This is a genomic window from Mycobacterium sp. (assembly GCF_047975165.1).
In the GTDB taxonomy this organism is placed as follows: Bacteria; Actinomycetota; Actinomycetes; order Mycobacteriales; family Mycobacteriaceae; genus Mycobacterium.
Genome location: NZ_JBKECZ010000087.1, coordinates 1 through 57,671, shown reverse-complemented (window position 1 = coordinate 57,671; position 57,671 = coordinate 1). Strand labels below are relative to the sequence as shown.

The window sequence follows — 57,671 nt, the reverse complement described above, 5'->3', positions numbered from 1 at the left end:
AGCCGGCCATCTGGAACGCGAAGTCCGAGGAGTCGACGCTGTGCGCCTTGCCGTCGAGCAGCGTGACCCGCACGTCGACGACGGGGTAGCCGGCGTGCACGCCTTTTTCCATCTGTGCGCGCACACCCTTTTCGACGCTCGGAATGAACTGCCGCGGTACCGCACCGCCAACCACCTTGTCGAGGAACTCGAATCCCGATCCCTCCGGCAGCGGTTCGACTTCGATGTCGCACACCGCGTACTGACCGTGTCCGCCGGACTGCTTCACATGGCGGCCGTGACCTTTTGCCCTGCCCGCCAGGGTCTCTCGCAGTGGGACCCGCAGTTCGACGGTGTCCACGGTGACCCCGTACCGATTGGCCAACGCGTCGAGCACCACCCCGGCGTGCGCTTCGCCCATGCACCAGAGCACCACCTGGTGGGTCTCGGGATTCTGTTCGATCCGCAACGTCGGATCCTCGGCGGCCATCCGGCCCAGCCCGACCGACAGTTTGTCCTCGTCGGTTTTGGCGTGCGCCGCGATGGCGACCGGGAGCAGCGGGTCCGGCATGGTCCAAGGTCTGAGCACCAATGGTTCGGACTTGTCGGACAGGGTGTCGCCGGTTTCCGCGCGACTCAGCTTGCCGATCGCGCAGATGTCACCGGCCACCACCGTCGACGCCGGTCGCTGCTGCTTGCCGAGAGGGAACGACGGCGCACCGATTCGCTCGTCCTCGTCGTGGTCGGGGTGGCTGTGGCCGTGGCCGTGGCTGTGGCCGTGGCCGTCGCCGTCGGCGTCGCCGTCGCCGTCGCCGAAGAAAGCTGAGAAGTGACCCGACACGTGGACGGTCGCATCGGGCCTGATGGTGCCGGAGAACACCCGGACCAGACTGACCCGGCCCACGTAGGGATCCGACGTCGTCTTCACCACCTCGGCCAGCAGTGGCGCGTCGGCATCGCAGGTCAGCTCCTCGTGGGCGGCGCCCTGCGGGGTGAAGACCTCCGGGAGGGGATGTTCCATCGGGGACGGAAAACCCCGGGTGGCCACCTCCAGCAGTTCCAGCATTCCGACGCCACTGCTGCTGCACACCGGGATCACCGGGAAGAAGGACCCGCGTGCCACGGCCTTCTCTAGATCCTCGATGAGCACCGACTCGTCGATCGCTTCCCCGCCGAGGTAGCACTCCATCAGCGATTCGTCCTCGGACTCCTCGATGATGCCCTCGATCAGTGCGCCGCGCGCCTCCTGCATGCGCTCGGCTTCGGTCTCCGCGGGCGCGGATTCGGTCCGCTTCCGGTCACCATAGGTGTAGTGGACCTGCGAGAGCAGTCCGATCAAGCCGGCACCTCCGGCGTGCATGGTCGGCAGGTAGAGCGGAACGACTTTGTCGCCGAAGGTGCCCTGCGCGGCAGCCAACGCCTCCGGGTAGTTGGCGCGTGCGTGGTCGAGCTTGGTGATCACCACCGCACGCGGCATACCCACCTGGCTGCATTCCTGCCAGAGCAACTTGGTCGGTTCGTCCACACCTTCGTTGGCGGCGACAACGAACAGTGCGCAGTCCGCGGCGCGCAGGCCGGCGCGCAACTCGCCGACGAAGTCGGCGTATCCGGGGGTGTCGATGAGGTTGACCTTGATGCCGTTGTGCGCCAGCGACGCGACCGCCAGGCCCACCGAGCGTTGCTGCCGGATCTCGGCGTCGTCGAAGTCGCAGACGGTGCTGCCGTCGGCCACCGACCCCGGCCGAGACAGCACCTTGGCGGCCACCAGTAGCGCTTCGACCAGTGTGGTCTTGCCCCCGCCCGACGGCCCGACCAGGACGACGTTGCGAATGCCCGCGGGCGAGGTCGCGGACGGGGCCGCCGCCGGGGAACTACCTGCTCTGTCGCCCACGACGATCCTCCGGTTCTCCCCCCCGCCCCCTGGGGGGTCAGGCAAATCCGGGCTCCCCCGCCCACTCCGGCACACCACGTGATCCAGTCCACAGGATGCGGTAGCAACTTTTCCCCGAACGGGCGCCCAGCACAAGGGCCGGTGTCGGGGCCGGTATTGCGGCTGGCCCCGGGGGGCGGTGCTGGGCCGGTATTGGTCCTCCGCCGGGGCCAGCATGGGGCACCGATCCGGGCAGGACGGGCTCGGGCCCATTTCACACGAAGTTCCAGGAAACTCCAGGCGGGGTTCGTTCGTTGTATCTGCTGGCCACCGCAAAATTGTCGGGCTTTGGGTTTACGGTGGTAGCAGACACGGCGGGAGACAACGTCGCCGTCTATGACCCCGGACGGGGACCATTCGGTTATTCAGCCGACGCAGGAGGATTCACAGGGATGAGCAATTCGCGCCGCCGTACAGCGGGCTGGCTGGTGGCCGTGCTGGCCCTGGCCGGTTCCAGCCTGGCGATCCCGCCGGCACCAGCTCACGCCGCACCGGCCATCGATTTCCCGACGCTGCCGCTCGACCCCCTCACGATGGTCGCCCAGGTGGGCCCGCAGGTGGTCAACATCAACACCCGACTCGGCTACAACAACGCCGTCGGCGCCGGGACCGGCATCGTCATCGACTCCGACGGAGTCGTGCTGACCAACAACCACGTCATCGCCGGAGCCACCGACATCAGCGCGGTCAGCCTCGGCGACGGCCGCACCTACGGCGTCGACGTCCTCGGCTACGACCGCTCCCACGACATCGCCGTCCTGCACCTCCAAGGCGCCGACGGGCTGCCCTCCGCCGTGATCGGCGACGTCGTCGCCGTCGGCGATCCGGTGGTAGCGATGGGCAACACCGGTGGCCAGGGCGGCACGCCCCGTGCCCTGGCCGGCAAGGTGCTCGCCGTCGACCAGACCGTCCAGGCGTCCGATTCGCTGACCGGCGCCGAGGAGACGCTGACCGGATTGATCCAGTTCGATGCGCCGATTCAGCCCGGAGACTCCGGCGGTCCCGTGGTCAATGGTGGCGGGCAGGTGGTCGGGATGAACACAGCCGCGACCGAGAACTTCCAAATGTCCGGAGGCGGCCAAGGGTTCGCCATCCCGATCGGCACGGCGATGGGGATCGCCGACGACATCCGGTCCGGCACCGGTGGACCCACCGTTCACGTCGGCCCCACCGCCTTCCTCGGGCTCGGGGTCGTCGACAACAACGGCAGCGGCGCGCGTGTTCAGCGCGTCGTGGGCCACGCTCCGGCATCATTGGCGGGGATCACCCCCGGGGACGTGATCACCGCCCTGGACGACACGCGGATCGACTCGGCCACCGCGATGTCCGATGCGCTCATCGGCTACCACCCCAACGATGTGGTCACGATCCATTGGATCTCCAAGTTGGGGGTTCCACAGACCGAGAGAGTGACTCTGGCAGAGGGGCCGCCTGCCTGACCTCCTGTGTTACGGCACCGTGATACGGCTCTGAGAGCATGCTGGGGTGCAAAGGGAGATCTACGACAGCGAGGCGCGGTTGTCCTGGCTGCTGTCCGGGCTCGCCGGGATACTGGGGGCCACCGCGTTCACCCACTCTGCCGGATATTTCGTGACGTTCATGACCGGCAATGCTCAACGTGCCGTCCTGGGGGTGTTCCGTGACGACGTGGGGCTCTCCGTCAGCGCGGCGGCACTTCTACTGTGCTTTGTCACCGGTGTGATCGTCTCCTCGATATGCCGGCGAAGATTCTGGGTGGCCCATCCGCATGGCCCGACGGTGCTGACGACCTTCGCTCTGCTGTCTGCTGCCGGCATCGACATCGTCCTGGGCGGCTGGGAGGGATCGCCGCTGGACTTCGTGCCGATCATGTTTATCGTTTTCGGCGTCGGGGCGCTGAACACCTCCTTCGTCAAGGACGGCGAAGTGTCGGTGCCGTTGAGCTACGTGACCGGAACCATCGTCAAAATGGGCCAGGGCATCGAACGGCACCTGGCCGGCGGCAAGATCGAAGACTGGCTCGGCTATTTCCTGTCGCTGGCCAGTTTCATGTCGGGCGCCGCGGTCGGCGGTGCGATCAGCCGGGTGGTCAACGGAAGTCAGATGCTTGCCGCCGCCGCCGTCGCGTGCGCGCTGACCACCGGGTACACCTACCTGCACGCCGATCGGCGGGGTCTGCTCAATTAGCAGCCCCGCCGACGGATTCGGAGTTCGACGATGATCAGGTGGCCGGCGCGGCATCTGCCGCCGGAGCCTCCCCGGCCGCGGGGGCTGGGGCCGGGGGCGCGACGGGCGGCGGGGTGTTGACCGCGCTGAGCAATTGCAGCATGTCGGGCTTCATGGCGACCAATTGCTGGTTCCAGTAGTTCCACGAGTGCGTGCCGTTGTTGGGGAACTGGAACACCCCGTTGCGGCCACCGCTGGCGGTGTAGGTCTGCTGGAACTGCTGGTTGGTGCGCAGGGTGAGTCCCTCCAGGAACTTCGCCGGGATGTTGTCGCCACCGAGGTCGCTGGGATTGCCGTTGCCGCAGTAGACCCAGATCCGGGTGTTGTTGGCGACCAGCCGCGGGATCTGCAGCATCGGGTCGTTGCGCTTCCAGGCCGGGTCGGTGGACGGGCCCCACATGCTGTTGGCGTTGTAACCGCCCGCGTCGTTCATCGCCAGACCGATCATGGTGGGCCACCAGCCCTCGGACGGGTTGAGGAAGCCCGACAGCGACGCAGCATACGGGAACATCTGCGGGTAGTAGGCGGCCAGCACCATCGCCGAACCCCCGGACATCGACAGCCCCACAACAGCATTGCCGGTCGGTGCAACACCCTTGTTCGCCTGCAGGTAGGCCGGCATCTCACGGGTCAGGAAGGTCTCCCACTTGTAGGTGTAGTCCTGGCCGTTGCCGCGCGAAGGCTGGTACCAGTCGCTGTAGAAGCTGGATTGCCCGCCCACCGGCATCGCGACCGACAGCCCCGACTGGTAGAACTCCTCGAAAGCCGGCGTGTTGATGTCCCAGCCGCTGTAGTCATCCTGGGCCCGCAGGCCGTCCAGCAGGTACAGCGCGTGCGGACCGCCGCCCTGGAACTGCACTTTGATGTCGCGGCCCATCGCGGCCGACGGTATCTGCAGGTATTCCACGGGCAGGCCCGGCCGGGAAAACGCCCCCGCGGTCGCCGTGCCACCGGCGATGCTGACGAGACCGGTCAGCATCGCCGCGCCGGCGGCCGCGGCGGCCAGCCTGCGTGGCACGGTTGCCACTGCGGTAGCGAGCTTTTCAACGAACTTCATCGCTTGACTCATCCCGACCTCATCCCAAATCGTCATCTGCCGCACGCGGCGGTTCAATCTGTTCCGGGCGAGTGAAACACGAGGGGACAACGCGATCCCCGTGTCAGGGCCGTAGGCCAATGTCGCGGTTGACTAACGATCCGGAAACAGGGCTGAGACCCGCGGGCCGCCGGCCGCCGGCCGCCAGTGCGGGGCGCCGCCCCCCAAAAAAACCGCGAGCGTAACGTGGGAGCGAATTCCGGGGCGTTTTATCGCACTGACGTTACGCTCGCGACAGACGAGAGCTCTCGACGCACCGCTTTGCCCGCGGGATTGCGCGGAATGGTGTCGACAATGTTGATATCGCGGGGCTGTTCGAACCGGGACACTCTGCCCCGCAGGTATTCTCGCAGCGATCGAGCGTCGGTACCGGAATCCGGACGCAATACCACGAACGCGACCAGCCGGTTGCCGAACCGCTCGTCGGGCACACCGATCACGGCGTTCTCGGCTACATCGGGATGGCCCGACAGGGCGTTCTCCAGCGCACGCGGATAGACGTTCTCCCCACCCGAAAGGATCATGTCGTCTTCGCGTCCGACGATGTACAACCGGCCCTCGTCGTCGCGATAGCCCATGTCGCCGGTACCCACCATCCCGCTGACAACCGGTTTCCCGTCGCCGCCGGCATAGTGCTCCGAATTCAGGCCGCCGCCGACGAAGATGCGTCCGGTGACACGCGGGCCGACCCGCCGTCCGCAGCGGTCGTAGATGCGAACCGGGCAGCCGGCGACCGGCTTGCCCACCGTCTCCGGAAACCGCCGCAACTCCGAAGGAGTCGCCAACGAGCCGATGCCGACCTCGGTGGAACCGTAGAGGTTGAACAGCACCTCTCCGTAGGCGTCCATAAATCGGCGGGCCAGGGCCGGGCTCAGCCGGTCGCCACTGGATATCGCAACCCGAAGGCATGACAGCGGGTTGCGATCTCGTACCGGCGGCTCCAGGTCCAGGATCCGGGAAAGCATGATCGGCACCGCGCACATCGAGTCGGCCCGGTGCAGCGATGCCTGCGCCAGCGTTGTTTCGGCGTCGAAGCGCCGGTGGGTCAGTACGGTCCCACCCAGGCTCACGGTCAGTAGCAGCATGCCGAAGCCCAGGCTGTGAAACATCGGGGCCGCCATGGCCGTTCGGGTGCCCACACACAGTTTGGTGCGGTCGAGAAGGCTCGCTCCGACACCGAGGCCCCCGGTGATCATCGGGGTTCGCGACACCCCTTTGGGTAGGCCGGTGGTGCCCGAGGTCAGCAGGATGATTCGGCCGGATCGGGCGACGGCGGGCCGCTTGCCACCGGCAACGTTGAGCCGTTGCGGGTCGATGGTCGTGACGAACTCGGCCGTCCGGTCTAGCAATTGGACGAATTCATCGTCGCAGAGCACCGTGCGCACGCAGTGCGCCTCGAGTGCGCCGGCAAGGGCGTCGGCGGCGAATTCGGCGTTGACCAGCACAACGTCTGCCCCCACCAAAGCGGTGGCGAACACCGCCGCGACGAAATTCCGCCCGTTGCGGCACATGATCCCAACCGGTTGGCCCGGTCCGACGCCGTCATCGACCAGCGTGCGTGCCAGTGCCTCGGTCGTCGATTGCAGTTCGCGATAGCTGAGCACACCCTCGTCGTCGATGATCGCCGAGCGCTCCGGCCATCGCGCGGCCGAAATCGCGAGCAGTGTGTACAGGTTCACTCGGCCCCGGCCGGCCTCCCGCACCAACCGCAACACCGCCGGCGGGCCGGGCAGACCGAGCAGCCCCGACGACAACGCACCGCGAGTCGCCGCCGGCAGCACACTGTCAAACACAGCCATCATGCCCGCTCTCCGGTGTCCGAAGCGGCCCCGGCGGAATCCGCAGAAATCCTGCGGTGCCACAGCCGGGCCGCGATGTCCGCCGGCCCGGCCAGCAGGACCGATGCCAGTTCGGCGGGCCACAGCCACGGCGGCTCACTGGTGCGGGGTCGCTCGATGACCGCCTTGGCGACGGCGTCGGCCGCCTGGTCCGCGGTTAGACCCGGCAATCTCCCCAGCAGCGGGGTGGGCTCGATCATCCTGGTGCGCACCAGGGCGAAGTAGATCGTCGTGACGTCCACGCCGTCGCCGTGAAGTTCCGGGGCCACGCTGCGCAACCAACGGTCGAAAGCCCCTTTCGAAGCCTGGTACGCACCCCATTGGGGACCCGGTGCCACCCGCACCCCCACGCTGGACACGTTGACCACGTGTCCGCGTCCCGCCTCGCGCATCAGCGGCAGCAGCCCCAGGAGCAGCCAGATCGGCCCCAGATAGTTGACGTCGATGGTCCGCTGAAAATCGTGTGGCCGGTCGAACTGGTCGCGCAGCGACCGCCGCATCGATATACCCGCATTGCTCACCACGATGTCCAGCGCGCCATGGTCCTCGTTGATGTGCTTGGTCAGCTCGGTGACAGCGGCCTCATCGCTGAGATCGGCCGGGTAGGCGATCGCGGTTCCGCCGCCGGCGTTGATTGCGGCGGCCACCTCGTCCAGACGGTCTGTCGAACGGGCTACCAGCAGGACAGTCGCCCCGGCGGCGGCGAGCTTGCGCGCGGTCGCCTCACCTATGCCGTACGAGGCGCCGGTGATCAGGGCGGTCTTGCCGGATGCCGCCTTGCGCAGCCTGTCGGCGTCGGCGACCCGCGCGGGGTTGGCCAATCTGCTCACGGCCTGATCGAAAGCCTGCATCACCGGATTCATGGGCTGCGTTCCTCGTTGCGTGCCGTCCTATTGACCATGACTATGACCCATGGTCACCTTATCGTCTGATCGGCGGTTGTCAGCCGTTGCGGCCGGGCTGTCGCGCCGACTCCGATGCGAGCGCGAATCGGGGGGGCGGGGGCGGGGGCGGGGGCGGAGAGCGGCCCGGGGCCAGGGGCCAGCGGCCAGGGGCCAGGGGCCAGGCACGCGCCGGTTATGACGGCCGACGAAACCGGGCTGCGAACCCGCGCGGCCCACCCGGGCTGCGAAACCCGCTAAGCCGCCGGCGAGTTGTGCCGACGGCGTGGGTCGACCCCGACGCGCGCCCAGGCTTCGGTGGCCCAGGGTGTGTAGATGAAACGCACCGGCAGCTTGTTGATCAGCGGATTCGCCGCGCGCACGACGGCGGCGAAACGCTGGAACCGCTTCTCCTTCCGGTCGTTCCACTCCAAGTCGCACACCTCGCGCATCTGCGGCGGGCACGTCCCCACGACAACAAGGCGGGTGTAGGCGTTGACCGGAGCCGACAGGATCTTCCAGATCGGGCCCGGGATTCTGCGCGGGGCGGGAATGCCTTTGCGGATGTAGCCGGTGCCGTACAGGACCGTCTTGTGCGGAACGAACCGGTCGAGCATGCCGTCCCAGTAGGCGACGAATTCGTCGTAAGTCTGCGGCTGGCCGCGGTCGCTGACCCCGTAGAGGCGGAACCACACCCGGCTTTCCTGGAAGATCTGCTCCTTCTCCTCGTGCGTCAGCCGCCGGATGAAGGTGTCGGTGTTGTAGAGCACCTGGTCGATGAAGGTGGCGTGCGCCCAGTAGAACAGCTCCGGGTTGAGCGCGTGGTACCGCGAGCCGTCGCTGATGGAGCCCTTGATGTTCTTGTGGAAATCGCGAACGGTGCGGCCCCATCCGTGCGGGTCCTCGGAATAGACCGTCCTCATCAACGGCGGACCGGTCCGCTTCGCCCGGCCGATGGTGTCGCTGAAGACCACCGAGTGGTCGAGCACGCCCTGGCCGAGTTGTTCGATGCAGTTCTCGGTACCGGCGGTGCGCTGGAAGCCGAAGAGTTGGGTGCGGACGTCTCCGTAGAACTTCCAGATCAGCGAATCCGGGCCCAGCACGGGCGCGGACTCGTCGATCTCGTCAACCATCATCGGCTCCGCCTCGCGGATTCCGTCGGCGAAATCGAGTTGTTGTTCGGTAGTCATAGGGAACCCCCTGTGATCGGCCCGCATCGACTGTGACGCAGAGACACAAAACTGTGCCTTTGTTTCACGATAGGTTACGGGACCGGGCCGCACGATGCAATCGGTGTCGCGATTGGAGGTGATGACAGTCTGGTGGTGACAATCGTCGCGCCGAACGGCACGCTCGACCCCAAGGGATCACCAGGCGTCAGGACTCCCCCGGACCCGAAAGGACTCGCGCCCATGCCACCGAAGACAGGGCCCGAACCCGACACCGCCGACACCGAACCCGGTGATCTCGAACGCGTCATCCTCGATACGGCACGCACGGTCTTCGAAACCTACGGCGTTCGTCGGGCGAACATCGAGGACGTCGCCACCCGGGCCGGCGTCAGCCGCAGCACCATCTACCGCCGTTTCGCCAGCAAGGACGCGCTCTTGGAGGCTGTTGTGCGCCGCGAGGCCGAGAGCTTCTTCACCACCCTGGACCACGCCACCAAAGGCCGCAATCCGCAGGAAGCGGTGATCGAAGCGTTCGTTCTCGGGGTGCGCCTCGTCGAGGGGACGCCGCTGTATTCGCGCCTGGCGGCCAGTGAACCCGAATTGTTCGGCATGTTCTCGCGGTCGCAGGCATTCCCGATCGGGCAGTTCGCCGACGGAATCGCCTACACCCTTCGCCGTTGCGGCGCCCAGATGCCCGACACCGATCTGGCCAACATCGCCGAGATCCTGTTGCGCGTGGCCGTCGGCATCATCGTGTTTCCCACCGACCGCCTCGACACCTCGGACCAGCAGGCCGTCCGGGACTACGCCGCCCGCTACCTGGTCCCCATGATCGCCAGGTAGCCGGCCCGGCCGTGTCTTCGGCGCACCCCGGCCGCAGCCCGACCCCAGCCGCAGCCCGACCCCAGCCGCAGCCCGACCCCAGCCGCACCTCGGCCCCGGCCCCAGCCCCATACCAGCCCAAAGGGGCGGCCCGTCGCAAGTACGCTGGCCTTACGTTTCGGCGACCGGCTAGGCAGGCCCCCGGGAAGCCCCCGGAACGCCTGAGGAAGATCCGAGGAACACAGTGGCGATTCCGCTCGTGGAGAGCTCCGAGGGGAGTTCGACGCAGCGCATCCGGCTCGATGTCTCCGGCATGTCGTGCGCGGCCTGCGCAGCCCGTGTCGAAACGCGGCTCAACAAGGTGCCTGGTGTGCGCGCATCGGTCAACTACGCCACCCGCATCGCAACCATCGACGCCGCCGGCGTCACGGCCGCCGACCTGTGCGACACCGTGCAGCAGGCCGGATATCAGGCCGCTCCGCACGACGACTCCGCGGGCCGGAACCGGGCCGCGGCCGATCCCGACGCCGATCACGCGCGCAGTCTGCTGCGGCGACTACTGGTGGCCGCGGTGCTGTTCGTCCCCCTGGCCGACCTGTCGAACATGATGGCGATCGTCCCCTCCACCCGGTTCCCGGGCTGGGGATTCGTGCTGGCCGCCCTCGCGGCGCCGATAGTCACCTGGGCAGCCTGGCCGTTCCACTCCGTCGCGCTGCGCAATGCACGCCACCGGACGTCATCGATGGAGACGCTCATCTCGGTGGGCATCATCGCGGCCACCGGCTGGTCGCTGGCCACCGTCTTCGTCCCGAAACCGCCGCGGGAAACCCACGGAGTCTGGCAGGCGATCCTGCACAGCGACGCAATCTATCTGGAAGTCGCCGCCGGGGTCACCGTCTTCGTACTCGCCGGCCGCTACTTCGAGGCTCGCGCCAAGTCCAAGGCCGGGGGTGCGCTGCGCGCGCTGGCCGCACTGGGGGCAAAGGACGTCACGGTGCTGCTGCCCGACGGCGCGGAGTTGGAGATACCCGCCGGCGAACTCAAGAAGCGCCAGCGCTTCGTCACCCGTCCCGGCCAGACGATCGCCGCAGACGGCGTCGTCGTCGAGGGCACCGCGTCCATCGACACCAGCGCCATGACCGGTGAAGCCCAGGCTGTGCGCGTACGGCCCGAAGCCGCCGTGGTCGGTGGCACCGTCGTGCTGGACGGCCGCCTGATCATCGAGGCGACCGCTGTGGGCGCCGACACCCAATTCGCCGCGATGGTCCGCCTCGTCGAGGAGGCTCAGGCGCAGAAGGCGGGCGCCCAGCGTCTCGCCGACCGGATCTCCGCGGTGTTCGTGCCCACGGTCTTCGCCATTGCCGCGACGGCCGGTGCGGCCTGGCTGATCGCCGGCGCCGGCCCGGAACGCGCATTCTCGGTGACGCTCGGAGTCCTGGTGATCGCCTGCCCCTGCGCACTCGGCCTCGCCACCCCGACGGCGATGATGGTGGCCTCCGGGCGCGGCGCCCAGTTGGGCATCTTCATCAAGGGCTATCGGGCCTTGGAGACCGTCCACGGCATCGACACCGTGGTGTTCGACAAAACCGGGACATTGACCGTCGGCACGTTGACAGTGCGCGACGTCACCGCCGTCGAGGGATGCGACGTCGCCGAGGTCATGGCGTTCGCCTCGGCCGTCGAGGCCGCCTCCGAACACGCCATCGGCTCCGCGATCCTGGCGGCGTCCCCGGATCCGTTGCCGGTCACCGATTTTGCCGCGGTCGCCGGTTGCGGCGTGTCCGGAATCGTGGACGGCCACACCGTCGAGGTGGGAAAACCGTCCTGGATCACCCGGGCCGCCCCCGCCGACCCGAAACTGGATTCCGCCCGGGCCGAAGGCGAATCCCACGGCGAGACAGTCGTTTTCATTTCGGTAGACGCCCGGGTGTGCGCGGCGGTAGCGATCGCCGACGCCGTCAAGGACTCGGCCGCCGACGCGGTGGCCGCACTGCACCGCCGTGGGCTGCGAACACTGCTGCTCACCGGGGACAACCGCTTGGCCGCAGACGCCGTCGCATCCCGGTTGAGCATCGACGACGTCGTCGCCGACGTCTTGCCCGCGGGCAAAGTCGCTGAGGTGCAACGCCTGCGCGACGAAGGCGCAACAGTCGCGATGGTCGGAGACGGCATCAACGACGGGCCCGCCCTGGCCTCGGCCGATCTGGGATTAGCGATAGGCCGGGGCACCGACGTCGCGATCGGCGCCGCCGACATCATCCTGGTTCGCGACGATCTTGACATCGTGCCGCTATCCCTGGATCTGGCGCGGGCCACGATGCGGACCATCAAAATGAACATGGTCTGGGCCTTCGGGTACAACATCGCGGCGATACCGATAGCAGCTGCGGGTCTGCTCAACCCGTTGATCGCGGGGGCGGCAATGGCGTTCTCGTCGTTCTTCGTCGTGTCCAATAGTCTGCGACTACGCAACTTCGGCGCCGGAAAGGCTTGAAACTCATGGCAGAACAGACCTTTAACGTGGACGGACTTCACTGCGCGGGTTGCGTGGAGACCATCACCACCGCCCTGACGGCGTTGAAACCGGTCACCGGAGTCAGGATCGATCTCAACACCGACGGCACCTCGGCGGTGCACGTGTCGGCCAATGCCGAATTGACCCGCGAACAGGTGCAAGCGGCGTTGAAGGGCGAGGGTAACTTCACCGTTCTGGGTTGAGGACGGTGTTCTGGGTTGAGGACGGTCCCCGGCGGTCGAGGTGCGCCGGGCCCGGTCGCCGGTAGTGCGCGGTCGGCTGCCGGCCGCCCCGGCCCGCGCGGTATCACCTCGGCGGGCGGCGGGGCGGTCGACGAGGGTCCACGGCCGCCCCGGCCCGCGCGGTATCACCGGCTCAGCGGCGCATCCGGGACAGCTCGTGCAGCATCGCGTTGTACGCCTCCAGGTCGTCTTCGGCGTAATCGCTGTCCGCGTGCCGGTCGGCCCGGGTCGCAGCCCGGCGGTCCTGACGCGCCCACTGACTCACCAGAGCCACGATGACGATCAACACCGGCACCTCCGTCAAGCCCCAGGCGATGCCGCCGCCGAGGTGCTGGTCGGCGAGAAGATCCGGCACCCAGGGCAGTTCGATCGACCGGTAGAACGAGGTGCCGATCGGCGCGGCCATCGTCATCAGTGCGATACCGAAGAACGCGTGAAAAGGCATGACCGCGAACAGCAGGCCGATGCGTCCCGGGTACGGGAGCCGGCGCGGACCCGGGTCGATACCGATGATCGCCCAGTAGAAGAGGTAGCCGACCAACAGGAAATGGACGGTCATGAACTCGTGGCCCCAGTGGTAGCGGACCAGCGTGTCGAACAGCGAGGTGAAGTAGACGACGTAGGGCGATCCCACAAAGAGCACGAAGGCCACGATCGGATTCGACAGGAACGTCGTCACCCGCGAATGCAGGAGCCAGGTCACCCATTCGCGTGGCCCCGGCGGCTGCCCCTCGCCCACGGCCGGCAGCACCCGCAACGCCAACGTGACCGGGCCTCCGAGCACCAGCAGCACCGGGATGAACATGTTGAGGATCATGTGTTCGGTCATATGGATGCTGAACATCGCCGAACCGTAGGTCCGCAGGCCCGAACTGCTGGTGAACACCAGTGCCGCACAGCCGCAGAGCCAGGACACCAACCTCCCGGCCGGCCAGGCGGTGCCGCGTCGTCGCAACCGCAGGTAGCCCACCAGATAGGCGATCGCCAGCACAACGCCGCCGGTTCCGATGAAGGTGTCGAACCGCCACATGCTCAGCACGCCGAAGTAGGCCGGCGGCTGCGCCAGTTCGTAGCCCAGGTACACGTCCCAGCCGGTGAATCGGTGTGCGAGGAATCGCGGTGCGGTCTGCACGGCCATCGCGGCGATCGCCCCCAGGGCTGCCGTCATGGCCAAGCCGGCAACCGCCGGCAGCCTCTCGACCGTCCCCCGTGCGCCCGACCGCGGGACCCGCCCGAACAGGACCAGGCAGTCGACGAGCCACACCAACCCCACGACGGCCCCGGCGCCCAGACCGAGGCGAGCGAAGTCCGAATTCACCGACCAGCCCGGAACCAGCAGGTAGAGCAGTATCGCGCCGTAACTCAGCGCGAGCGCACCGCAGGCAACGTACAACACCTTTATGCCACCGGTCGACGCCACCGGGACGAGCGCCGAAACCATCTTCAGCCCGGCCATCGCGGTGACAGCGACGGCGAACACAATGGCCGAGCTTGTCGAGAAGTCGTGATCTGGACCCTGTCCCGGGTTTCCGGTCACCGCGGGCGCGACGACGGCGATGACGGCGGGACTGAGCAGCACCACGTGGCTGACCCAACGGGTACTGAACCGCAGCGTCACCGCTATCGGCAGCGTGAAGATCAGCACGACGATCCAGCCGCGGGCCATCTCCGAGACCCCGATGGCGTCGAACAGCGCCCCGCTGCCCAGCAGCGCGCGGAGTCCCACCCCGGCATCGTGTGCGGCCTGAACCACGGCCATGGCACCGGCCGCAATCAGCCAGATCAGCGAAATCCTTTCGGCCACAAGGTGTATGCGGAATGCCGCCGGGTCGAGCAATCCGTCCGCTTCGGGCTTGGCAGTGACCGCAACCGCGATCAGGGCGCCCATGCACAACGCACTCAGCAACATCATGACGAAGTATCCGACCGGTTCGGCCGCGCTCACGAACGCGCCGGGGAACGGATTGCCGCTCAGGGCATAGCGGGACGGCCCGGTCAGCAGGCCGTAGACCGCCACGGCGGCCGCAACCGCCAGGAACCCACCGGATAGCACCGCAGCCCGTCCCAACACCCCGCGGGCACCGCCGGCCAACGCGTCAGGCGCGCCAACCCTCCCGTCGTGGTCCACCCTTGCAGCTTACGACGGCCCACCGACATGCCCGCTGGTCTCACCCCCTAGTCTTGCCGGGATGATCCAGGACCTGCCGCTGCGTCTCGGGGTCACCGGGTTGTTCCTGCTGACCGCCGCGGGCTTCGTGGTCGTCTCCGACCGCCGATCCCGCAGGTCGATGATCGGCAACGGATTGCACGTCGTCATGGCGCTTGGCATGGCGGTGATGGCCTGGCCGGCCGGTCTGCGAGTGCCCGAGGTCCCGGCCGAGATCTTCTTTCTGGCTGCAGCGGCGTGGTTCGCCGGGACGGCCGCTGCTGCGGCCCACCCCGGGGTGGCGTGGCTGAAATGCGGTTATCACGTGGCGATGATGCTGGCGATGGCCTGGATGTACGCCGTGATGGGCGGCCAACTGGTGCCGGCGGGATCGGGTCCGCAGGGCGCGCACGGGTCGCGCGGGGCGCACGGGTCGGCGCCTGAAACGAGCATGCCGGGGACGCACCCGCCCGGGATGGACGTGGCGGGGAAGCACATGCCCGGGGCGCACGACTCGGCGCACGGCGCCGCCCAGGGTTGGGTGGGCGCCGGAAACTGGTTCTGGACCATCCTTTTCGCCGCGGCCGTCGCCGTCTGGGGAAATCGGTTCGTCAGCCGGCGCCGGGAAACGGGACGGTGGCGAAGCGGGGCGGTCGAGGCGCTTCAGGCGATGATGGCCGCCGGCATGGCAATCATGTTCGGCATCATGGTGTTTCAGCCCTGAAACTCACTGACGTTTCATCGCCGGGTGCACGCGGGACAGCAGTGGAAGCAGCCACTCCGGCGGCACCACCCGGGAAAAGGACGACGTCACCCGGTTCGCCCAGCCGGGAACCACGACGGCCTCCCCTTTCGCCAACCCGTCGATGCCGGCTTGGGCGACCTCATCGGCGGGTTTCCACATGATCCGCGGGAGCGCCGCGTCGGCTTCCTGCTCGGTGAATCCCGCGGTGTCGGTGAACCGAGTGGCCACCGGCCCGGGGCACAGCGCGGTGACGGACACGCCGGTTCCCCGCAGTTCACCGCGCAGGCTATGGGTGTAGGACAAGACGAATGCCTTCGCCGCACCGTAGGCGGCCTGCCCCGGCAACGGGCTGAACGCTGCCGTCGACGCCACGTTCAGGATGGCGCCGCGTTTGCGCTCGACCATTCCGGGCAGGAACCTGCTGCACAGGTCGACGACTGTCGCGACATCCACCTCCACCAGGTTGAGTTCCCGCTCGGGGTCGGCCTTGGCGACAACTCCCAGCGTGGACAACCCGGCGTTGTTGACCAGGATTTCGGGCACCAGACCGAGCTCGGCAACGCGGGACGGTAGGTCCCTGCGCGCTGCGCGGTCGGACAGGTCGGCGGGCAAGACGTGGGCTTGTGGCCCCAGTCGGCCACCGATCTCGGCGAGACGATCGGCGCTGCGGGCTATCAGCACAACCTGATAGCCCTGCTTGGTGAGTATGTGCGCGAACTGCTCGCCGATTCCCGATGACGCACCGGTGACGAGAGCCGCGCAATCGTGTGCTGGTTCAGGGAGCGCCATGAGTCGACGGTACCCGCTGGCCCACCGACACCCAATAGCTGCCGCCGACGCGCGGGTCAGCAGCGCTCGATACCCGGCTCCATCAGGATCCCCGACTGCGTCGGGCACGACGTCGGCGACCGGTGGCGCGGACCGGGTATCCGGCGCGGTGTCCGTGCGCGCAGCATTGCATCCACGGCATGTCCGGCACGCGCCCTCATCGGCAAGAGGATGTCGACACCCAGGGGACTCTTGTTGATCCAACTCTGCATGGTGGTCACAGTTTATCCTTTCCGGCTGCGACGGGCATTGATGGAATTGGGTTGAACTGGTCACTCGTATTCGTACAGGCGGTCAATGAAACGTTGTCCAGCTCAATTAGAATCGGTCAACCTTACGGAGTTGTCGCGATCGGGTGAACATCACGACATGCGACCTGTGAGATGGAGCACAGCTCGCCGCGCGCGTCGGGCGCATCACACGACAATCGGTGTGCGCCTTCTTTATATCGTCGTCTCACGGCTAACCACACTGTCTCGCAATATATTCCCCATTCGGTTGATTTTGCCAGTAAGCGGGGCAGGAACACGGCGCCGAAGCGGCTGCGCCAGCCCCCAACGCCGGGCCTGAATTCGGACATTTTGCTCAGTACCCAGACGTGAGTGCGAGTCGTTCGCGAGCGTAACGTGGCTGCGATTTCGCGCTCCAGATTTCGCCCTGGCGTTACGCTCGCGAACAAGCGGGCTGAATCGCCCCGGAGCGATTCACCACCGCCGCGCGCGAGGTCGTGCGCGCCTTCACCACGTACGCCACCGCACGAACCTAGCCGTCTGGTCCCCCAAACAGGCCAACTGACCACGCAAACCCACAGGTCAAAGACCCAACGAAGCAGAATCTCGGAGACCGTGTCCGAAGTCAGGCCAGGCTCCCGCCGGCCCGCCGGCCCATCGGCGCAGCTTCCAGCGGCCCAGCGGCCCAGCGGCCCATCCGGAACCCGGCTCGATACCATACCCCCTATGGTATACAGTGGCGGTACTCGTCCCCGCCGCGATGACCTACAGGAGACGCGAATGAACCCCAGGGCGACCAGCACCACCGCCACCACTGACACCACCACCACCAGCAGCACCACCGCCGCCGCCGACACCACCACCGACACCGCGACCACCACCACCGAGGTGACACTGTGGTTGGACCCGGTGTGCCCCTTCTCCTGGAACACCGCCCGCTGGCTGACGAGCGTCGCCGGATCGGCAGGATTCGCCGTCGAATTGCAGCTGATGAACCTGGCAATCCTCAACGAGGGGCACGATGTGCCGCCAGAAAAACAGCCTCAGATGGACGATTCCAAGCGACTCGGCCGACTGATGACCGCAATCCGCACCGAAGTCGGCCCCGAAGGCCTTGCGGCGGCATACTTTGCCTTCGGCAAACAGTACTTCGACCGGTCGGCCGCCCTCGACGATCAACTCGCCGAACACCTTCTCGCCGCCGCCGACGCTCGGCAAACCACCGTTGACGCGCTTGCCGACACCACCTTGGATCCGTCCGTCCGGCAATCCCATCGAGCAGGCCAAGAGGCGCTGGGCGAGACCGGCGGGAGCCCCATCGTGCGGATCAACGGCCAAACATTCTTCGGGCCGGTGCTGACAACAGTGCCGAATCCCGCGGCCGGGCGAGAATTGTTCGACTCGGTGGCGGTATTGGCTGCCACGCCGGAGTTCAGCCAGCTGCAGCGACCCCGTGCGCACCCGTGAGGCGGCCGCACCATTGTGTAAATATACCCCCACGGGTATTGTGAATGACAAGTGCGACGGAGGCAGACGATGAACAGCGACCAAGACAGCGTCAACGCCGTGCTGAATCGGCTGCGCCGCGCCCAGGGGCAACTTGCCGGGGTGATCTCGATGATCGAGCAGGGTCGCGACTGCAAGCAGGTCGTCACCCAACTCGCGGCGGTCTCCCGAGCACTCGACCGCGCCGGGTTCAAGATCGTTGCGTCGGGTCTGCGTGATTGCATCAACGGCACGTCGCACGGCGTCTCGGCGCCACTGACCGAGGCGGAGCTGGAAAAGCTGTTCCTGGCCCTGGCCTGAACGAGAGGAAGGATTCACCATGTCATCGACTCCGCCGGGCACCTGTGCCCTGAGCACCGTCTTGCGCACATCCTTCGACGACGCGGTCGCAAAGACCACCGCCGCACTGTCCGAGCAAGGTTTCGGAGTGCTGACCACCATCGACATCAAGTCCACGCTCAAACAGAAGATCGACAAAGACATGGAGGACTACCTGATCCTCGGCGCGTGCAACCCGTCGCTGGCCTCCCGCGCCCTGGATTCCGACCGGCGGATCGGCCAGCTGCTGCCCTGCAATGTTGTGGTGCGAGCCAACACCTCCGGCGGCGGGATCCTTGTCGAGGCGATGGATCCGCAACTGATGGTCGCCGTCATGGATGAAGCCGGTCTGCAACCCGTTGCCGACGAGGCCGCAGCGAAACTGCGTGCCGCGATCAGCACCCTCGCCGGGTAGCAGGTAGCCGCCGCACCCGGTACCGGCCAGGGCCTGCCTTGCAGGAGCACGCGCGCAATGGTCGCGGCGGGCAATTCGGCGTCGCGAAACGTTATGGAAAAATTCTAGCCATCGTTATGCGCGTTGGGGTTTCGCACACGCCTGATGGGGGGACTATAGATACCATGATCGCTCGCATTCTAGGTTCCGTGGCCGCCGTTGCCGCTGGCCTCAGTTCGGCCGTCATCACCTCCGCCACCCCTACCGCATCCGCCGCACCCTGCCCCGACGTCCACGTGATGTTCGCCCGCGGCACCGACGAGGACCCCGGCGTGGGCCCGACGGGTCAGGCATTCGTCGACGCGCTACTCCCGCGTGTCCCCGGGAAATCGCTGGACGTCTACGCCGTCGACTATCCGGCTACCGAAGAGTGGGCCACCGGCATCGAAGGTATCAGAGATGCTGGGACACACCTGGTTTCGATGGTGGGATCCTGCCCCGACACCCAGATGGTGCTCGGCGGCTTCTCGCAGGGCGCGGCGGTGATGGGCTTCGTCACCTCCGCGGTGGTTCCCTACGGTATCGACCCGGTGACAGTGCCCAGGCCATTGGATCCCGAGGTGGCCGAGCACGTCTCATCGGTGGTGCTGTTCGGGGCGCCGAACGCCCGAGCGATGGAGTTCCTCGGCACGCCGGCGTTCGAAATCGGCCCGCTGTACCAGGCCAAGACCATCCAGGTGTGCGCGCCAGAGGATCCGGTGTGCTCGGACGGGATGAACTTCGCCGCACACACGTCCTACCCGAACGACGCCGCGATGATCGACGAAGGGGCTGCGTTCGCCGCGGCGCGCCTTGGCGGCGCTTCCGCTCCGGCCCCAGCTGGGTTCGGCGACTAGCGAGTAGGTTGAGCGGCATGCTCCTGCCGCTGGCGCCCCAGCCCTACACGCCTCCGACCGACCGCGACATGCTCCCTTCCGAGCGTAGGGAATTCGTACACACCCACCGCACCGCGGTATTCGGTTACCGCCGCCGCAACGACGGACCGGCGATGTCCGTCGTCTACTACATCCCCACCGACGGCGATGAACTGCTCGTGTCCACCATGGCCGGCCGGGGCAAAGCCCGCGTAGTCGCGCGCGACGGCAAGGTCAGCCTTTGCGTCCTGGACGAGCGTTGGCCATTCAGCTACCTGCAGGTCTATGCGGACGCGACCGTCGACGCCGACCGTGCACTGTCGATCGACGTCATGATGGCCGTTGCCGGGCGCATGTCGGGACAGCCCGTCGGCGAAGAGGGGCGCCCGGCCGTCACCGCAATGTGCGAGCGTGAGCAACGGGTGGTGATCCGTTGCCGGCCCTACTCGACGTTCGTCACGCCCCCGCGCCACCTGTACAGCAACGAGCAGGTGGAGCAGCTGTCCCACTGGGCCTCCGGCGTTCTGCCCTGGAATGCCCCTGACTCGTCATGATCGCTGCGGACGAACCGATCGGTGTGCCGCACGGACCCCGACGCACGGCGTGCGGCCGCCGAGCGTCGGTGTATCACAATGCTTGTCGGCACTGGCGCAACCCCAATGGCAGGGGCCTGCGCGAATGGCTCGCCCGGTTCGGGTAGTCACCCGTCGTCGCCGGGCGGACTAGTCCCTGTTAAGTGCCACGTGGCGGATCAGGTCGCCCAGTCCGCTCCCGCCGAGGATCTCACGGAACACCTGGGCGGTGTAGCCCGTCACCTTCGCGTCGGTGCAAGCACGGGCAGTGGCCGAACGCGGCATGTGAAACAACACGCCCATCTCGCCGAAATAGTCGCCGGGCCCGCAGATCCGGATCAATTCCTCGCTGCCGTCGGCCATTTCGTGCACCAACTCGATTTCACCCTCGGTCACCACATAGATCAGCTCACCCATCGTGCTCTGCTCGAAGAGAGACACACCGGCCTTCAGCGTGAATTCTTCCGGTGGCCGTTCCGCATCGGCGAAGTTCGGCGTCAACTCCACGACCCGGTCGGCCATCGGTAGCATTCTGGCGTCGTGGGTCGCCACCACCACCACGCGGTTGCCTTCGGCGAGCTCGCGGATCAACCGCAGCACCTCCTCGACCTGGATGAAATCCAGATGCGCCGTCGGTTCGTCGGCGAGGATCAGCGGCGGATCCAGCGCGATCGCCCGCGCGACCGCGACGCGCTGCTGCTGGCCACCGCTCAAGTCACCCGGCCGGTGCTTCATGCGGTCGCCGAGATTGACCCGTTCGAGCAATTCCACTGCCCGCCTGCGTGATTCGCGACGCGATTTTCCGGCCGACCGCAGCGGCACCATCACGTTCTCCAGTGCGCTCAGGCTTGGCACCAGGTTGAACGCCTGGAATACGATCCCGACCTTGTTCCGGCGGTATTCCGCCAGCGCCGGACCCTCCAGCGTCGTTATGTCGACGTCTTCGAACTTGATCGCACCCGATTTGGGCCGCAGGATACCGCCCAGACACGACAGCAACGTCGTCTTCCCACAGCCGCTCGGTCCCAGCAGAATCACCAGGGACCCGGCAGCCACATCCAAGTCCAGACCGTTGATCGGCCGCAGGGCATAGCCGCCGCTGTAGTACTCGACAACCAGGTCTTGAATACTGAGATCGCCCACGGCTCAAGGACCTCCGAACGCTCGGGCGGGATCGATGGTCACCACGCGCCGCAACCCCGCAAGACTGCCCAACACTCCGATAACGACCGCGAGCACCGGCAACAGCATATAGGCGCCCGTCGGAACCACGACGACCATCGGAAAAAGCGGCGCCAATAGCTTCCCCAGCAGAACACCGACAGCCGCAGACAGGAACGAGATCACCAGGGCCTGCAGCATCAGTCCCGCCAGAATCGAGCGCGAACGGGTGCCGATCGCCTTGAACACCGCGAAGTCGCGAACCCGTTCCAGCGCGGACAGATAGATAACCGATCCGACGATCAGGGCTGCCACGATCCACAACCGCACGGCCACAATGCTGATCGAGTTCACCGCAACCTTCAGCGGGCGGATCAGGTCATTGACCGCACCCGTCCGATCGTAGGTCTGGTAGCCGCCCGGCAGTGACCGGGGATCGCCGTCGACGCCGATCGAGGTGACCATGGGCGCCCCGTTGTAGGACACCTCCTGCAGGCCCTTGATGGTCAGGAAGATGTTGGGAATCTTTGCCAGCGCAGTCGAATTGGGCACGATACCGACAATCCGCAGTTTATGCGAACCGACCTCGATGGTGTCGCCGATGTGGCGGCCGAGCACGCTCGACGCCGCCACCTCGTCCACCGCGGACGGCGCCCGCCCCTCGGAAACCTGTGGCATGCCGGGTCCGTGTTCGGGTGCGCCGAAGGCCGTCACGTTGCGGGTGGAGGAGCCTTCCTTCATGATCGTCCCGACACAGCCCAACGGCGCCGCCGCCGTCACCCCGGCTTCGGATCGAATCCGGTTCAGGTCAACAGCAGGGAACGGCGTCGAACCCAGAAACGGCCCGGCGGAGCCTTCCTTCACCACGAACACGTCGACCCCCAGCGAATCAACGGTCTCGGTGGCCTCGACTCGAAAGCCGTTCGCCAACCCGCTCATCACCAGCGTCATGCCGAAGATCAGCCCCGTACTGACAATCGTGATGAGAAGCCGACGTTTACGCCATTGCATATCTCGCAGCGCAGCAAAGAGCATTGCTCGACGCTACCAATGCACACAAGCCCGTACATAGCCCTTGGGTCGCGAACCCGCAAAAGCCCGACCGGCTACAACGAGCCAACGGGCACACGCATACCCACAGCCCCGACCCCACCCGGTAACGTGCCCACCCGGGACATCCGGGTACGTCCGGGCATGCAGCCCGGCCCGGACCAGCCTCGCCCAGCGCGGGCGGAGCTGCCCGACGACGAGCGGCGGGTGATCGGCATGTACCGCGGCCTGGCGCGTGTCCGGAACCGATCGGTGGGCGAGTGCGCAATCAACGGCGGCGTCGCCGTTCCGGGACGGGATCGGCCGGGACCGAACCTGCCGGGTCGGGATCAGGCAGGACGGGCTCGGCCGGGTCGGGATCGGGCATGACGGCCGGGGGCTCAGTCCGGTTCGCCGGACTCAGCGACGTCGGCCGGTGGCGTGAGGCCAATCAGGATCACTGGGGTGCACACCTGGACAGCGATTCCCCGCGATCGCTGTTCATGCTCGCCGACGGGATCGCCCGTAGTACCGACGGAGCGCTCGCCGCTCACCTGGTGGTCGCAATGCTGCCCGGCTATGTGGCCCGTCATCTACGGCCCGAGGCCGAGCTCGCACCGGAAGCACTGGGCCGTGCGGTAGTCGAATACTGCGACGGCTTCCGGGACTACGCCGCCACCGATGACCGTGCGGCGGGGGCCGACACGACGCTGGTGGCGGTGGTCGTCGAAGGGTTGCGCGCACTGATCGCCCATCTGGGTGATAGCCGCGCCTATCTGTTCCGGGAGCAGGCGATCGAACAGCTGACCCGCGATCACAGCGTGATCCAGGATCTGATCGACGCCGGGACGGTCACCGTCGAAGAGGCCGCCTACCACCCCGCCCGCGCGGTAATCACCCGCCACGTGGCCATGTACCCGCGTCCACTACCCGACACCGCCGCGATAGAGCTGGCGCCGGGCGACCGGATCCTGCTGTCCAGCGATGGGCTGCACGGAGTAATCGACGACGAGACCCTGGCACAGATCCTGGAGTCCCACGCCGACCCCGCCGAAGCCTGCGCGGCGATGATCGAGGCCGCCAACGAAGCCGGCGGGCCCGACAACATCACCGCAGTGGTCATCGACATACCGCGAGACGACACCTAGCGGCCCCGGTCCGGCCGGAAACCGGATGGTTCACTCCCAGTTACGGTCGGATAGGGTCGACGGTGTGGCGGACGATTCATCGACCCGCTCACAATCTGACCGACACTGACGCCGGGAGAATACGCATGAGCGCCGAGCAGCCGACCATCATCTACACGCTGACCGACGAGGCGCCGCTTCTGGCGACCTACTCCTTCCTCCCGATTGTGCGAGCCTTCGCCGAGCCCGCCGGTATCCACATCAAAACCAGTGACATCTCCGTGGCAGCGCGCATCCTGGCCAAGTTCGGAGACCACCTGGACGAAGGTCAACGCGTTCCCGACAATCTGGCGGACCTGGGTCGGCTGACCCAGGATCCCGAGACCAACATCATCAAGCTGCCCAACATCAGTGCCTCGGTGCCGCAGCTGGTTTCCGCCATCAAGGAGTTGCAGGACAAGGGCTACAACATTCCGGATTTTCCGGAGAACCCGAAGACCGAAGAGGAAGAGGAAATCCGCAAACGCTACGGCTCCTGCCTGGGCAGTGCGGTGAACCCGGTCCTGCGGGAAGGGAATTCAGACCGTCGCGCACCCAAAGCGGTCAAACAGTATGCCCGCAATCACCCACACAGCATGGGCGAATGGTCGATGGCGTCCCGGACGCACGTGGCGACCATGAAGCACGGCGACTTCTACCACGGCGAGAAGTCGATGACGGTGGACCGCGCCCGCGAGGTGAGGATGGAGCTGCAGACCACCGGTGGTGAGACCCTGGTGCTCAAGCCCAGCGTGCCACTGCTTGCCGGCGACATCATCGACAGCATGTTCATGAGCAAAAAGGCACTGTGCGAATTCTACGAAGAGCAGATGGATGACGCCTACAAGACCGGCGTGATGTTCTCCCTGCACGTCAAAGCGACCATGATGAAGGTCTCGCATCCCATCGTCTTCGGCCATGCGGTGCGCATCTTCTACAAGGAGGCGTTCGAAAAGCACCAGGCACTGTTCGACGAGTTGGGCGTCAACGTCAACAACGGGTTGGTCGACCTCTACAACAAGATCGAGTCGCTGCCGGCGTCACTCCACGATGAGATTATCCGCGACCTGCACGCCTGCCACGAACACCGCCCCGAGCTGGCGATGGTCGATTCCGCCAAGGGAATCACGAACTTTCATTCGCCCAGCGACGTGATCGTCGATGCCTCCATGCCCGCCATGATCCGCGCCGGCGGCAAGATGTGGGGCGCCGACGGACGGACGAAGGACACCAAGGCGGTGAATCCGGAGTCCACGTTTGCGCGTATCTACCAGGAGATCATCAACTTCTGCAAGACCAACGGCGCGTTCGATCCGGTCACCATGGGCACCGTCCCCAACGTGGGCCTGATGGCCCAGCGGGCCGAGGAATACGGCTCGCACGACAAGACTTTCGAGATTTCGGCAACCGGGGTGGCCAACATCGTCGACGTCGAGACCGGCGAGGTCCTGCTCACGCAGAACGTGGAGGAGGGTGACATCTGGAGGATGCCAATTGTGCGGGACGAGCCGATCCGCGACTGGGTCAAGCTGGCCGTGAACCGCGCCCGCGCTTCCGGCATGCCGGTGTTGTTCTGGCTCGACCCGTACCGGCCGCATGAGAACGAGCTGATCACCAAGGTCGACACCTACCTCAAGGAACACGACACCGAGGGCTTGGACATCCAGGTCATGTCGCAGGTGCGTGCCATGCGCTACACGATCGAACGGCAGATCCGCGGGCTGGACACCATCGCCGCCACCGGCAACATCCTGCGCGACTACCTGACCGACCTGTTCCCCATCCTGGAGCTGGGGACCAGCGCCAAGATGCTGTCGATCGTCCCGCTGATGGCCGGCGGTGGAATGTACGAAACCGGGGCGGGCGGTTCGGCGCCCAAGCACGTCCACCAGCTGGTGGAGGAAAACCACCTGCGCTGGGACTCACTCGGCGAATTCCTGGCGCTGGGAGCGTGTTTCGAGGACCTCGGCATCAAGACCGGCAATCAGCGGGCCAGGATTTTGGGCGAGACGCTGGACGCCGCCATCAGCACGTTGCTGGAGAACGACAAAGGCCCGTCGCGCAAGGCCGGCGAACTCGACAACCGGGGCAGTCAGTTCTATCTCGCCATGTATTGGGCTCAAGAACTTGCCGCCCAGGACGAAGACAGTGGATTGAAGAAGCACTTCGCTCCCATGGCCAAGGCACTGGCCGAGAACGAGGACCGGATCGTGGCCGAACTCAACCAGGTGCAGGGTGCGGCAGCGGATATCGGCGGCTACTACTATCCCGACCCGGACAAGACCTCGGCGGTGATGCGGCCGAGCAAGACGCTCAACGACACGCTGGCCGCGTTGCAGGCCTGACGGGTTGGGGCCCCGCGCCCGGGGCGGCGCCCACCAGAATCGCCGAGCGTAACGCCAAGGCGAAAAACCACCGGAAAAAACGCACTGACGTTACGCTCGCGCGCGGCCGCCGCACTAGCGTTACGCCCGCGCGCGGCCGTGGCGCGGCCGCCGCGCCCAAGCGCCCCAACGCCCCCGCACCCCCGCGCCCCAGCGCCCCAGCGCCCGCTCGGGCTTCGAATTTTGACAGCATGCTGTCATGTTCCCTGATGCTATGTTGTCAAAATGCGGACGACAGTGACATTGGATGACGACACCCTCGTCGTCATCCGGCGTCTGATGCGTGATCGCGGGGTGTCGTTCAAACAGGCCCTCAACGACGCCATACGCGCCGGCGCCCAGGATCGCCCGCCGCCCCAACGGTTCGAGACCCAAGTCGCGGACCTCGGAGTTCCGGCCATCGATCTGGACCGGGCGCTCCAGGTAGCCGCAGATCTCGAGGACCAGGAGCTGATCCGTCTTCAACGGCGCGACGCGTGAAGATCGTCGACGCCAACGTCCTTATCTACGCGGTCAATTCGGCAAGCGCACACCATGGTGCGAGTCGTCGCTGGCTGGACTGGGCGCTGTCAGGCGCCGATACCGTCGGCCTGGCATGGGTTCCGATGCTGGCGTTCCTCCGCCTAACGACCAGGCCCGGTGTGTTTCCGACACCGCTGACGCCGACGCTCGCGGTGCAGCAGGTCCAGCAGTGGTGCGCGGCGCCCAGCGCGGTGCAGGTGCACCCGACGGCCCGACATACCGACGTGCTGACGGGCCTGCTGGGGCGGGTCGGGACGGGCGGCAACCTGGTCAACGACGCTCACCTGGCCGCGCTGGCGGTGGAGCATCGGGCCGGAATCGTCAGCTACGACACGGATTTCGCCAGGTTTCCCGGTGTGCGGTGGGACACTCCCGAAGACCTGCTCTGAGCGGCGTGCCCCCCGGCCGCCGGCCACCCTGTCCCCTGCCAGACCCCAGCCTCGCCGAACGTGTAACTACTGCGGAAAAACAGCGAAAAAACCGCAGTAGTGACACGCTCGGCGCGGCAGAGCGGAAAATCGCCGAAAACCCGCAGTGGCTACACGCTCGGCGCGGCAGAGTCGCCGGTGTCGCCGACGGGATGCCCCTCACACCACTGATCAGCGGGCACCGTGCTGCGGACTTCGTCTATGTGCTGCCCGCAGCCCTCCCACGTCGTCTTTCCGCAGACACCGCACCGCACCGCCTTGCACATGTGTTCTCCTCGCCGCGCGACCGCGCGCGCCTGAATAGTTCGGACCCCGGCGTCAGCGTACGACCTCACGGTGGCCGGCATCCACCCGGCGCGTCCAGCCGCGGGCGTCGAGGTGTTCCAGCAGCGGTATTGCGACCCGGCGGGTGGTTCCCAGCGCCCGGCGCGCCTGGCTGGCGGTGAACGGCTGCGCCAGCCGGGATAATTCCCGCATCGCCAGCGCGGGGGCCGTCGGCAGCAAAACCAGGCCGTCGCACAGCCGCAGCAACCGCCCGGCGCGCTCGGCCGCGGCCAGTTCGCGGCCACCCAACGCCAGCGCCTGCAATTCGTAGGCCTCCGGCGCCCGGAACGGCTCCGCATCCAGCCGCTCCTCGACTTCGCTCACCGCCGCTTCGGCCTCCCCGAGACCGGCGCCACCCAGCATCCGGATGTGACCTCCTCGCTGCTCAAGGCCCGCCTCCTCCACCACGGCGTCGAGCAGCGCCTCGTCGGGCAGTGCCAGCAGGTCGCGGGCAGCACCGCGAGAAAGCCCATTGGCCAACGGATCCCGGGCGTGCAAAGTACAAACCGCATCCGCCAGCTGCTGCCGCCAAGCGGCATGGGTCGCCTCATGCACCCACCAGCCCGCCAGCACCCGCACCCCGGCGGGAACCTCGTCGACAGGAACGCCCAGCCGGCTCAGATGACTTTCGCGCACGGCGCCGCGACGAGCCACCTCGATGCCCACCGAGCCGGCGGCGGTCATCTCACCCAGCGTCACCGCCCGGCGGGCTCCCTCGCCGCGCCGCCGCAACTCCGGCGGGTCGGCGTCGAGTACCAGCGCCCCGCCTAGCACCCGGTGGGTGCCGGGATCGCGCAGCACCAGCCGGTCTCCGAGCACGAGCGGGAGCCGACGGTCGAGGGTGAGCCGTCCGTGGTCGATGCCGAAAGGGCGCAGCCGGGCGGGCACTGCCGCGGTTCCGACGTGCGCGACCAGTCGCTCCGGGGCCTCGGTCCACCGGCCTCCGGTAGTTCGCCGCACATCCAGGACCCCGGTGCTGGGCCAGGCGTTCGGGGTCACCAGCGCATCGCCCCGGCCCACGGCGTCGCGGGAGATGCCGCGCAGGTTCAGCGCCACCCGTGCCACCGGCCCCAGCTCCGGATACGGCTCGCCGCGGCTCTGCAGTTCGCGGACCACCACCTCGTCCCGGCGTTGCTCACCGGACAAAGCCAGCCGGTCGCCGCGCGCAATCGTTCCGGCGGACAGCGTCCCGGTGACCACGGTGCCCGCGCCGGCGATGGTGAAGGATCGGTCGACCCACAGCCGCAGGCGGGCGTCAGTCTCGGGTGCGGGCACCCGGGCCAGCAAGGCATCGAGTGCGGCCCGCAGATCATCGAGGCCGGTGCCGTCGACCGCCGAGACGACGACACCGGGAACCTCGTCCCAGCCGGCCGGGGCCAGCTCGGCCCGGGCTTGGGCGAGCACGTCTGCGGCCCGCTGCGGCGCCCGGTCGGCGCGGGTGACCGCGATGAGACCGTGCCGGATGCCCAGGGCTGTGATCGCGTCGCGGTGATCGCTGGACTGCGCCTGCCAGCCCTCGTCGGCGGCGACGACGAAGCAGACCACCGGCGCCGGGCCCAGGCCGGCCAGGGTGTTGGCCAGGAAACGCTGATGTCCCGGAACGTCGACGAAGGCGACGTCGCGTCCCGAGGGCAGTGTCGTCCAGGCGAAGCCGAGGTCGATGGTCAGCCCGCGGCGGCGCTCTTGCTCCCAGCGGTCGGGTTCCATGCCGGTCAGCGCGCGGATGAGGGTGCTTTTACCGTGGTCGACGTGCCCGGCGGTGGCCACCACATGGCTGCTCAGGGGTCTGTGCCCAACGCGTCGCGGACGGCGGCGAGCAGCCGGTCGTCATCGGATTCCGGGATACAGCGCAGGTCCAGCAGGCAGGCGCCGGCGTGCACCCGCGGCAGCACCGCCGGGTCGCCGGCACGCAACGCGGCGGCCGCGGATTCCGGCAGTCGCACCGCCCACCCCGGCAGCGGTACACCGGGGGCGCCGCCGCCGCCGACCCGGCCGTCGTGTGCGACGACGACAGCGCCGACCGCTGCGGCCAGCCTTTCGGCCCTCATCCGCAGCCCCGCCGGGTCGGCGTGCAGGGCCTGTGTCACCGGGGAGGAGCCGCCGCACAGGGTCGCCTCCAGTGCCGCCAGGGTGAGTTTGTCGGCGCGCACCGCGCGCGCCAGCGGGTGGCGCGCCATCCGGTTCACCGCCTCCGCGCGGCCCAGGACGATGCCGGCCTGCGGGCCGCCGAGCAGCTTGTCGCCGCTGGCGGTGATCACGTCGGCGCCCTCGGACAGGGCGGTAGAGGCGTCCGGTTCGCCGGGCAGCAGCGGGTCGGGTGTCAGCAGGCCGCTGCCCAGGTCGGCGATCAGCGGGATGCCCCGCTCACCGGCCAGCGGGCTGAGTTCGGTGAGGCCGACGGCGGCGGTGAAGCCCTCGACCCGGAAGTTGCTCTGGTGCACCTTGAGCAGGCATCCGGTCTCCGGGCCGATCGCGTCGGCGTAGTCGGCGAGGTTCGTACGGTTGGTGGTACCGACTTCGCGCAGCCGGGCGCCGGTGGCGGCGATCAGCTCGGGCAGCCGGAAACCCGCGCCGATCTCGATCAGCTCCCCGCGGCTGACCACCACCTCCTTGCCGCCGGCCAGCGCGGTCGTGGCCAGTACCAGCGCGGCGGCGCCGTTGTTGACGACGAGCGCGTCGCCGGCGGCCGGGCAGGCGGCCAGCAGCGCCTCCCGAAGAGCGACCGCCCGTCGGGAACGGCTCCCGGTGGCTAGGTCGAGTTCGACGTCGACGTAGCCGCTCGCGGCCACCAGTGCCTCGACCGCGGCCGGCGACAGCGGTGCCCGACCCAGATTGGTGTGCACGACCACCCCGGTGGCGTTGAGGACGGGGCGCAACCGGGTGGCCGTCCTCCCGTCCAGGGCTTGGGTCACGGCGTCGGGAACCTGCTCGGGCGCCAGATCGCCGCCGCGCGCCCGGTCCTGCACGCCGCGCACCACGCCCAGCACGACACTCTCCCCCAGCCGCGCCAGCGCCTGGCGCGCCGCGGGTAGCGCCATCAGCTGATCGGTGCGTGGAATCAGCCGGCGCGGGTCGACGTGCGTCACGTGTCCTGCCGGCCTCCTCGTCAGACACCGATTCGCGGAGGCGGACGGGAATCGAACCCGCCAGACCGAGCTACTCGGCCTCACCGGTTTTGACGACCGGGGGGACCACCAGGAACCCAAACGCCTCCACCGGTAAACCTAATGGGGATCGGTCGGCGCATTGCCGACGAGGTCCGGCTGTCCGGCTCCGATCGGGCCGCGGCCCGGCGCCCGGCGCGATCACGCATTGCCGACGAGGTCCGGCTGTCCGGCCACAGCCCGGCGCCAGCGCAATCGCACATGGCACGACGTCCGAGGTCCAGCCTCCGGCTCCGGCTCCGGCCCCGGCGCCCGGCGCCCCAGGCCCAGCCCGACCCCTCCTAGGCTCACCACCATGTCCTCCACCACCCGGCTCACCGGCTACGCCCGCGGCGGCGGCTGCGCCTGCAAGATCCCCCCGGGCGAGCTGGAGGAGGCGGTGCGCGGTCTGGCCGGCCAATCCGGTCCGGATGTGCTGGTCGGCCTCGACGACGGCGACGACGCCGCGGCCGTGCGGGTCGGCGAGCTCGCCGTGCTGTCCACCGCCGACTTCTTCACCCCGGTCGTCGACGACCCTTACGACTGGGGCCGGATCGCGGCGGCGAACGCGCTGTCCGACATCTACGCGATGGGCGGGCGGCCGGTGGTCGCGATCAACCTCGTCGGCTGGCCGCGCGAGGTACTGCCCCTGGAGCTGCTCACCGAGGTGCTGCGCGGCGGTCTGGCGGTGACATCGGAGGCGGGTTGCCCGCTGATCGGCGGCCACTCGATCGACGATCCCGAGCCGAAATACGGCATGGCGGTAACCGGCGTCGCCGACCCGGCCAGACTGTTGCGCAACGACGCCGCCGAGCCGGGACTGCCGTTGACGCTGACCAAGCCGATCGGGGTGGGCCTGCTCAACAACCGGCACAAGCGGACCGGCGAAACCTGCCCCGAAGCAATCGAGACGATGACCCGCCTCAACCGGGACGCCGCTGCGGCCGCACTGACGGCCGGCGCCCGCGCAGCCACCGACGTCACCGGTTTCGGGCTGCTCGGGCACCTGCACAAGATGTGTCGGGCGTCCGGCGTCGGCGCGGTCATCGAACGTGCCGCGGTCCCGGTGATCGAGGATGCGCGCCGGGCGCTGCGCGACGGGTTCGTCTCCGGCGGGACACACCGCAACCTGGACTGGGTCCGCCCGCATCTGTACCCGGCACCCGGTGTCGGCGAGGACGACCTGCTGTTGCTGGCAGACGCGCAGACCTCCGGGGGCCTGTTGGTGGCCGGCGAAGTCCCCGGGTATCCGGTGATCGGACACACTGTCGCGAGCGCCGGCACCGAGATCCGGTAGTCGCGGGATCGGGAAGCCGCGGGATCCGGTCGTCGCGAGATCCGGTAGCCGCGGGATCGGGTAGTCGCAGGACCCTCAGCCCGCGGTGGTGATCGAGTCGCCGGTGATCCCGGCCGCGCGGCGGGCGGCCAGCCTGCGCTTCTGCGGCTCGATCGTGTAGCGCGGGTCGCGGGTGGATTCCTTGCCCGCTTCGAACACCCCGAAGCGGGTCAGCGCCGAGGCCGCCATCAGCGCAAGACCGGAGACCATCGCCACTCCCCGACGGCGGCCCCCCAACAGGGTGCCCAGCCCGCCGGCGAGGGCCAGCCGTTCACTCCAGGTCAACATCTCCCCGGGCCGGCCCTGATGCAGCGGCTCGGCGGCCACCGGATCCATCCGCCGTTCCATCAGCCGCATCGCCACCAGCTCGCCGGCCACGCCGAAGACGGCCAGCCGCCGGGCCGGACCGGCCTCGGCGACCGGTGTGGTGACCATCGCCAGCCCGGATGCGGCCAGGCTCGCCGAGCCGACGAACACGAACGGCAGTTCCTCGCGCATGGCGTTCCAGGTCGGGGTCGCGGTGTCGGCGAGCAGTACCGCGGTGTAGACGGCCAGCGGCGGTGCGAAGGCCGCGCCCGCCAACCCGGCGGGTTCTTCGAGTCCGCGCAGCACCGGGCGCAGCGGGCCCAGCGGCAGTCGTTCGCCGGTCATCCGATCCACCTCGGCGGCCGCCGCCACTCCGACACCGGTGCCGAACGCGCCGAGGATCCACGAGCCCAGGCTCATCGGGGAAGTGAGCTTGATGGTCCGCATCATGTTGATGAACCGCTCGGGCCGGCCCAGATCGAGGACCAGCGCGACCGCACCCAGCGCCACCGCGACCAGCGCCGACAGCCGGGTGTTGCGGCGCAACGCCGGCCGGCCGGTCAGCTGGGCGCCGGCCGCCAGCAGCCCGGACCCGCCCGCGACGCCGCCCAGGAACAGATACAGCGCGACCTTGTAGTCCCACGGCGGCGGTTTGACCACCGGGCGTCCGTAGTAGCTGGTGAATTCCGCGTCGGGCACCATGATCGATTCGTCGCGGCGGCGTTTGCCTTTTCCGCTGCCGCCCCGGCGGCGACGCTTGCCACCGGGCTGCGGCGGGCGCAGGCTGTCGTACTCGGAGGTGCTCATCGCGGCCCCCTGAGGAAAGCCAGCCCGGCTGCCGCGGCCATGCCCGCCGCGGCCAGGCCGGCCCGTTTGAACATCTGCATCAGGTCGGCGGTGCACACCCTGGGGTCCGGTGGCAGGCCGTACACCTCCGGCTCGTCGAGCAGCAGGAAGATCGACCCGGTGCCGCCGACGCCGTCGTGCTCGTTGGCGCCGTACAGGCGGGCTTCGGTGAGCCCGCGGGCGTGCAGCTGCGCGACGCGTTCGCGGGCCCGGGCGACCAGATCGTCATGGTCGCCGAACTTGATCGACGTGGTCGGGCAGGTCTGGGCGCAGGCGGGCACCTGGTCTTCGACGAGCCGGTCGTAGCAGAGCGTGCACTTCTGGGCGACGCCGGTGGCGACCGTTTCGGCCGGCCGGTCCGATCGCTGGGCGGGCGTGCGGTAGGTCCCGTCGCTGCGGCGTTCGATCACCCCGAACGGGCAGCCGGCCACGCAGGTGCCGCAGCCGTTGCAGACATCGTCCTGGACGACGACGGTGCCGAACTCGGTGCGGAACAGCGCGCCGGAGGGGCAGACGTCCAGACAACCGGCGTGGGTGCAGTGTTTGCAGACGTCGGAGGCCATCAGCCAGCGGAATTCGGGGGTGTCGGGGGGGCTGGTTTCCAGGGGGCCGGTGCCCGGGGGTCTGGTGTCCGTCGGTCCGGTGCCGGCGGGCCCAACCGGACCCGGCGCGGCGGGCCCAACCGGACCCGGCGGGGCGGACCCAACCGGACCCGGCGCGGCGGGCATGGCCGACACCGCCGGCAAGGCCGGCATGCCCAGGCTCACCAGCATCCGCCCGGATTCGCGGGCCGCCTCGATGCGGTCGCGGCCCTGCTCGATGAACGCGACGTGGCGCCAGGTGCTGGCGCCCAGGTGGCCGGTGTTGTCATAGGACGAGCCGAGCAGCTCCAGGTCCCCGTCGAGCGGATTGCGGTTCCACTCCTTGCAGGCCACCTCGCAGGCCTTGCAGCCGATGCAGATCGAGGTGTCGGTGAAAAACCCCTTGCGTCGCTGCGGATTCGGCCACCTCGCGTCGCCGGTGGGGTCGGTCGGTCCGGACAGCTGGCCCATCAGCCCTCCCCGCCCGGATCGGCAGTCCGCCCGTCCCCGGCAGTCCGCCCATCCCCGGCAGTCCGCCCGTCCCCGGCAGTCCGCCCGCCCCCGGTGAGGCGAACATTGCCCGTCTCGACGGTCGCACCCGCGCGCGACCGATACTCCTCGATCAGCCGCAGCAGTTCCTCTCCCCGCGGACGCCGGCCCGGCCGGATGTCACAGGAGCCGGCCTTGGATTCCTGGATCTGCACGTTCGGATCCAGGACCACCCCGAGCAGGTCGTTGGCCGCGTCTCCGCTCACCACCGCGTCGCTGCCCACACCCCAGTGGTAGGGCAGCCCGATCTGGTGGACGGTGCGTCCGCCGATCACCAGCGGGGTCATCCTCGCGGTGATCAGCACCTTGGCCTCGATGGCCGCGCGCGGGGAAACGATGGTGGCCCACCCGTAGGGCTCCAGCCCGCGTTCGGAGGCCAGTTCCGGTGAGACCTCACAGAACATCTCCGGCTGCAACTCCGACAGGTACGGCAGCCAGCGGCTCATCCCGCCCGCGGTGTGATGCTCGGTGAGCCGGTAGGTGGTGAATACATACGGATACACATCCGAGCCCGGTTCGCCGGCACTGGGCGCCCACAGATTGTCCTTGCGCGGGAACATGATTCGCGACGGGTTCTGCTGCTGCGGGTAGAGCGCGTTGGCTATCGGCGACTCCTGCGGCTCGTAATGGGTGGGTAGCGGGCCGTCGACCAGGCCGGTGGGGGCGAACAGCCAGCCCTTGCCGTCGGCCTGCATGACGAACGGGTCGTCGCCGGCCAGCGCGTCCGGTCCGCCGGCATCCGGCCCCGGGCGGGCGTTCGGGGCGCGGTCCAGCGGGAAGTCGGGTACGTCGTCGCCGACCCAGCGGTCCTGCTGCTCGTCCCACCACACCAGTTTCTTGCGTTCGCTCCACGGAGCGCCATCGGGGTCGGCCGATGCCCGGTTGTACAGGATGCGACGGTCGGCGGGCCACGCCCAGCCCCACTGCGACTGGCTGGGTCCCGGACCGCCCCCGGGCACCCGCCGGGCCGCCTTGTTCACCCCGCCGCCGTAGACCCCGGCGTAGATCCAGCAGCCGCTGGCCGTGGATCCGTCGGCGCGCAGGTCGGTGAAGGCGGCGACGGGGTCACCGACCGCCGGCCCGCTCAGATGAGTGCCGTTGATCTCGGCCAGCACGGATTCCGGTATCGGCTCGCCGTCCTCGTCGACCGGGTAGTCCCAGGTCAGATCCAGTAGCGGACGGTCGCGTTCGTCGGTGGAGCCGGCCAGTCGCTCCCGGATCCGGTTGCCGAGTTCGACGAAGAACGCCATTTCGCTCTGGCAGTCGCCCGGCGGTTCAACGGCTTTGTGACGCCACTGCACCAGCCGCTGGGTCTGGGTGAACGTCCCGGCCTTCTCGACGTGGGTGGCCGCCGGGAAGAAGAACACCTCGGTGTCGATCTCCTCGGTCTTCAGTTCTCCCGAGGCGATCTCCGGTCCGTCCTTCCACCAGGTGGCCGACTCGATCAGGTTCAGATCGCGCACCACCAGCCACTTCAGGTGTGACATGCCCAGCCGCTGCATCCGTCCGTGCGCCGATCCGACGGCGGGGTTCTGCCCCAGCAGGAAGTATCCGTCGACCTCGTCGTCGAGCATCCCCAGGACTGTCCGGTAGGTGTCGTGCGGGCCGTCGAGCCGCGGCAGATAGTGGTAGGCGTAATCGTTGTCGGCGGTGGCGGCGTCGCCCCACCACGCCTTGAGCAGGCTGACCAGGTAGGCATCGGCGTTGGCCCAGAAGCCTTTCCGGGTTTTCGGACCGACGGTCTCGACATAGTCGTCGAAGGTGTCGTGCTGGCCCGCCTTCGGCATCGGCAGGTAGCCGGGTAGCAGATTGAACAGGGTGGGGATGTCGGTGGAACCCTGGATGGTGGCGTGGCCCCGCAGTGCCATGATGCCGCCGCCCGGCCGCCCCATGTTACCCAGCAGGAGCTGCAGAATCGTTGCGGTGCGGATGAATTGAGCGCCCAGTGAGTGCTGAGTCCAGCCGACGGCATAGGCGAAGCAGGTGGTGCGGTCCCGGCCGGAGTTCTCGGTGACCGCGCGCGCGAGGTAGTCGAAGTCGTCGATTCCGATCCCGCAGACGTCGCGCACCATCTCCGGGGTGTAGCGGGCGAAGTGCCGTTTGAGGATCTGGAATACCGTGTGCGGGTGCGCCAGGGTGTCGTCGTGCAGGATCTCCGAATGGTGCCGGGGCTGCGCACCGGGATTTGCGGGCTCCCCCCCGGCATAACGATTTTCGTAGTGGCTGTCTTCGGACACGGCGTATGCCCACGACGAGGGGTCGTAGCCTCCGGTCTGGGGGTCGAACCCGGAGAACAGGCCGCCCAGGTCCTCGGTGTCCCGGTAGTTTTCGTTGATCACCGTCGTCGCATTGGTGTAGGCCAGCACGTACTCCTTGAACCAGAGGTCATTGGCGATGACGTGGTTGATCAGCGCGCCCAGCAGCACGATGTCGGAGCCGGCCCGGATGGGAATGTGTTTGTCGGACACCGCAGACGTCCGGGTGAACCGCGGGTCGACGTGGATCACCTTGGCGCCACGGGCTTTTGCCTCTTCGACCCACTGGAATCCGACCGGATGGCATTCGGCCATGTTGGAGCCCTGGATGATGATGCAGTCCGCGTTGGCCATGTCCTGGAGTGACTGGGTGGCGCCGCCGCGCCCGAAGGAGGTTCCCAGACCGGGAACCGTGGCGGAGTGTCAAATACGGGCCTGGTTCTCGATCTGGATGGCGCCTGCGGCGGTGAAGAGTTTCTTGATCAGGTAGTTCTCTTCGTTGTCCAGCGTTGCCCCGCCGAGGGCGGCAATCTTCATCGTGCGCCGCAGCGGGTGGCCCTTGTTGTCGATGTCCTGCCAAGCATGGCGGCGGGCCTCGATGAACCGGTCGGCGACCATGTCGATGGCGGTGTCGACGTCGAGGGTCTGCCACTGCGTGGCGCGCGGCGCGCGGTAGAGCATGGTGATCTGCCGGCGTGGGGAGTTGACCAGTTGCTCACTGGCCGAACCTTTCGGGCACAGCCGTCCGCGCGAGATCGGCGAGTCCGGGTCGCCCTCGATCTGTACGACGCGCTCGTCCTTGACGTACACACGCTGGCCGCAGCCCACGGCACAGTAGGGGCAGACGCTCTGCACCACGCGGTCGGCCGTCGAAGTGCGCGCAGTGATCGCCCGGGTGTTCGCGGACGTCACCGCGGGCCCTCGGCCCAGCACATCCCCGTTGCGCAGTTGCCGCAGGACGGGCCATTCCAGGACAACGCGGGCGATGGGGTTCTTGTGAGGCTTTTGTGGGCTCATAGTCGAAGGTTAGTTGCCGGGTGCCGCGGTGCACGAGGTTGCCCGTGCACCACCCCGGGCGTTTACGGGATGACGGGTATGCCGAGTTTCCGTGCCGCTGCGGCCAGTGTGTCATCGAGGGTTGCCAGGGTGGCCCGATGGTGCAGTGCGATATCGGTGACGCAGCAGTCGGGCAATTTGAGCCCAGTCGTGGTGCGCAGTTCGGCCAGCCGCAGCGGCTGGTCCTCGTCTGCCGGAGGGACAACGATGCCCGCGGCCCGCAGATCATCGAGCATTGCCGTGCCGCGGCCTACCCGAACCCCGCCGATGAGGACCTCGGCCATGGTGGCGGTGTGGGCGAGCATGTGGCCGGGTGTCGTGTCCAACAGGATCGAGGTTGCCGCCCGGATACAGCCCGGCCTCAGCGAACAGCCAACTCAAGCCGGTCCAAGCGGCGGACCAGAATGCTCGGCAACCACCGGCCGACCTCGGCCGGCTCGATCCAGTCGGTGTGCTCCAACAGCATCCGGAAGGCGATCCGAGCCTCCAGTCGGGCCAGTGCGGCCCCGACACAGAAATGCACTCCCCTCCCGAATGCCAGATGCCCCTTGGTGCCCGCGCGGTCAAGCCGAAATTCGCCGGGATGTTCGAACTGTGCCGGGTCCCGGTTGGCCGATCCCCAGATCAGCAGCAGGTGCGCATCGGCGGGCACCTGCACCCCGCCGAGGGTGGTGTCGCGCCACACGTGCCGATAGTGGCCGCGGAAGGGCGACTCGAAACGCAACGTCTCCTCGATGAACGCCGTCAACAGCTCGGGGTGTTGGCGTACCTGACGCTGAATCTGGGGGCGGCTGGCGAGAATCCACGCTGCGCTGCCCAGGAGCGACGCCGTGGATTCTCCGGCCGCGCTGAACAGCGTCAGCATGATGGCCATCGCGGTCGTCTGCTCCAGCTCACCGGCGGCGTACCGAGCGGCGACATCGGCAATTAGGCCGGGATCATCGGTGGCACTCGCGTTCTGGAAATACTCGGCGATGTAGCCCGACAGTTCCACTGCGGCGACCCCGGCTGCTGAGAGTGCTTCCTGGGTGACCACCCCGTCGAGCAGTGTCGTGGTGGCGAAGCCCAACCGGATGAGATCGTCGACGTCGGCCGCGGGCAGGCCCAGCAACGTGGCGACGACCATCATGGGCAGGCGGTTGGCCACCGCGCCCATCCACTCGATGCGGCCGTCGCGCAGGTTCTCCTCCCAGAGGCGATCGGCGACGCCAGCGGCGAAGTCCTCGATGACCCGGACCCGCTTGGCGGACAAGTGCGGCAGCAGTATTTTGCGGTGTAGGGCATGCGCCGGGTCATCGGCGGTGGCGAGTGCGTGAATCGGGTTGCCCGGCTCGAACATCGGGAAGGGCGTGAGCGTTCCGTCCGCGCCGAAGACCGCGGTGGCAGTGAGGTTGGAGGAGAAGTCGTCCACCCGGTTCACGGCGTCGATCAGTGCGTCCCAGCCACACACCGCATAGAAGTCGGAATCGCCGATACGGTGCACCGGCGCTGCCGCGCGCATTCGCTCGAAGAGGGGATACGGATCCTGCAGCGTCGCAGCGCCGAAGAAGCTCCCGGGATCGATTGCCACGGGACAAGGCTGGATGCCGACGATGGCCGGTGGCAATACCCGTCGGCGAAGTTGAGGGGCGATAGGCGGTGCCGCCGCACGGTGACACTCTCACCCGAGCGCCACCAACAGGCACGACACCTGATAAGGACCCGGCTAATATTCTCACGGTGCGAAAAGAAGGTTACCCTCTGTCACCTGACCCCGCCCACAGGAGCGCCCTCGATGACCGGTGAAGACTGGCTCCTGGGGCGCAGCAGGCACGACGAGGCCGCCGAACGGATCTACTCCGCGGCGGCCGATCTCATTTCCCGCAGCGGCTACGAGGCGTTCACCGTCGACGCCCTGGCCGCCGCGGTGCACTGCTCGCCGGCGACGATCTATCGCCGCGCGGGCGGCAAGTCGGCCATCCGCGACGGCGTGGTGGCCGTGCAGGCAACCCGCATCCTGGAAACGGTGCGTGCCGCCATCGAGGATCTGACCGGCCGGGACCGGGTGGTGACGGCCACTATCGTTGCCCTGCAACGCATCCGCTCGTATCCGCTGATGCGGCCGTCGTCTTCGAAGATGCCGGCGCCGAGCGAATGGCTGGCGGCATCTCCGGTGGTCGAGAAGTTCGCGGCGGAAATGCTGGGCGAGGACGTCGAGGATCCGCTGGCCGCACAGTGGCTCATCCACGTCTTCCTCTCGCTGTGGTACTGGCCGCTGAAGGATCCGGCCGCCGAACGCGCCATGGTGGAGCGCTTCCTCGGGCCGGCATTCCCGCACCCCGCCGACTAGCCGCGGCCGTCCGCACCGGGCCATGATGGCCTGGTGACCACCGACATCAGGGTGCTCAACACCGAGGATCAGCTCGTGGCCGCGGCCAACCTGTTCCGAACCGCGATGATCGGCCTTCCGCCAATGCCGGCACCGCGACCCGGGCAGATCCGCACACTGCACGAGCCCGGCCGCACCATCGGGGCGTTCGTCGGCGACGAGCTCGTCGGCACTGCCGACGCGGTGGCCGGCGGGCTCACGCTGCCCGGCGGTGCGGTCGTTCGCCACGCCGCCGTGACGGATGTCGGGGTGTCGCCGTCGTTCACCCGGCGTGGCATCGCCACCGAGTTGGTACAACACCAGTTGCGCGACATCGCCGCCCGCGGCGAAGCGGTCGCCTCGCTGCGCGCCTCGGAAGCCACGATCTACGAGCGTTACGGATACGGCGTGGCCAGCTCCACCCAGAGCATCGAGGTCCTGACCGCACGGGCGGCCCTGCGGCCCGACGTGGGAACCGGTGGGCCGGTGCGGCTGGTGGATGCCGCCGACGCGTGGGACGTCCTGCCGCGAATCTGTTCGGCACATCGGCCCGCCCGCCCCGGAACCGTCGACCGCTCACCGATGTGGTGGCGGGCTTTGCGGCTGCGCAGCCAATCATCGCCGGAACCTTCGTATATCGCCGTGCACGGCAAACCCGGCGCTGAAACGGGGTTCGCCCGCTACCGACCCGTCGACACCGGAAATTGGTTTGTCAGCGACCAGCGCACCATCGCCGTCGAAGACTTCTTCGCACCCACCGCCCAGGCCTACCTCGGACTCCTGCGGTTTCTCCTCGGGCTGGATCTGATCGACCGCATCGTCTTCTGGATGCTCCCCGTCGACGATCCGCTGCCCCTGCTGCTGCGCGACCGACGGGCGGCGAAAGTGGCCGCGGTCTTCGACGAAACCTGGCTGCGGATAGTCGATGTCGGTGCGACACTGGGCGCACGGCACTACGCCGCCGCGGATTCTGTGGCCGTCTCGGTGACCGATCCGCTGCTGGAGAACAATTCGGCGACGTTCGTTATCACCGCCGACGGCGCCCAGCCGACCGACCGGCGCCCCGACTTGCACATCGATGTGACGGCCCTGGCCACCGTGCTGCTCGGCGGTACGACGTGGCGGAGCCAGGCGCTGGCGGGCAGGGTCCGGGCCGATGACCCCGCGGCACTGGCCGCCGCCGACCGGCTTTTCGCGGTGGACACCGCTCCGCACTGCGGCTTTTTCTTCTGAGGCCCGGCTCGTCGGACGACGCGGGCGCCGCCGGGACGGACTTGCCTTCGGCATGGCAGGTGAATAGTCTTACACCCTGTCGCGCGCCTAAAGATACTTGCTCTCAATCTATTTCAGGAGTTTACCGGTGACCTTCTCCTTGCGGCTCGGTGACGATGTGATCGAAGTGCGCGACTGGGTGCACAAATTCTCCGCCGAGGTGATTCGCCCGGCGGCGGCCGAGTGGGATGAACGCGAGGAGACCCCGTGGCCGGTGATCCAGGAAGCCGCAAAGGTCGGCCTGTACTCGCCGGCCTTCTTCGGGCAGCAGGCCGCCGAGCCGACCGGGCTGGGAATGCTGACCGCGTTCGAGGAAATGTTCTGGGGTGACGCCGGCATCGCGTTGTCCATCATGGGCACCGGTCTGGCCGCGGCGGCACTGGCCGGCAACGGAACGCCGCAGCAAATCGGACAGTGGGTGCCGCAGATGTTCGGCACCCCCGATGACCCCAAGTTGGCCGCGTTCTGCTCCTCAGAGCCCGGCGCGGGATCCGACGTCGGCGGTATACGTACACGTGCGCGGTTCGATGAGGCGGCTGGCGAATGGGTGCTCAACGGCACCAAAACCTGGGCGACCAATGGGGGTATCGCCAACGTGCACATCGTGGTGGCCTCGGTCTACCCCGAGCTCGGCACCCGCGGGCAGGCCAGTTTCGTCATCGGGCCGGACACCAGGGGACTGGCCCAGGGGCAGAAATTCAAGAAGCACGGAATCCGTGCCTCGCACACCGCCGAGGTGGTGCTCGACAATGTCCGGTTGCCCGAGGACGCGATTCTGGGCGGTCGCGAGAAGTTCGAGGCCCGGATCGCCCGAGTCAAGGCCGGTACGTCTGCCGGTGGTCAGGCCGCAATGAAGACCTTCGAACGCACCCGGCCGACGGTCGGCGCCATGGCAGTCGGTGTGGCCCGGGCCGCCTACGAGTACGCACTCGACTATGCCTGCCAGCGTGAACAATTCGGCCGCAAGATCGGCGAGTTCCAGGCGGTGGCATTCAAGCTGGCGGACATGAAGAGTCGGATCGACGCCGCCCGGCTGCTGGTCTGGCGGGCCGGCTGGATGGCACGCAACAACCAGGACTTCGACTGCGCGGAAGGTTCGATGGCCAAGCTGGTGGCCAGCGAGACCGCGGTCTACGTCACCGACGAGGCCATCCAGATCCTGGGCGGCAACGGCTACACCCGCGACTACCCGGTGGAGCGCATGCATCGCGACGCCAAGATATTCACCATCTTCGAAGGCACCAGTGAGATTCAGCGTCTGGTCATTTCGCGAGCGCTGACCGGATTGGCCATCAGGTAGGGGTCAGATGACAGCGCGGGCGCGGGGGTGCGAGGGCGCGGGCGCACCGATACTCCATTGACATCGACCGCCGGACTGCCATGATGGCCGGATGGCCGCGTCGGAATCGATAGTCGCCGTCGACGATGGATCGGCTGCGGGTTCGATAGCCGTCCCGGACAACATCGCCGTCGCCGGATCGATCGGCACCGAGGGCAGCATCGCCGTCGCCGGATCGGCCGCCACCGCAGGCAGCATCGCCGTCGCCGGATCAGCCGCCACCGCAGGCAGCATCGGCGTCGCCGGATCAGCCGCCACCGCAGGCAGCATCGCCGTCGCCGGATCAGCGGCCACCGCAGGCAGCATCGCCGTCGCCGGATCGGCGGCCACCGCAGGCAGCTTCGGGGTGGTCGGCAGCCTGCTCATCATGCTGTGCATTGCGGTCACCGACTGCCTGGCCTGCCTGGCGTGTTTCTCCTGCGCACGATGCATCGCCTGCATCGCCTGCGCGGGGTGCACCGAATGTGTCGGCTGTATCGGATGCGTGAACTGCTCTGGCCTGCGAAATATGAAGGGCGCCAGAGATCTTCACGTGCAGCCCGACGACTCCTCCCAGGCGAACACCGGCTGCTCCAGCTGATCCACCCGGTCGCGGCGGCCTTCCAGGCACAGCCACCGCACCTGCAGCAGCACCGCCCCGGTCGGGGCGTGGATGAGATCGTTGCCCAGCGGAATCTGGACGACCGGCCGCAGGCTCTCCGGAATCGTAACGAAGCGGGGCGAATCAGCGCGCTGCAACTGGTGCAATCCCACCCGGTAGACCGCCACCACCTCGTCGGGCGAGGGATGAAGGTCGGCCCGCCCGTCAGCCCACAGCACCACCGGGGTGATGACATATCCCGACCGCGTCGGGTAGTCGTCGAGCAGCCCGAGCACCGCCGAATCCGGCAGCCGCAGACCCACCTCTTCGTCCAGTTCCCGCAGGGCCGCGTCGACCTCCGTCTCACCCGGGTCCAGCCGACCGCCCGGCAGTGCCCACTGCGCTGCATGCGAACTCAGCCGGGACGTCCTGCGGCACAGCAGAAAAGCCGCACCGCCCGCAACGTCGACCATCCGCCCGTCCAGGTCATCCGGCATTGGGCGGTCGGCGATCCAGGCGTCCACCGGGGCCGGATCGACCCTGTCCTCGCCGGATTCGGAGTCGACGAGCACCACCGCCACAGCTGCCCGGCGCTTCGACGGGTCGGCCACCGTGCGCCTCTCGTAGCCGGTCAGATGTGTACGGATCCGGTCCCGCAGCGCGGCGTCGTAGCGGATCGTCACCCCTTGACCCTAAGCCGCCCGGACGGCGCCGTGGTTGAATGCCTGATGCGCATCGGAGTCGTGTTCCCGCAGACCGAGCTGGGCGCAGACCGCGGGGCCATCCGCGCCTACGGGCAGCGGGTCGAAGAACTCGGGTACACCCACATCCTGGCCTACGACCATGTCCTGGGTGCGGACACGACCGTCCACCGAAACTGGCAGGGCCCCTACACCATCGAGTCGACCTTCCACGAGCCGTTCGTCATGTTCGGCTTCCTGGCCGCGATCACCTCGCTGGAACTGGTGACCGGCGTGATCATCCTGCCGCAGCGGCAAACGGTGCTGGTGGCCAAGCAGGCCGCCGAAGTGGATCTGCTCACCGGCGGCCGGTTTCGCCTCGGTATCGGGCTGGGCTGGAACACCGTCGAATACGAGGCGCTCGGCGAACGGTTCACCAACCGGGGCAGACGCTCCGAAGAGCAGGTCGAGGTGCTGCGCAAGCTGTGGACCCAGCCGTCGGTCACGTTCGCCGGCACCCATCACACGGTGACCGCGGCCGGTCTGGCCCCGCTGCCCATCCAGCGGCCGATACCGGTGTGGATGGGCGCCAACTCCGAGCGCGCCTACGAACGTGCCGGCCGCCTCGCCGACGGCTGGTTTCCGATGATGGGGCCCGGCCCCGGGTTCGAGCGCGCCCGCGAACAGGTGGCGCGCGCTGCTGCGGCAGCCGGCCGCAACGCCGGCGACCTCGGGCTCGAAGGCCGGGTCAGCTGGTCCGGTGATCGCGACGAAACCGCTGCCGCGATCGACGCCTGGCGGGCCGCCGGGGCCACCCACGTGTCGGTGAACACCATGCGGGCCGGCCTGGGCTCGGTCGATGCCCATCTCGCCGCGCTCCAACAGGTGGCCGCCGACCTCGGGTGAGGAATACGGCGTCCGGGGGCGAGAACAATTCGGAGAGAACGGAGGTTGCCATGGCCCGCCGGATTCCCCTGGTCGACTACCTGAGGCTCGACGACGGCGACCCGCACCTCGTCGCTCGGGAGTGCACCCGCTGCGGCGCCCGGTTCTTCGACCGCCGCAATGCCTGCGCCGGTTGTTTCGGCACGGAATTCAGACCCGTCCGGATCGCCGCCGAGGGGACGGTCCGGGCCTTCACGATCGTCGCTTTCGCCGCACCGGGGATCCCGGTCCCATTCGTTGCCTCGGTGGTCGACTGCGCAGGAACCCAGGTCCGCGCCAACGTGATCAACGTCGAACCCGACCCCGAACACGTTCGCGACGGCATGAAGGTTCGATTGGCCACCTACTGCGTCGGCACCGATTCCCAAGGCACCCAGGCCGTCGGCTTCGGGTTCGAACCCGTATAGACCACCGGCAACCGACCGACGAAGGAGCAGCTGCGATGGGCGCCCACGACGACATCTGGATCCTCGGGATCACCATGACCAAGTTCGGCAAGCACCCCGACCTGGACACCGTGGATCTGGCCGCCCAGGCTGCCACCGGCGCGCTGGCCGACGCCGGGCTGACCATGGCCGACGTCGGGGTTCTCGCCGCCGGCAACCTGATGGCGGCCAACGCCGGTATCGGCCAGCAGCTGCAGAAGCAGATCGGTCAGACTGGCATCCCGGTATACAACGTGGCCAACGCCTGCGCCACCGGCGCCACCGCGCTGCGAACCGCCATCATGGCCGTCAAAGCCGGCGAGGCCGCCTACGGCATGGCCGTCGGCGTGGAGAAGCTCTCCGGCGCCGGGCTTCTCGGGGCCGGCGGGAGGAAGAAACGCGACGCCGACGTCTGGGAGCCGGCGGGCCGCTACGGGGCCGTCGCACCCGTCGACGGGCGGATCGGCACCGAAGCCATGCCCGGGGTGTTCGCACAGATCGGCACCGAGTACGGCCACAAATACGGCGGCACCAGCTTCGAACTGTTCGCGAAGATCAGCGAGAAGAACCACGCGCACTCGACACTGAACCCGCTGGCCGCCTACCAGAAGAGGTTCACCCTCGACCAGATCATGAACGACGTCATGATCGCCTACCCCAACACCCGGCCGATGTGCTCAGCCAACTGCGACGGCGCCGCGGCCGCGGTGGTGTGCAACGGCGAAACGCTGAAGTCGCTGTCGCGCCAGCAGCGCCGCCGGGCGGTCAAGGTCTCGGCTTCGGTGCTCACCACCGACCCGTACGAAGAAGGCTGTCAGGTCCTGCCCAACGTCAACACCCTTACCCGCAACGCCGCCGCCGCCGCATACCAGCAGGCCGGCGTCGGCCCCGCCGATCTCGATCTGGTCGAACTGCACGACTGCTTCGCCACCGCCGAACTGGTGCACTACGACAACCTGATGCTGTGCGACGAAGGCGGCGCTGCCGATTTCTTCGACTCCGGCGCCACCTGGCGTGACGGCTCCACGCCGGTCAACGTCTCCGGCGGCCTGCAGTCCAAGGGGCACCCGATCGCGGCCACCGGCATCGCCAACATCTGGGAGGTCTGCCACCACCTGCGCGGCGAGGCCGGCGACCGTCAGATCGAGAACGCCAAGGTCGGGCTGGCGCACGTGATCGGACTCGGGTCGGCCTGCGGTGTGCACATCCTGGAGAAGTCGGCGCAGTAGATTCGCCCCGCGTCCCCGCGTCCCCGCGCCCCCAGCACCCGCGCCGGGCATCCCGCACCCGGCGCTCGACGCGCGTCGCCTGCCGCTTCGTCAGCGACTATGGGCGCGCAGCTGATACAGCCCGCGGGTGGTGGCGACGACCTTGCCGGCGGCGTCGGTGACGACCGCCTCCAGTACGTAGTCGGCCTTGCCCTTCTCCGTGGCTTCAGCATCGACGCGGGCCATCGTCTCCTCGTCCATCGTCGCCTCGGCCCGCAGATCGGAGGTGGCCATGCCGACGAATGCGATGTCGACGTTCTTCACCAGCGGAAAGTATTTGGTCACGTCGAAGGTGGACAGCGCGATGATGCCGCCGAGGACTTCGGCGACGGTGAACGAAACACCGGCGTACACCACACCGAAATGGTTGCCGTTGCCCTCCAGCGGGACGCTCGCCGCGGCGAAACCCCGGCGGGCCTCCAGCACCTTGACCCCCATGCGGGCAGCGACCGGAATGGTGGATTCCATCGCCGCATTCATCCGGTCGACGACCTGGTCAGTCATAGCTCCGATCGTCGCACACGCATGCGATCGCGCCGGCACTCGGTCGCATGGGGCGGCCCCTGTCGGCGCGGGCAGTACGGTCAACACCGCCTGTCGGCGTAGAACTGGTTGCCACCCAGGCGTTTCGCCCGGTACATCGCGGAGTCCGAGGCGGTGACCAGCTTCTCCAGCATCTCCTGGTGCTCGCCCGGGGGCACGCTGTGCAGGACGGTGCACGCGGCGCCGACACTGGCCGTGACCTCCGCATTCGACTCTGCGATGGCACGGCACAACCCGGCCGCCAGGGATTCGGCTTCGCAGGCCCGGAAGGTGCCGGCCGCCAGGAATTCCTCACCACCGCTGCGTGCCGTCACGGTGTGGTCGTCGACCGCGGTCTGGAGCGCGTGGGCGACCTGCACCAGGGCTTTGTCTCCCGCAGCGTGCCCGCGTTCGTCATTGAGACTCTTGAAGTCATCCAGATCAATCGTCAGCACAATCAGATGAGCATCCTCACCCTTGCGGGCAAGGATCATCCCCAGGGCCTTGTGCAGGAATGCCCGTCGGTTCAACAGGCCGGTCAGCGGGTCACGGTCGGCCCGCAACAAGTCGCCGGCCAATGCCCGGACCAGGATTCCGATGGCCAACGGCAGGGCGATGTTCACTTCGACCACCAGCCAAAAATCCACCGCAGCCAGGGAGGGGTGCCCCGAGACGGCCAACCGCGCCGCCTCGTATGTCACGACCACGGCGGCCAACGCGAAGTTGTACAGCACGAAGTCCGTCCGGTGGAAGAACGCGATGTAGGCGCCGAACGTGGCAAAGGCGATACACCCGATCAGCGCGGCCAGCGGATTGGGATGGGCCAGGCATGCCAAGGCGACCGCAATACTGCATCCCGCCGCGAACGCAATCGACTGCGCGCGACTGGGCCAGCGCCATATCCACAGCAGGCACCCCGCCGTCCCTAGGCCGATCGCGGTCCAGGTCATGGCGACCGGTACCGGTCCGCGGGGTCCGTCCCAACCGGACAGCAGCGCGATCAGACACAGCACCAGCGAAGCCGAGATCGTCGCAATCAGAGCGCGAGTGGCGCCGCTGACGCCGCGGGCCGCGATGTAACCCGACAACCAATCGAATTGATCGCCCTGCCGCCACAGTTTGCGCACGCTGGTCAGTGCCGGCCTCTGCAACACTATGACCAAATTCCCCTATCGCGATCCCCCGAAACGCGTGAACGCACCCGTCACGGCTGCATCGCTCACGTCGTTCTATCGTTCACGTCGGTGCCAACCGCCCCGCCCACGGGATCGATTCTTCGAGCTGGGCAGCCAGCTTGATCAACAGCGACTCACCACCCAGCGGTGCGACGAACTGGACACCGAGCGGCAGTGAGTCCGCGGTCCAGTGTAAAGGCAACGAGATTGCCGGCCGGCCGGTCAGATTGGCCAGCTGGGTGTAGGGCACCCAGCCGAGGTTCTTGTCCACCATGTCGTCGACGATCCGGGTGTGCCGAAGCAGACGGGCGGTGCCGGTCTTGATCAGCGCGTCCGATGCCCGTTGCAGGCTCCTGGGTAGATCGAACTGGTGAATCGTCGGCGGCGGGGTCGCCAGCGCCGGAGTCAGCAACAGGTCATAGGACTCGAAGAAGGTGCTCAGCCGGCGCGTGTGCTGATGCCGACGTTCCACGGCGTCGACGTAATCCACACCTCGAGTGGCGCGACCGAGTGCGGCCATGATCAGCGTGTCGCGTTCGAACGCGTCGTCACCGGCGCCCGTCAGTCGTTTGGCCGTGTCAACGTTCCAGGCAACCGTGACGAACCAGGTGAGCAGGAAGTCCCTGGCGAGTGCCGCGTCATCGTAGGGAGCCTCGGGCAGTTCCTCGACCCGATGGCCGCGATCGGTCAGCGTCGCGATCGTCGCCTCGACGGCGGCGAACGCTTCGGCGTGGGGTTTCGGCGTGATCGCCGAGGGCACCCGCACCCCGATCCGCAGGGTTCCCGGATCCGCTCCTACACAGGACGCATACGACGCGGCGGGCATCTCGGGCAGGAAGGGGCCGGAGGCCTCACCGCCGCAGATGACGTCGAGCATCGCCGCCGTGTCGCGCACGGTGCGGGAGACGACCCCCTGCACGGCGGCTCCGTGCATGGGCTCCGCCGCCGCCGGTCCGTTTGGCACCAGTCCGCGGCCGGGCTTGAGGCCGACCAGACCGCAGCACGCGGCCGGGATACGGATCGAGCCGCCGCCGTCGTTGGCGCCGGCACAGGGAACGATGCCGGCCGCTACCGCGGCCGCCGATCCGCCGGAGGATCCTCCCGGTGTGTGGTCCAGGTTCCAGGGGTTGCGGGCCGGGCCCCAGGCGTCGGATTCAGTGATCCCCTTCGCTCCGAATTCCGGAGTGTTGGTCTTGCCGAAGATGACCAGGCCGGCGTCGATCCAGCGTCGCACGATGGTCGCATGCTCAGGGACGGGCGTTTTCATCAGCGACCGGGAGCCCTGCGAGGTGGGCAGCCCGGCGTAGTCCTGCATGAGATCCTTGATCAGGAAAGGCACTCCGGAGAAGGGGCCGTCGGGCAGATTCTCAGGTGTGGCGGGGATGTCGCGCACGATGGCGTTGATCCGCGGGTTCACCGCGGCCGCGCGCTCCCGGGCCAACGCGAGCAATTCCGCTGCCGTCACCTGCTTTTCGGCGACCAACTTCGCCAGGCCGCAGGCGTCATAGGTCCGATACTCGCCGACGTCCATGCACAGACTGTACGGCTCAGTCACCGAAAGTGACACCAATGTCGCAGCCGACAGCCCACCCGCCGAGCGTTACCCCACAGTCACCGCGGCCGCCGAAAGTGACACCACCGTCACAGCCGACAGCCCACCCGCCGAGCGTTACCCCACAGTCACCGCGACCACCGAAAGTGACACCACCGTCACGGTCGCAGTCACGGTCGCGGTACGGCGGGAGAGGTGGGCGCCAAGCGCCGTCGCGGCCTGGCAGCAGCCCCTACTGGCCGGCGTTCTGGGCCAGGTCGATGGCGTACTGGCTGACGAAGCGGCCGGCCGACGGTCCGCCGTTACAGGAGCCGTCGGATTCGCCGGGGCGTTTGATCCACAGGTAGGCGTCGGCGTGGGCGCCGGCGGTGTCGGTGGTGGGCGGGGTCCCGAGGGCCCGGCCGCCGGGGTTGCACCAGCTCAGCGCCGAGTCTGGCGCGGGTCCCACGCCGTTGCGCGAGGTGTCGATGACGTAGTGCGCACCGTTGGTCATGCCCGATACCGCCTCGCCGTAGCCGGTCTCCTCCTCGGTGGTGAAGAAGTTGGAGACGTTGAGGCTGAAGCCGCGGGCATTGCCGACACCGGCCTGGTTGAGCCGGTTGGCGATCTCCTCGGCGCTGAGCCAGCGGGAGTGGCCGGCGTCGACGTAGACCGCCGCGGCCGGATCGCGGGTCAGCGTGTCCACCGCGTAGTGGATCAGGTCGAAGCGTTCCTGTCGCTGGTCGCCGGACAGGCAGTCGGCCATGTCGAGTGCGTCCGGTTCGACGATGATCGCCGCAGGGAAGCCGCCGAGCCCGGCCGAAATGCTGTCGATCCACGCGCGGTAGGCGGCACCCGAGCCGAAGCCGCCCGCGGCGTAACTACCGCAGTCGCGATGCGGGATGCCGTACAGCGCGAAAATCGGCACGGCGCCGGCGGCCTGTGCCGCGCCCGCGTAGCTGGCCACCCGGCCGCCGACCGAGCCGGCCGGAAACGCCTGGTCCAGCCAGAACGCCGTCGGCGTGTTGGCGATAACCGTCAGCTGTGCGCTGGGCGGGTTGGCGCTGTGCGCGGCGTTCATGGCCAGCGATATCGGGTCGACGTAGAAGGGCTGGCCGGCCAGCGGGTTCGACGCGTCGACCAGACGCATCTCCGGGGCGGAAGAAACGACGTCGGGCCCGACTGACAGACCCGTGCCGACGAGGGCGGCCACCGCCGCGGCGGGGGCAAACGACCGTGCGACTGCGCGCAATACTGAGGAGATCACCCCAGCAAAATAATGCCGAATCGTTATAAACACCAATTCCGATGGCCGCAACCGGCCGCCCGACCCCTCTTCCCGCGAGCGTAACGCCAGTGCCATTTTCGGAGGCCGCGACGACAGTGGCGTTACGCTCGCGGCGCGGGTCCGGGGTTGACGGCCCGGCCACGCCGACAGACGGACGCCCCGCGGCGGCCCGCCGTGCGGTGTCCACACGTTAGTGTGCTCTGGTCGGCCTCAGCGACAAGCCGATAGAAAAGTCGGGCATAAATTCATGACTGCACCAGAAGCGTCGACGCTCGAATCGCGGGTCGGCCACCACTACCAGATGGAACGCACCTACCTGGTCGGCCGCGAGAAGGTGCGCGAATACGCCCGCGCGGTCCAGGACTACCACCCCGCGCACTGGGACGTCGACGCCGCCGCCGAGCTGGGATATTCCGGCCTGGTGGCGCCGCTGACGTTCACCTCGGTCCCGGGCATGGCCTGCAACCGCAGGATGTTCGAGTCGGTGGTGATCGGTTACGACACCTACGTCCAGACCGAGGAAGTCTTCGAACAGCACCGCCCGATCGTCTCCGGTGACGAGCTGATCATCGACGTCGAGCTGACCTCGGTTCGCCACGTCGCCGGCCGGGACCTGATCACCGTGACCAACACCTTCACCGATCGGGCCGGCGAGCGGGTGCACACTTTGCACACCACCGTCGTCGGCGTCATGGCCTCCGAGGTGAACCCGGCGACCAAGGCCGCCGTTCAGGCCGCCATGATGCACGACTTCAACGTCCTGGAGATCGGCGAATCCGACGCCGACTACCAAAAAACCGTCCGGCCCGACGGCCCCATTCACATCGCCGAGGGAGGCAGCACCCGAACGCCGGGGACCCCGCCGTTCGACGAGCTGCAGGTCGGCGACGCGCTACCGGTGCATCATTGCCGCCTGTCGCGCGGGGACCTGGTGAATTATGCCGGCGTCGCCGGTGACGCCAACCCGATTCACTGGGACGAGGACCTGGCCAAGCTGGCCGGACTTCCCGACGTGATCGCCCACGGCATGCTCACCCTTGGCCTGGGTGCCGGGTTCGTCTCCACCTGGTCGCACGACCCCGGTGCGGTCACCCGCTACGCGGTGCGGCTGTCCGCCCCGGTCATCGTGTCGGCTACCGAGGGGGCCGACATCGAGTTCAGCGGCCGGATCAAATCGCTGGACCCGGCCACCCGCACCGGTGTCGTGCTGGTCGGCGCGAAGTCCGCTGGCAAGAAGATCTTCGGCCTGGCGACCATGGACATGCGATTCCCCTGATCTCGACACTGGACGCCCCCGGCCGGCTCCCGTCAACCCGGCTCCCGGAACCCGCGGGCTGACTCCCTCGGTCCCAGTGCCTCCGATCCCCCGGCCCCCAGCCCCGGGCCCCGTGCCCCGGGCCCCGATCCCCCCGGGCCCCGCGTCCCCCAATTCCCCGGTCCTCAGCCCCGGCCTCCAGCCTCCAGCCCTCCGATTCCGTCCGCAAATTCTACGGATAACTCATAGGATAATTGTCATGACTACCCGGACCAAGATCTCCGCCACGCTCACACCGGAGCGTCTGCGAGAGGCTCAGCAGGTGACCGGGACGTCGAACATCTCGCAGCTTCTCGATGAAGCGCTCTCGGCTCTCATCGAACGCGAACTCGAGAAGCAGTGGCTCGAGGCCAACCCCGACGAGGGACTTCCCGGAGCCGTCCCGGTCGACCTCACCGCGGTGCCGTGGGAGGAGTAGTCGGCCCGGTGGTCAACCGCGGCGAGGTGTGGTGGGCCGACGTACCCGGCGACAAGGTTCGCCCCGTCCTCGTCCTGACGCGGCAGCGCTTCACGTCGCGCCTGACGTCACTGCTGGTCGCTCCGGTGACGCCAACAATTCGGAGCATTCCCACCGAAGTCGGCTTGGACGCGAGCGATGGTTTGCCGCGCCCGTGCGCGGCCAACTTCGACAACCTGTTCACCCTGCACCGTTCACGGTTCGCGAAGCGAATCAGCCGGCTGGGTGACGAACGGCTTCCCGAGGTGTGCCGGGCATACCGGTTCGCCGCCGGCTGCTGAGCACATGACCGCCCGTTCCCCAGGGCACACGTAACACCGCCTACGCCAGATCCGTCCGCGAATCCCTGTCGGCCACGTTCTCAGACGGGCCCGCTGCCGAGCCGGCCTCCCAGGTGCTCGGCATCATCGGCACCCGGGGTGCGGCTTCGGCGTTCGCCGTGATCAACCCCGCCGCCGTTGCCGCGGCTGTTCTGTTGGTGACACCGGCAAACCCCAGGGTTCCGGCTCGGCGGCCCGCGCCGGTCACGGCGGCCGCAGGCCCATCCCCGGCGCCCCCCGCAGCCAGCCCCTCATCGAGATCGGCGTACTCGTAACCGCGGGCGGCGCGCGTGACTTTCGCCCTCCGACGCCGCGGTTGATCGGCCGGCTCCTGGGGGGCCGACGCTATCGCGGGCTCCTCGTCGCTGTCGGGTTCGGGTGCCTTCTTGCGAGCACCGGCGGCGGCCGCCCGTTTGGCAACCGAGCCCAGGTCGCCCACCAGGTAGCCGAAGGCATCCATCGGCGCACCCACACCCGCACCGGTCACCGTGGGCGGCGAGGCGGTCGGCGGCGGCGACGGTGGCGCCCCGGGCGCGGGCGCCGCGGTGACCGACTCCACCGGAGCCGGCGATGGGCTCGGCGTTGCGGGCGCAGCTACCGGGGCCAGCGTCGCAGGGGCCGGCACCGCCGGAGCGGCAGGCACCGGCGGTGGTACGGCCAGCAACGTCGCCAGACCCTTGGCGCCGAGGGGCACCAGCACGGCACCGGCGGCCAACGGCGCCAGCGGCGCGGCCAGCAACGGAACCACGGCCAGGGTTATCGCCAGCGTGCTCTCCAGCGTCGTCTTCAGCAACGCGATGGTGTCGGTGATGATCGTGCCGATCGCTTCGACGGTGACGAACATGATGGTCAGCCCGATGGTCCCCGGGTTGCCCGACGCGAACGCTAGGGCGAGATCCGCTCCGATGAAGGCGAAGGTCTGCGACAGCAGGGTGATGTAGGTGGCCAGGTCCATCGGGTAGCCGACGGCGAATCCGATGTTGAGCGGGCTGAAGTAGGTGAGCGGATTGCCGAGGGTGAGCAGGTAGGGGTCGATGTCGGCAAACATCGTTTGCAGGAAAGGGATGTTGGCGAACCACTCGACGATCGGTTGGATGACGTTGTTGTAGAACGCGGTGTACAGCTGCCACAGCCACTGCATGAACTCGTCGAACCGGTCTTGGATTGACGGCTGGGCCGCAGCGGTACCCACCGGCGCGGAGTCGGCCTTGACGATGACCGGCGCCGGGCCCATCCGGGGCGCGACGGCGACGGCCGCGGCCGAGACCGCCTGGTAGGTGCTCATCACGATGGCGGCCTGGATCCACATCCGCACGTAGTCGGCTTCGTTGAGCGCGATCGGGATGGTGTTGACGCCGAAGAAGTTCGTCGCCGTCAGCGCTGCGTGAACGGCATGGTTGGCGGCCAGCTCCGCCAGGGTGGGCATCGCGGCCAGGGCGGCGGTGTAGGCGGCGGCGGCGGCTTCCTGTTCGGCGGCCATGGCCGCACTGTCCGCACCGGCCTGCACCAGCCAAGCAAGATACGGCACGTGGGCCGCGGCGTAGGCCGCCGCGCTCGGACCCTCCCAGGCTTCGGCCAAAACGCCGTCCACCAGCGCCGACACCTCCTCGGCGGCCTCGGCATAAGTGGCGCTGAGCGAACTCCACTGGGCCGCCGACGCCAGGAGCGGGGCCGGTCCCGGGCCGCTGCTCAGCAGCGCCGAGTGCACCTCGGGCGGCGACGCCAGCCACACCGGGGCGGTCATCGACACCCGCCGGCGGCGCGAGGCGATTCGATGCAGCCAGCGCCCACAGGGTTCGCGGCAACTGCTCGACCCGGCATCAGGCGCCCTTCGATCCGACGGTATGCCCGCCGGCCCGATGTGGGGTCTAGCCGCTGGAGCCGATCCGCGGCGCCGTAGAGAGGCACCCGATTTCCAGCAATGGCCATCCGCCCAATCCACGAGGCGACGCGCACCGGGTACCCGTTGTACCCGGTACAGCCGGCAGGTCTTCGGACTCACAGGCACGCACCGACGCCGGTGCACCTACTGGCCGTCGCTTCCCGGCCCGGAAGGGCCAGTGCTTGCTACGTCAAAGACGGCTGTCGTTCCTGCATACCGCTGCGGGACAGTCCCGGATTCCCACCGGGTTCCCTCTCGCGGCAAACCTGACCGAGCGTTTGCCACTTGATGCCGATAGCGCACGGGACGCCACCGGCAAACCAGCTGCGCGCTCGATGATACTGCGCGTGCGTGCACCGGCACAGCCATTGGAGAAGAGTCACAGTGCGAGGTTGGGGGTACGCCCACGGGGGTAGCGGCGCGCGCTGAGTCCGCCGCGGCGGACAGTTCTGACGAGAGCCCATATCGGGTGCTGTACTCGACGCATGGACCCCTCGCGCGCGTCGCTACCGATCACCCGTCCCGTCCACACTCCGGCGGCTCCGGCCGACATCCGCGACGCGGGCCCCGCCCCGAGCCTCGACGTGGTGCGCCCCCCGAAGGGCGCGCCGAACGTGCTGATCGTGCTGATCGACGATATGGGTTTCGGTGCGTCGTCACCCTTCGGCGGTCCGTGCCGGATGCCCGCGACGCAGCGGCTCGCCGACAACGGCCTGCGGTTCAGCCGGTTCACACCACCGCGATGTGTTCCCCGACGCGGGCGGCGCTGCTTTCCGGGCGCAATCACCATTGCGTCGGCATGGGAATACTGACCGAACTCGCCACCAGCTGGCCCGGCTATACCTCGATGCGCCCACCCAGCGCCGCCCCGATCGCCGAGTTGCTCCGGCTCAACGGCTACAACACCGCCGCCTTCGGCAAATGGCACCAGACGCCGGTGTGGGAAACCGGCCCCACCGGCCCGTTCGACCGGTGGCCGACCGGCGAGGGTTTCGAGCACTTCTTCGGCTTCCTCGGCGGCGAGACCGATCAGTACCACCCGACGGTGTTCGCGGGCACGATACCGGCGACCACGCCCGACGACCCGGACTACCACTTCTCGGTCGACATCACCGACCGCACCATCGCCTATGTCCGCGAGCAGGACACGATGGCACCGGACAAGCCGTTCTTCGCCTACCTGTCGTTCGGCGCCACGCACGCGCCGCACCAGGTGTCCGACTCCTACATCGACGCCTACCACGGCCAGTTCGACGACGGCTGGGACGCCTGCCGGGAACGCACCCTGGAACGCCAGCGGGGGCTGGGCATCGTGCCGCCGGACTGTGAACTGTCCGCCCGGCCGGCAGAAATCCCCGCCTGGGACGCACTGTCCGACGACCATCACCGCCTGCACGCCCGGATGATGGAGGCCTACGCGGGCTTCGCCACCCACACCGACGAGCAGATCGGCCGGGTGGTCGACGCGCTGGAGGAGATGGGCGTACTCGACGACACCCTGATCTTCCTGATGCTCGGCGACAACGGGGCCAGCGCAGAGGCGGGGCCGGACGGCACCCTCAACGAGTTCGCCCAGTACAACAACGTGCCGGAAACGATTCCGCAGATGCTGGAGCGGTTCGATGAGATCGGTGGGCCGACGCTGTTCAACCATTACACGGTCGGGTGGGCGCACGCGATGAACACCCCGTACCAGTGGACCAAGCAGGTCGCTTCGCACTGGGGCGGCACCCGCAACGGCATGGTCGTGCACTGGCCCGCCGGGTTCGCGGTCCGCGGCGAGGTGCGCACGCAATTCACCCACTGCATCGACATCGTGCCGACCATCCTGGCCGCCGCCGGGCTACCGGAGCCGGTGATCGTCAATGGAGTTGCCCAAAAGCCCATGGATGGAACGTCTTTCACGAAAACCTTCGACGACGCCGGGGCGCCGGAGCACCGCACCACCCAGTACTTCGAGCTGTTCGGGAACCGTGCCATCTACCACGAGGGCTGGTCGGCCTGCACCATCCACTCGGTGCCGTGGGATCTCACAGGTGAGCTGGCGCCGCTAGCCGACGACGATTGGGAGCTGTATGCGCCCGACGACCACAGCCAGGCGAACGACATAGCCGCCCAACGGCCCCGTGAGCTGGCCCGGCTGCAGGAACTGTTCCTCACGGAGGCTGCAAAGAATTCGGTGTTCCCGATCGACGACCGCAAGACCGCGCGCCTGGATCCGGTGGCGGCAGGGCGGCCGGACCTGATGGGCAAGCGCACGTCGCTGACGCTGTACCCCGGCGCGACCCATTTGGGGGAGTCGACGGTGCCCAACGTCAAGAACCGCACGCACACGGTGTCCGCGGAGATCACCGTCGGCGCAGACGCCCCCAACGGGGCGGTGGTCGCCCAGGGCGGCCGATTCGGCGGCTGGACGATCTACCTCAACGACGGTGTTCCGGGATACTGCCACAACTGGGTCGACCACGAGTACTACTACGTCCGGGGCACCGAGCCGCTGGCTCCCGGACCCCACACGCTGCGCTACGAATTCGACTACGACGGCGGCGGCGTCGGAAAGGGCGGCACCGGCCGTCTGCTGGTCGACGGCAACGTCGTCGGCCAGGAGCGCGTCGACAACACCTGCGGCTACCTGTTTGCCACCACCGATGCCCTGGATATCGGCCGCGACACCGGTGTTGCGGTGATCGACCATTACCAGTCCCCCGGCGGGGTGTGCACCGCGACCGTGCACAGCGTGACCATCGACGTCGCGCCGCACGCCGACCGCGACGAGCCGGGGATGGTCCGCGCGGTCATGATGCGCCAGTAGGCGCCGGGCGGTTCGGCACGGTTTGTCGCCGTGGGCGACGGGCGCGGGGCGGGCGCGGGGCGGGGCGTCAGGTGCGGGGCGGCGGGCGACGGGG

At 68.1% G+C, this 57,671-nt stretch carries 50 protein-coding genes, 1 tRNA gene, 1 pseudogene and 1 riboswitch (1 of these 53 running past the window's edge); of the genes and pseudogenes, 27 read left to right on the top strand and 25 right to left on the bottom strand.

The features are described from left to right. A protein-coding gene (locus ACK5M9_RS08800; protein ID WP_416892787.1) for an elongation factor G-like protein EF-G2 crosses the window boundary here: on the bottom strand, positions 1–1,870 show its 5' portion. 320 nt of this gene lie to the left of the window's left edge; only the first 1,870 of its 2,190 coding nucleotides appear in the window; it begins with the start codon at positions 1,868–1,870; the stop codon falls past the left edge of the window. A 431-nt stretch (positions 1,871–2,301) separates the two neighbouring features. On the opposite strand from ACK5M9_RS08800, the gene ACK5M9_RS08795 reads away from it, so the two are divergent. Both ACK5M9_RS08795 and ACK5M9_RS08790 read left to right on the top strand, forming a co-directional pair. Beyond that, positions 2,302–3,348 (top strand): S1C family serine protease, encoded by a 1,047-nt coding sequence (locus ACK5M9_RS08795; protein ID WP_416892786.1) that lies wholly within the window; start codon positions 2,302–2,304, stop codon positions 3,346–3,348. Positions 3,349–3,394: 46 nt separating this feature from the next. Then, positions 3,395–4,075 carry a YoaK family protein gene (locus ACK5M9_RS08790; RefSeq protein WP_416892785.1) on the top strand — a complete coding sequence of 227 codons (681 nt, stop codon included), beginning with the start codon at positions 3,395–3,397 and terminating at the stop codon, positions 4,073–4,075. 34 nt (positions 4,076–4,109) lie between these two features. Here ACK5M9_RS08790 and ag85C read toward each other — a convergent pair whose 3' ends face one another. The 4 genes from ag85C to ACK5M9_RS08770 form a co-directional block, all read right to left on the bottom strand. Continuing rightward, positions 4,110–5,171 carry a diacylglycerol acyltransferase/mycolyltransferase Ag85C gene (ag85C, locus tag ACK5M9_RS08785; protein ID WP_416892847.1) on the bottom strand — a complete coding sequence of 354 codons (1,062 nt, stop codon included), beginning with the start codon at positions 5,169–5,171 and terminating at the stop codon, positions 4,110–4,112. Between the two features lie 248 nt (positions 5,172–5,419). After that, positions 5,420–7,012, bottom strand: coding sequence for an AMP-binding protein (locus tag ACK5M9_RS08780; RefSeq protein ID WP_416892784.1), 1,593 nt, complete (start codon positions 7,010–7,012; stop codon positions 5,420–5,422). Then, positions 7,009–7,911: an SDR family NAD(P)-dependent oxidoreductase gene (locus ACK5M9_RS08775; protein ID WP_416892783.1), complete on the bottom strand. Its 903-nt coding sequence runs from the start codon at positions 7,909–7,911 to the stop codon at positions 7,009–7,011. The genes ACK5M9_RS08780 and ACK5M9_RS08775 overlap by 4 nt, the downstream gene beginning before the upstream one ends. Before the next feature lie 275 nt (positions 7,912–8,186). Next, the gene (locus ACK5M9_RS08770) at positions 8,187–9,119 is read right to left on the bottom strand and encodes an oxygenase MpaB family protein (protein WP_416892782.1); all 933 of its coding nucleotides are present in this window, start codon (positions 9,117–9,119) and stop codon (positions 8,187–8,189) included. 222 nt (positions 9,120–9,341) lie between these two features. Here ACK5M9_RS08770 and ACK5M9_RS08765 point away from each other — a divergent pair, with 222 nt between their 5' ends. From ACK5M9_RS08765 to ACK5M9_RS08755, 3 genes are all read left to right on the top strand, one after another. After that, on the top strand, positions 9,342–9,944 hold the full coding sequence (locus tag ACK5M9_RS08765) for a TetR/AcrR family transcriptional regulator (RefSeq protein ID WP_416892781.1): 603 nt from the start codon (positions 9,342–9,344) through the stop codon (positions 9,942–9,944). A 223-nt stretch (positions 9,945–10,167) separates the two neighbouring features. Further along, a complete protein-coding gene (locus ACK5M9_RS08760) occupies positions 10,168–12,417 on the top strand; it encodes a heavy metal translocating P-type ATPase (RefSeq protein ID WP_416892780.1) in 2,250 nt (749 codons plus the stop codon). Between the two features lie 26 nt (positions 12,418–12,443). Further along, entirely contained in the window at positions 12,444–12,641 is a 198-nt protein-coding gene (locus tag ACK5M9_RS08755) for a heavy-metal-associated domain-containing protein (protein WP_416892779.1), read from the top strand. Positions 12,642–12,813: 172 nt separating this feature from the next. Here ACK5M9_RS08755 and ACK5M9_RS08750 read toward each other — a convergent pair whose 3' ends face one another. Further along, positions 12,814–14,772, bottom strand: a complete 1,959-nt coding sequence (locus tag ACK5M9_RS08750) for a cytochrome c oxidase assembly protein (RefSeq protein WP_416892846.1) — start codon at positions 14,770–14,772, stop codon at positions 12,814–12,816. Positions 14,773–14,869: 97 nt separating this feature from the next. Here ACK5M9_RS08750 and ACK5M9_RS08745 point away from each other — a divergent pair, with 97 nt between their 5' ends. Next, positions 14,870–15,550 carry a DUF5134 domain-containing protein gene (locus tag ACK5M9_RS08745; RefSeq protein WP_416892778.1) on the top strand — a complete coding sequence of 227 codons (681 nt, stop codon included), beginning with the start codon at positions 14,870–14,872 and terminating at the stop codon, positions 15,548–15,550. A gap of 3 nt (positions 15,551–15,553) precedes the next feature. Here ACK5M9_RS08745 and ACK5M9_RS08740 read toward each other — a convergent pair whose 3' ends face one another. Both ACK5M9_RS08740 and ACK5M9_RS08735 read right to left on the bottom strand, forming a co-directional pair. Continuing rightward, positions 15,554–16,360: an SDR family NAD(P)-dependent oxidoreductase gene (locus ACK5M9_RS08740; protein ID WP_416892777.1), complete on the bottom strand. Its 807-nt coding sequence runs from the start codon at positions 16,358–16,360 to the stop codon at positions 15,554–15,556. A gap of 56 nt (positions 16,361–16,416) precedes the next feature. Then, positions 16,417–16,620 (bottom strand): hypothetical protein, encoded by a 204-nt coding sequence (locus tag ACK5M9_RS08735; protein ID WP_416892776.1) that lies wholly within the window; start codon positions 16,618–16,620, stop codon positions 16,417–16,419. 897 nt (positions 16,621–17,517) lie between these two features. On the opposite strand from ACK5M9_RS08735, the gene ACK5M9_RS08730 reads away from it, so the two are divergent. The 5 genes from ACK5M9_RS08730 (at position 17,518) to ACK5M9_RS08710 (ending at position 20,315) form a co-directional block, all read left to right on the top strand. After that, on the top strand, positions 17,518–18,096 hold the full coding sequence (locus ACK5M9_RS08730; RefSeq protein WP_416892845.1) for a hypothetical protein: 579 nt from the start codon (positions 17,518–17,520) through the stop codon (positions 18,094–18,096). A gap of 69 nt (positions 18,097–18,165) precedes the next feature. Beyond that, positions 18,166–18,435, top strand: coding sequence for a metal-sensitive transcriptional regulator (locus ACK5M9_RS08725; RefSeq protein WP_416892775.1), 270 nt, complete (start codon positions 18,166–18,168; stop codon positions 18,433–18,435). Between the two features lie 19 nt (positions 18,436–18,454). Beyond that, complete coding sequence (locus tag ACK5M9_RS08720; RefSeq protein ID WP_416892774.1) at positions 18,455–18,868, top strand: DUF302 domain-containing protein; 414 nt, start codon at positions 18,455–18,457, stop codon at positions 18,866–18,868. Between the two features lie 164 nt (positions 18,869–19,032). After that, positions 19,033–19,743 (top strand): cutinase family protein, encoded by a 711-nt coding sequence (locus ACK5M9_RS08715; RefSeq protein ID WP_416892773.1) that lies wholly within the window; start codon positions 19,033–19,035, stop codon positions 19,741–19,743. 17 nt (positions 19,744–19,760) lie between these two features. After that, complete coding sequence (locus ACK5M9_RS08710; RefSeq protein ID WP_416892772.1) at positions 19,761–20,315, top strand: pyridoxamine 5'-phosphate oxidase family protein; 555 nt, start codon at positions 19,761–19,763, stop codon at positions 20,313–20,315. 168 nt (positions 20,316–20,483) lie between these two features. Here the strand turns inward: ACK5M9_RS08710 and ACK5M9_RS08705 are convergent, their stop codons facing one another. Further along, positions 20,484–21,476: an ATP-binding cassette domain-containing protein gene (locus ACK5M9_RS08705; RefSeq protein ID WP_416892771.1), complete on the bottom strand. Its 993-nt coding sequence runs from the start codon at positions 21,474–21,476 to the stop codon at positions 20,484–20,486. A gap of 3 nt (positions 21,477–21,479) precedes the next feature. Beyond that, positions 21,480–22,529 (bottom strand): ABC transporter permease, encoded by a 1,050-nt coding sequence (locus tag ACK5M9_RS08700; RefSeq protein ID WP_416892770.1) that lies wholly within the window; start codon positions 22,527–22,529, stop codon positions 21,480–21,482. A gap of 380 nt (positions 22,530–22,909) precedes the next feature. On the opposite strand from ACK5M9_RS08700, the gene ACK5M9_RS08695 reads away from it, so the two are divergent. From ACK5M9_RS08695 to ACK5M9_RS08680, 4 genes are all read left to right on the top strand, one after another. Continuing rightward, positions 22,910–23,671, top strand: a complete 762-nt coding sequence (locus tag ACK5M9_RS08695) for a PP2C family protein-serine/threonine phosphatase (RefSeq protein WP_416892769.1) — start codon at positions 22,910–22,912, stop codon at positions 23,669–23,671. 125 nt (positions 23,672–23,796) lie between these two features. Then, positions 23,797–26,034: an NADP-dependent isocitrate dehydrogenase gene (locus tag ACK5M9_RS08690; RefSeq protein WP_416892768.1), complete on the top strand. Its 2,238-nt coding sequence runs from the start codon at positions 23,797–23,799 to the stop codon at positions 26,032–26,034. 264 nt (positions 26,035–26,298) lie between these two features. Beyond that, the gene (locus ACK5M9_RS08685; protein ID WP_416892767.1) at positions 26,299–26,553 is read left to right on the top strand and encodes an antitoxin; all 255 of its coding nucleotides are present in this window, start codon (positions 26,299–26,301) and stop codon (positions 26,551–26,553) included. Continuing rightward, a complete protein-coding gene (locus ACK5M9_RS08680) occupies positions 26,550–26,984 on the top strand; it encodes a type II toxin-antitoxin system VapC family toxin (protein ID WP_416892766.1) in 435 nt (144 codons plus the stop codon). Before ACK5M9_RS08685 ends, ACK5M9_RS08680 begins: the two co-directional genes overlap by 4 nt. A 149-nt stretch (positions 26,985–27,133) precedes the next feature. On the opposite strand, the gene ACK5M9_RS08675 is transcribed toward ACK5M9_RS08680, so the two are convergent. From ACK5M9_RS08675 to ACK5M9_RS08660, 4 genes are all read right to left on the bottom strand, one after another. Further along, positions 27,134–27,289 (bottom strand): hypothetical protein, encoded by a 156-nt coding sequence (locus tag ACK5M9_RS08675; RefSeq protein ID WP_416892765.1) that lies wholly within the window; start codon positions 27,287–27,289, stop codon positions 27,134–27,136. Between the two features lie 52 nt (positions 27,290–27,341). After that, the gene (gene selB / locus ACK5M9_RS08670; RefSeq protein WP_416892764.1) at positions 27,342–29,114 is read right to left on the bottom strand and encodes a selenocysteine-specific translation elongation factor; all 1,773 of its coding nucleotides are present in this window, start codon (positions 29,112–29,114) and stop codon (positions 27,342–27,344) included. An 11-nt stretch (positions 29,115–29,125) separates the two neighbouring features. Then, positions 29,126–30,433 (bottom strand): L-seryl-tRNA(Sec) selenium transferase, encoded by a 1,308-nt coding sequence (gene selA / locus ACK5M9_RS08665; RefSeq protein WP_416892763.1) that lies wholly within the window; start codon positions 30,431–30,433, stop codon positions 29,126–29,128. 35 nt (positions 30,434–30,468) lie between these two features. Beyond that, positions 30,469–30,561 (bottom strand) — tRNA-Sec (locus ACK5M9_RS08660). A gap of 245 nt (positions 30,562–30,806) precedes the next feature. Between ACK5M9_RS08660 and selD the strand changes: the two genes are divergently transcribed. Further along, on the top strand, positions 30,807–31,787 hold the full coding sequence (gene selD, locus ACK5M9_RS08655) for a selenide, water dikinase SelD (RefSeq protein WP_416892762.1): 981 nt from the start codon (positions 30,807–30,809) through the stop codon (positions 31,785–31,787). A 75-nt stretch (positions 31,788–31,862) separates the two neighbouring features. Here selD and nrfD read toward each other — a convergent pair whose 3' ends face one another. The 5 genes from nrfD to ACK5M9_RS08630 form a co-directional block, all read right to left on the bottom strand. Further along, positions 31,863–32,939, bottom strand: a complete 1,077-nt coding sequence (gene nrfD, locus ACK5M9_RS08650; RefSeq protein WP_416892761.1) for an NrfD/PsrC family molybdoenzyme membrane anchor subunit — start codon at positions 32,937–32,939, stop codon at positions 31,863–31,865. Further along, complete coding sequence (locus tag ACK5M9_RS08645; RefSeq protein ID WP_416892760.1) at positions 32,936–34,030, bottom strand: 4Fe-4S dicluster domain-containing protein; 1,095 nt, start codon at positions 34,028–34,030, stop codon at positions 32,936–32,938. Before ACK5M9_RS08645 ends, nrfD begins: the two co-directional genes overlap by 4 nt. Further along, positions 34,030–37,380 carry a formate dehydrogenase gene (fdh, locus tag ACK5M9_RS08640; RefSeq protein ID WP_416892759.1) on the bottom strand — a complete coding sequence of 1,117 codons (3,351 nt, stop codon included), beginning with the start codon at positions 37,378–37,380 and terminating at the stop codon, positions 34,030–34,032. The genes ACK5M9_RS08645 and fdh overlap by 1 nt, the downstream gene beginning before the upstream one ends. Before the next feature lie 62 nt (positions 37,381–37,442). Then, on the bottom strand, positions 37,443–37,745 hold the full coding sequence (locus ACK5M9_RS08635; RefSeq protein ID WP_416892758.1) for a PIN domain-containing protein: 303 nt from the start codon (positions 37,743–37,745) through the stop codon (positions 37,443–37,445). Between the two features lie 35 nt (positions 37,746–37,780). Next, positions 37,781–38,989: a cytochrome P450 gene (locus ACK5M9_RS08630; protein WP_416892757.1), complete on the bottom strand. Its 1,209-nt coding sequence runs from the start codon at positions 38,987–38,989 to the stop codon at positions 37,781–37,783. Positions 38,990–39,193: 204 nt separating this feature from the next. Between ACK5M9_RS08630 and ACK5M9_RS08625 the strand changes: the two genes are divergently transcribed. The 4 genes from ACK5M9_RS08625 to ACK5M9_RS08610 all read left to right on the top strand — a co-directional run bounded on the left by ACK5M9_RS08625 (position 39,194) and on the right by ACK5M9_RS08610 (position 42,957). Next, the gene (locus ACK5M9_RS08625; protein ID WP_416892756.1) at positions 39,194–39,748 is read left to right on the top strand and encodes a TetR/AcrR family transcriptional regulator; all 555 of its coding nucleotides are present in this window, start codon (positions 39,194–39,196) and stop codon (positions 39,746–39,748) included. Between the two features lie 33 nt (positions 39,749–39,781). Further along, positions 39,782–40,999: a GNAT family N-acetyltransferase gene (locus tag ACK5M9_RS08620; protein WP_416892755.1), complete on the top strand. Its 1,218-nt coding sequence runs from the start codon at positions 39,782–39,784 to the stop codon at positions 40,997–40,999. Positions 41,000–41,126: 127 nt separating this feature from the next. After that, a complete protein-coding gene (locus ACK5M9_RS08615; RefSeq protein WP_416892754.1) occupies positions 41,127–42,338 on the top strand; it encodes an acyl-CoA dehydrogenase family protein in 1,212 nt (403 codons plus the stop codon). Between the two features lie 91 nt (positions 42,339–42,429). Next, the gene (locus ACK5M9_RS08610; protein WP_416892753.1) at positions 42,430–42,957 is read left to right on the top strand and encodes a hypothetical protein; all 528 of its coding nucleotides are present in this window, start codon (positions 42,430–42,432) and stop codon (positions 42,955–42,957) included. Here the strand turns inward: ACK5M9_RS08610 and ACK5M9_RS08605 are convergent. Further along, a complete protein-coding gene (locus ACK5M9_RS08605; protein ID WP_416892752.1) occupies positions 42,906–43,640 on the bottom strand; it encodes an NUDIX hydrolase in 735 nt (244 codons plus the stop codon). The genes ACK5M9_RS08610 and ACK5M9_RS08605 overlap by 52 nt on opposite strands. A gap of 45 nt (positions 43,641–43,685) precedes the next feature. On the opposite strand from ACK5M9_RS08605, the gene ACK5M9_RS08600 reads away from it, so the two are divergent. The 3 genes from ACK5M9_RS08600 to ACK5M9_RS08590 are packed head-to-tail and all read left to right on the top strand — an operon-like array spanning position 43,686 to position 46,236. Then, positions 43,686–44,543 (top strand): LLM class F420-dependent oxidoreductase, encoded by an 858-nt coding sequence (locus ACK5M9_RS08600; RefSeq protein WP_416892751.1) that lies wholly within the window; start codon positions 43,686–43,688, stop codon positions 44,541–44,543. A 50-nt stretch (positions 44,544–44,593) separates the two neighbouring features. Beyond that, the gene (locus ACK5M9_RS08595) at positions 44,594–44,989 is read left to right on the top strand and encodes a Zn-ribbon domain-containing OB-fold protein (RefSeq protein WP_416892750.1); all 396 of its coding nucleotides are present in this window, start codon (positions 44,594–44,596) and stop codon (positions 44,987–44,989) included. A gap of 35 nt (positions 44,990–45,024) precedes the next feature. Continuing rightward, entirely contained in the window at positions 45,025–46,236 is a 1,212-nt protein-coding gene (locus ACK5M9_RS08590) for a thiolase family protein (protein WP_416892749.1), read from the top strand. Between the two features lie 90 nt (positions 46,237–46,326). Here the strand turns inward: ACK5M9_RS08590 and ACK5M9_RS08585 are convergent, their stop codons facing one another. The 4 genes from ACK5M9_RS08585 to ACK5M9_RS08570 all read right to left on the bottom strand — a co-directional run bounded on the left by ACK5M9_RS08585 (position 46,327) and on the right by ACK5M9_RS08570 (position 50,770). Then, a complete protein-coding gene (locus ACK5M9_RS08585; RefSeq protein ID WP_416892748.1) occupies positions 46,327–46,779 on the bottom strand; it encodes a PaaI family thioesterase in 453 nt (150 codons plus the stop codon). A gap of 80 nt (positions 46,780–46,859) precedes the next feature. After that, entirely contained in the window at positions 46,860–47,951 is a 1,092-nt protein-coding gene (locus ACK5M9_RS08580; RefSeq protein ID WP_416892747.1) for a diguanylate cyclase domain-containing protein, read from the bottom strand. Positions 47,952–48,033: 82 nt separating this feature from the next. After that, complete coding sequence (locus tag ACK5M9_RS08575) at positions 48,034–49,503, bottom strand: amidase (protein WP_416892746.1); 1,470 nt, start codon at positions 49,501–49,503, stop codon at positions 48,034–48,036. Between the two features lie 253 nt (positions 49,504–49,756). Continuing rightward, entirely contained in the window at positions 49,757–50,770 is a 1,014-nt protein-coding gene (locus tag ACK5M9_RS08570; RefSeq protein ID WP_416892745.1) for a glycoside hydrolase family 6 protein, read from the bottom strand. Between the two features lie 268 nt (positions 50,771–51,038). Between ACK5M9_RS08570 and ACK5M9_RS08565 the strand changes: the two genes are divergently transcribed. The 3 genes from ACK5M9_RS08565 to ACK5M9_RS08555 all read left to right on the top strand — a co-directional run bounded on the left by ACK5M9_RS08565 (position 51,039) and on the right by ACK5M9_RS08555 (position 52,844). Continuing rightward, positions 51,039–52,067, top strand: coding sequence for a fused (3R)-hydroxyacyl-ACP dehydratase subunits HadA/HadB (locus ACK5M9_RS08565; protein ID WP_416892744.1), 1,029 nt, complete (start codon positions 51,039–51,041; stop codon positions 52,065–52,067). Positions 52,068–52,305: 238 nt separating this feature from the next. Beyond that, positions 52,306–52,524: a type II toxin-antitoxin system CcdA family antitoxin gene (locus tag ACK5M9_RS08560; RefSeq protein WP_416892743.1), complete on the top strand. Its 219-nt coding sequence runs from the start codon at positions 52,306–52,308 to the stop codon at positions 52,522–52,524. Further along, the gene (locus ACK5M9_RS08555; protein WP_416892742.1) at positions 52,512–52,844 is read left to right on the top strand and encodes a type II toxin-antitoxin system PemK/MazF family toxin; all 333 of its coding nucleotides are present in this window, start codon (positions 52,512–52,514) and stop codon (positions 52,842–52,844) included. Before ACK5M9_RS08560 ends, ACK5M9_RS08555 begins: the two co-directional genes overlap by 13 nt. Before the next feature lie 40 nt (positions 52,845–52,884). On the opposite strand, the gene ACK5M9_RS08550 is transcribed toward ACK5M9_RS08555, so the two are convergent. Then, positions 52,885–54,627, bottom strand: coding sequence for a PPE domain-containing protein (locus ACK5M9_RS08550; protein WP_416892741.1), 1,743 nt, complete (start codon positions 54,625–54,627; stop codon positions 52,885–52,887). Positions 54,628–54,848: 221 nt separating this feature from the next. Then, a riboswitch (cobalamin riboswitch) is annotated at positions 54,849–55,055 on the bottom strand. Between the two features lie 195 nt (positions 55,056–55,250). Between ACK5M9_RS08550 and ACK5M9_RS08545 the strand changes: the two are divergent. Next, positions 55,251–57,577 (top strand): annotated as a pseudogene (locus ACK5M9_RS08545) (arylsulfatase). Positions 57,578–57,671: the final 94 nt, after the last annotated feature.

Bases quoted from the DNA above. Each gene is read 5' to 3' on its own strand.
- ACK5M9_RS08795 (WP_416892786.1), top strand. From the start codon at position 2,302: ATGAGCAATTCGCGCCGCCGTACAGCGGGCTGGCTGGTGGCCGTGCTG.
- ag85C (WP_416892847.1), bottom strand. From the start codon at position 5,171: ATGAAGTTCGTTGAAAAGCTCGCTACCGCAGTGGCAACCGTGCCACGC.
- ACK5M9_RS08780 (WP_416892784.1), bottom strand. From the start codon at position 7,012: ATGATGGCTGTGTTTGACAGTGTGCTGCCGGCGGCGACTCGCGGTGCG.
- ACK5M9_RS08775 (WP_416892783.1), bottom strand. From the start codon at position 7,911: ATGAATCCGGTGATGCAGGCTTTCGATCAGGCCGTGAGCAGATTGGCC.
- ACK5M9_RS08770 (WP_416892782.1), bottom strand. From the start codon at position 9,119: ATGACTACCGAACAACAACTCGATTTCGCCGACGGAATCCGCGAGGCG.
- ACK5M9_RS08765 (WP_416892781.1), top strand. From the start codon at position 9,342: ATGCCACCGAAGACAGGGCCCGAACCCGACACCGCCGACACCGAACCC.
- ACK5M9_RS08745 (WP_416892778.1), top strand. From the start codon at position 14,870: ATGATCCAGGACCTGCCGCTGCGTCTCGGGGTCACCGGGTTGTTCCTG.
- ACK5M9_RS08740 (WP_416892777.1), bottom strand. From the start codon at position 16,360: ATGGCGCTCCCTGAACCAGCACACGATTGCGCGGCTCTCGTCACCGGT.
- ACK5M9_RS08725 (WP_416892775.1), top strand. From the start codon at position 18,166: ATGAACAGCGACCAAGACAGCGTCAACGCCGTGCTGAATCGGCTGCGC.
- ACK5M9_RS08720 (WP_416892774.1), top strand. From the start codon at position 18,455: ATGTCATCGACTCCGCCGGGCACCTGTGCCCTGAGCACCGTCTTGCGC.
- ACK5M9_RS08715 (WP_416892773.1), top strand. From the start codon at position 19,033: ATGATCGCTCGCATTCTAGGTTCCGTGGCCGCCGTTGCCGCTGGCCTC.
- ACK5M9_RS08710 (WP_416892772.1), top strand. From the start codon at position 19,761: ATGCTCCTGCCGCTGGCGCCCCAGCCCTACACGCCTCCGACCGACCGC.
- ACK5M9_RS08700 (WP_416892770.1), bottom strand. From the start codon at position 22,529: ATGCTCTTTGCTGCGCTGCGAGATATGCAATGGCGTAAACGTCGGCTT.
- ACK5M9_RS08695 (WP_416892769.1), top strand. From the start codon at position 22,910: ATGACGGCCGGGGGCTCAGTCCGGTTCGCCGGACTCAGCGACGTCGGC.
- ACK5M9_RS08690 (WP_416892768.1), top strand. From the start codon at position 23,797: ATGAGCGCCGAGCAGCCGACCATCATCTACACGCTGACCGACGAGGCG.
- ACK5M9_RS08685 (WP_416892767.1), top strand. From the start codon at position 26,299: ATGCGGACGACAGTGACATTGGATGACGACACCCTCGTCGTCATCCGG.
- ACK5M9_RS08675 (WP_416892765.1), bottom strand. From the start codon at position 27,289: ATGTGCAAGGCGGTGCGGTGCGGTGTCTGCGGAAAGACGACGTGGGAG.
- selD (WP_416892762.1), top strand. From the start codon at position 30,807: ATGTCCTCCACCACCCGGCTCACCGGCTACGCCCGCGGCGGCGGCTGC.
- nrfD (WP_416892761.1), bottom strand. From the start codon at position 32,939: ATGAGCACCTCCGAGTACGACAGCCTGCGCCCGCCGCAGCCCGGTGGC.
- ACK5M9_RS08645 (WP_416892760.1), bottom strand. From the start codon at position 34,030: ATGGGCCAGCTGTCCGGACCGACCGACCCCACCGGCGACGCGAGGTGG.
- ACK5M9_RS08625 (WP_416892756.1), top strand. From the start codon at position 39,194: ATGACCGGTGAAGACTGGCTCCTGGGGCGCAGCAGGCACGACGAGGCC.
- ACK5M9_RS08610 (WP_416892753.1), top strand. From the start codon at position 42,430: ATGGCCGCGTCGGAATCGATAGTCGCCGTCGACGATGGATCGGCTGCG.
- ACK5M9_RS08600 (WP_416892751.1), top strand. From the start codon at position 43,686: ATGCGCATCGGAGTCGTGTTCCCGCAGACCGAGCTGGGCGCAGACCGC.
- ACK5M9_RS08595 (WP_416892750.1), top strand. From the start codon at position 44,594: ATGGCCCGCCGGATTCCCCTGGTCGACTACCTGAGGCTCGACGACGGC.
- ACK5M9_RS08590 (WP_416892749.1), top strand. From the start codon at position 45,025: ATGGGCGCCCACGACGACATCTGGATCCTCGGGATCACCATGACCAAG.
- ACK5M9_RS08585 (WP_416892748.1), bottom strand. From the start codon at position 46,779: ATGACTGACCAGGTCGTCGACCGGATGAATGCGGCGATGGAATCCACC.
- ACK5M9_RS08575 (WP_416892746.1), bottom strand. From the start codon at position 49,503: ATGGACGTCGGCGAGTATCGGACCTATGACGCCTGCGGCCTGGCGAAG.
- ACK5M9_RS08565 (WP_416892744.1), top strand. From the start codon at position 51,039: ATGACTGCACCAGAAGCGTCGACGCTCGAATCGCGGGTCGGCCACCAC.
- ACK5M9_RS08560 (WP_416892743.1), top strand. From the start codon at position 52,306: ATGACTACCCGGACCAAGATCTCCGCCACGCTCACACCGGAGCGTCTG.
- ACK5M9_RS08550 (WP_416892741.1), bottom strand. From the start codon at position 54,627: ATGACCGCCCCGGTGTGGCTGGCGTCGCCGCCCGAGGTGCACTCGGCG.